This is a genomic window from Chryseobacterium sp. OV279 (assembly GCF_900128945.1).
Lineage (GTDB): Bacteria > Bacteroidota > Bacteroidia > Flavobacteriales > Weeksellaceae > Chryseobacterium.
The window spans coordinates 1-57,671 of record NZ_FQUD01000001.1 but is presented as its reverse complement, the minus strand read 5'-3'; the positions used below and the strand labels follow the sequence as shown (position 1 = coordinate 57,671).

The following is a 57,671-nucleotide window of genomic DNA, read 5'->3' as shown; positions in this document are numbered from 1 at the left end:
TCTACAATGTGAATACCGTTTTTCTCCATAAAAATGTATGGAGCCATATTTGGATTCCACTTTCTGGTCATGTGACCGAAGTGTACGCCAGCCTCTAAAAGGTCTTTTACATTTGCTTTTGCCATGTTTTCTGTTTTTGTTAGTTTACTTTCCGTTTCTTAAACAATCAACAACTTCTTTAGATGGGAGAAGTGTTTGGATGCTAAACGTAACGGGCAATTGGCGGTTTGCTGTTTGCTTGTGGCAATTGGCTTTGCGCCGAGATTAAGTTTAAAAAAAATTTAATACATTTCTGTAGCCAACAGCCATAAGCCATTCGCCCACAAGAAATCTTAACGTTTTGAGAATTGGAATCTCTTTCTTGCTTTTTTCTGACCTGGCTTCTTTCTTTCCACCATTCTTGCGTCTCTTGTAAGTAAACCAGCAGGCTTCAATGCTAATCTGAACTCAGCGTTGATCTCGCATAAAGCTCTTGAAATACCTAATCTGATAGCCTCTGCCTGACCTGTATTACCACCACCGAAAACATTTACGGTAACGTCATACTGACCAACAGTCTCAGAAAGGATGAACGGTTGGTTTAGTTTATAAACCATCACGTCTGTAGAGAAATAAGTTGCAGCATCTTTACCGTTTACTGTAATCACACCAGAACCTGGCTTTACATAAACTCTAGCTACAGAAGTTTTTCTTCTTCCGATTTTGTGAACTATAGACATAATTAATTATTTAAATTCGTTAACATTAATTGTTTTAGGCTGTTGAGCTTCATGTTTGTGCTCAGTTCCTTCATATAGATAAAGGTTCTTCAATAAAGCAGATCCTAATCTGTTTTTAGGTAACATACCTTTTACAGACTTCTCTAATACTTTTAAAGAATCTTTCTTCTGAAGTTCAGCCGCAGTCATAGACTTCTGTCCACCAGGGTAACCTGTATGCCAGATGTAAGTCTTATCAGCCCACTTATTTCCGGAAAGCGTAATTTTCCCAGCATTCAAAACGATAACGTTATCACCACAATCTACGTGAGGTGTAAAGTTCGTTTTGTGCTTACCTCTCAAAATCTTTGCAACCGTAGAAGCTAGTCTTCCTAACGGCTGTCCTTCAGCGTCTACCACAACCCATTCTTTATTAGCAGTAGCTTTGTTCGCTGAAACAGTTTTGTAACTTAATGTATTCACACGTTTTAGTTAAAGATTAAACATAATTTTCCCCTAAAAGGGTGTGCAAAGGTACAAATAATTTTCGTAACCCGAAAACATATTTTATTTAATCTATATCACCTTCGGATTTTCACGTTGCTTTAATAGATTTTAACAACTGTTTTCTTTTTGGCACAGAACTTGTAAAATGAATGACCGTTGAAAAAAAATATTTCGAAGATTCTAAAAACACACCTGATAAAGTAAAGAGTTTAGTCCCTCAACTCTTTCTTTATTAATTTACTTTAAACATTTACCTAAAAGCTTACCGATTTAATTATTTTATTTGACGAAATATTTATATTTGCGTCAAACCATATTCCATATCCATGAGCCACGGAAAAATCAGAGAAGATAAAACATGCCTGACCTGCGGGCACCAGGTCGAAGAAAGATTCTGCCCTCACTGCGGACAGGAGAATATCGAAAGCCGCCATCCCTTTTATTATCTGTTCACCCACTTTTTTGAAGACTTCACTCATTATGACGGACAGTTTTGGGGAACTATGAAAAATCTTCTTTTCAACCCGGGAAAACTTACCAAAATTTATCTGGAAGGCAAAAGAGCACAATTTGTTCCTCCTGTAAAACTTTACATTTTCATAAGTTTTGTCACATTCCTGTTTATTTCATTCCAGGTGGCTAATATGGATTTCGGAAAACAGGGTGCAGAAAAAGAAAAAATCACAAAAAAAGAACTTCAGGAAAAAGTAATTGGAAATAAATCTGTTCAAAAGCTTCTTAAAGAATCTCCGGAAGTTGCAAAAGCAGATTCTCTTACGGGTGGAGCCTTAGCAAAGGCTTTGGATACTGCTAATGCTAAAAAAGATGATATCGATGTAGGGGATATGCTTCAAAGTAAAAGTATTACAAAGTTTATCGGAATACAGTCTATGGAAGATTTTGACAGACGGGAAGAAAAGAACGGCCATAAATATGAAACCTTCCGCCCGTTTATCGCCAAGATTTTTGAAATGGAGGAAAAAGGTCTTTCTCCAAGAGAGATCACGAATCTGTTTATAAAAAGTTCGATTCACAATTTACCCAAAGCTCTTTTCCTTTATCTTCCTTTGTTTGCTTTTCTGCTATGGATCTTTCACAGCAAAAGAAAATGGTGGTATTTTGACCACGGTGTTTTTACACTCCACTACTTTTCCTTTTTACTCCTTCTTACCCTGTTGCTTTTTGTCACTCAGAAAGTATTGAGCTATTTTGATGAAAGTAGTTTTGCTATGGCAATGAACGGACTTTTTATCTCAGCTGCTATTATTTATGCAGGATGTTACTTTTTTATCGCCCACTACAGAACTTACAGAACGCATCCTGTTCTTACCATTATAGTAGGCGCTGTATTATTTGCGATCAACACTATACTGTTTACCTTCTTATTGATGGGACTGGGAATCATCAGCTTTTTGCTCATGCACTAGCGGCGCAGCGATTTGTTTGCCCTGAAACTCGCAATCAAATAGTACGCTACAAAAACCGTAGAAAATTTAAGTATGGAAGGAATAGCCTGTTCCAGACTGAATAGGCCTGTCCCGATGAGTACCAAAACTCCCATTACGGCAAAAGAAATACCCAGCTTCTGAGGCAGCGTGAAATCAGGAGTATCCAGATAATAGGCAATTCCCCACGCTATTCCAAAAGACAGTGCATAATATATATCAAGACTGATATTTTTAGAACTGTAAAAAAAATAATTGATCAGGAAACTAAGTACTGTTCCCAACGCAAAATACATCAAAGCCTTTTTCATACTCTATAGATAATGATGCAAAAATAGAGAATTTACTGATCATTTTTAAACGAATGATTGATAAGCAGGTAAAAAACCAATCTATTATCTACAACCAATTCTCTTAAAATCAAATCATTAAACAAAACCAAAAGGTTCTTATTTTATTATTATATTTGAAAATTCAGAAATTTTCTAGTTTTTATATGGAAACCCAAAAATATACTCCAACCAACAAAGTGAGAATCGTAACCGCGGCGTCATTATTTGACGGGCACGATGCTGCGATTAATATCATGCGACGCGTGATCCAGGGAACAGGATGTGAAGTGATCCACCTTGGCCACGATAAATCAGCAGAGGAAGTTGTAAACACAGCGATCCAGGAAGATGCCAACGCTATTGCCTTAACCTCATACCAGGGAGGTCACAACGAATATTTTAAATATATCTACGATCTTCTAAGAGAGAAAAATTCACCACAGATCAAGATCTTTGGTGGCGGTGGCGGTGTTATTCTGCCCGAAGAAATTGAAGATATCATGTCTTATGGAATCGACAGAATTTATTCTCCGGATGACGGCCGTGAACTTGGTCTACAGGGAATGATCGATGATTTGGTTAAAAGATCGGACTTTGCAACAGGAAAAGATATCACAGCCGCTGATTTGGATTTAATTGATTTTGAAAACTCCACAAGCATTGCTAAAATTATTTCAGCCGTAGAAAACTTTTCAGACGAAAAACCTGAACTGGTAAAAGCTATCGACGAAAAATCAAAAGACTTAAATATTCCGATTATCGGGATCACAGGTACAGGTGGAGCCGGAAAATCTTCTCTTACCGACGAATTGGTAAGACGTTTTATCCGTTCCAATCCTGATAAAAAAATTGCCATCATTTCCATTGACCCTTCCAAAAAGAAAACGGGAGGTGCCCTTCTTGGAGACAGAATCCGTATGAACGCGATCAATGACCCTAGAGTTTATATGCGTTCTATGGCAACAAGAGAAAATAACGTTTCCGTTTCCCCTTTCATCCATTCTGCATTGAATGTACTGAAGCTGGCTGCTCCTGATGTTATTATTCTTGAAACATCCGGTATCGGGCAGTCCGGTTCGGAAGTTTCAGATTTTGCGGATGTTTCAATGTATGTAATGACCCCTGAATATGGTGCTTCTACGCAGCTTGAAAAGATCGACATGCTAGATTACGCAGATCTTGTAGCATTAAATAAATCTGATAAACGAGGTGCTCTTGATGCACTTCAGGCTGTAAGAAAGCAGTTCCAGAGAAACCATTTATTGTGGGAAAGTCCATTGGACGATATGCCGGTTTATGCAACAAAAGCTTCTCAGTTTAACGATCACGGGACAACTGAACTCTACAACAGACTTGTTGAAAAAGTAAATGATAAGTTTTCAGGATTAAATTTACAGGGCTTCGTAGAGCAGGAAATCACGGATGAAGTAACGATCATTCCTCCGAAAAGAGTGCGTTATCTTTCTGAAATTGTTGAAAACAACAGAATTTATGATGCCAACGTTGAAAAGCAGGCTGAGCTTGCCAGAAAAATGTATCATATCGAGGGCGTAAAAAGTTTCTTATCCAATGAAACATTAGACGCCGAATATCAAAAAGCAGAAAAAGACCTTCAGCAGGAAAACATCGACTTCCTGAGAACCTGGGACGACACGAAAAAAGCCTTCCATGAAGAGTTCTATTCTTATTTTGTACGTGGAAAAGAAATCAAGGTGGAAACTTCTACCGAATCTTTATCCCACTTAAGAATTCCAAAAATTTCATTACCGAAATATACAGACTGGGGCGACCTGATCAAGTGGAAAGGCCAGGAAAATTTACCCGGAGGATTCCCTTACACCGCCGGAATTTATCCGTTCAAAAGAACCGGTGAAGATCCGACAAGGATGTTTGCAGGAGAAGGAGGTCCGGAAAGAACCAACAGAAGATTCCATTATGTTTCTGCAGAAATGGATGCAAAGCGTCTTTCAACAGCGTTTGACTCTGTAACCTTATACGGTCAGGATCCAGCTTTACCACCGGATATTTACGGTAAGATCGGAAACGCAGGAGTTTCTATTGCAACACTTGATGATGCTAAAAAACTGTATTCAGGATTTGATCTGGTTAATGCAATGACTTCGGTTTCGATGACCATTAACGGTCCTGCTCCGATGTTGCTGGCTTTCTTTATGAATGCTGCTATAGATCAGAATGTTGAAAAATATATCGCTGAACACAAGCTGGAAGCTAAAGTTGAAGCTGTTTTAAAAGCAAAATTTGATGACAGAGGTTTAGAAAGACCGAAATATAACGGTGAACTTCCTCCTTCCAATAACGGTTTAGGTTTAAAACTATTGGGAATTACAGGAGATGAAGTAATCCCGGCTGATGCTTATGCTGAAATCAAGGCTAAAACCATTGCCACGGTTCGTGGTACGGTTCAGGCCGATATTTTAAAAGAAGATCAGGCTCAGAATACCTGTATTTTCTCTACTGAATTTGCTTTAAGATTAATGGGTGACGTTCAGGAGTTCTTCATTACTGAAAAAGTAAGAAACTTCTATTCCGTTTCCATTTCAGGATATCACATCGCTGAAGCGGGAGCGAATCCTGTTTCTCAGCTGGCATTTACACTGGCCAACGGTTTCACGTATGTGGAATATTACTTAAGCCGTGGAATGGACATCAATGACTTTGCACCAAACTTATCTTTCTTCTTCTCCAACGGTATCGACCCTGAATATTCAGTGATCGGACGTGTAGCAAGAAGAATCTGGGCTAAAGCCATGAAAATAAAATACGGAGCAGACGAAAGAAGCCAGATGCTGAAATACCACATCCAGACTTCAGGACGTTCTCTTCACGCACAGGAAATTGATTTCAACGATATCAGAACAACGCTTCAGGCGCTTTATGCTATCTATGATAACTGTAACTCTCTTCACACCAACGCGTATGACGAGGCGATTACAACACCAACCGAGCAGTCCGTAAGAAGAGCAATGGCTATCCAGCTGATTATCAATAAAGAATTAGGTTTAGCTAAAAACGAAAACCCATTACAGGGTTCATTCATTATTGAAGAATTAACGGATCTTGTAGAGGAAGCAGTGTATACCGAATTCGACAGAATTACAGAAAGAGGCGGTGTTCTTGGTGCTATGGAAACCATGTATCAGCGTTCTAAGATCCAGGAAGAATCTATGCATTACGAATGGCTGAAACATACCGGAGAATATCCGATCATCGGGGTAAATACTTTCCTTGGAAAAGATGGTTCACCAACGGTTCGTCCGGGAGAAGTTATCCGTTCTACCGAAGAAGAAAAGCAGGTTCAGATCGAAACGCTTCATAATTTCCAGAAATCGAATGAAGATAAATCCCAGGAAGCCCTGAGAAAACTACAGTATGCTGCCATCAACCAGCAAAACTTATTTGCCGTGATGATGGATGCCGTGAAGTACTGTTCTCTTGGACAAATCACCAATGCTTTGTTTGAAGTAGGTGGTAAATACAGAAGAAATATGTAATCCGAGCAGGATTGACTTATATAAATTAAACCTCAGAGAATTTTCTTTGAGGTTTTTTTGTATTTTTAATCTAAAGTTTGACCATGATGAAAAAGGAATTTCAAATTTCAAGTCCGTGCAGTGAAAACTGGGACAAAATGCAACAGGCTGCAGAAGGAAAATTTTGTGACCTGTGCTCGAAAAAAGTATATGATCTTACCGGTAAAACTGATGCGGAAATTCAGGCATTACTGAATGTAAATCCATCGGTATGCGGAAAAATACAGAAGAGCAGATTATATACTGAAGAAGAACAAACAACAAAAATAAATCACAACCTTTTCCAACTTCCGTTTCGTAAAATTGCCAGCGGAATATTTATTGCCGCCATGTTCACCTCCGCCCTGAATGCCCAATCCAAAAAAGCAGACACGCTTAGAACCCTGGAAATCGGCATGATTCTTTATGCCCCATCATCTGATACACAGGACGCACCGGATAAAGACAGAGAGTTTTACAGATCTAAAACAAAAACATTGAAATTTAACATTTCAGGAAATAAAGAAACAGTACAGCAATACAATAAAACAAGCATTCTTACCCTTTCCAAAAAATACTCTACCTATTCTTTTTTTTCCGGGGAAATCGGTATTTCTGAAGAAGACATCAGCTTCAAAAACATCTATGTTTTCGAAAATGAATCCAATAAAAACAAGCTGTTTTTATCCGCCAACAGCAGACGTTCAAAAGAAGGCAGTCCGTTAAACTTAAATATTGACAAAGCCCAAGAGATCAACTTTAACCCTGATAATAAAAATACACTGTACTTCTTAGATGGTGAAGAAATTTCTTATGAGGATTATGATAAAAATAAAAACGGTTCCGATATAGAATCTTATTTTCTACCGGAAACCTATGCCGAAGAACTTCTTGGAAAAGATTACAATTTTCAGTAGGGAATAGTCTTATCATACCGCAGAAAAAATTAAGATCTGGAGCAGGAATCAGATAACAAAGCTGTAATCGCATTGATCATTTCCAAAAGGTTTTTATCTTCAATATTTACTATGTTTGCGATATGAAACCCAAAGCCGTATTCAACTGGAGCAGCGGAAAAGATTCTGCGCTTGCCCTTTATAAAACCCTGCAGGAAAACCGTTCTGAAGTCATTACCCTATTAACCAGCATTAACAAAGAATTTCAGCGAATTTCCATGCACGGTGTTCATATTTCTCTATTGGAAAAGCAGGCTGAAAGTCTGGGATTGCCATTGATTAAAATGGAACTTCCTAAAGAACCGTCTATGGAAGAATACCGGGAACTCATGAACAAGACAATGTCTGAAATTCAGGCGATGGGAATCACGCAGTCTGTTTTTGGAGATATTTTTCTGGAAGACCTCCGGAAATACCGTGAGGACCAGTTGAAATCAATAGGTATGGAAGGTGTTTTTCCGCTTTGGAAACAGAACACGACAGATCTTATCCACGAGTTTCTGGATCTTGGTTTTAAAACCATCGTCACCTGCGTGAATGAAACCTATCTTGATAAAAGTTTCGCAGGGAGAATCATTGACCGGGACTTTATCCGTGACCTTCCAAAAAACGTGGATCCCTGTGGAGAAAACGGAGAATTCCATACATTTACTTTTGATGGGCCTATCTTCAGAGAACCTGTTCAGTTTGAAATTGGTGAAACGGTCAAGAAAACGTATCCAAAACCGAAAGCTAACCCTGATGACCAGGACGAAGCCTATGTTTTCTGGTTTTGTGATCTGATCCTGAAATAAATGCTGCTACCGTATTTAACCTGAACTCGGGATAATGGTAGTCCTGTTAACCATGTCAAGGTTTTGAACCTTGACATGGTTAAATTAGTATATAACTTTGCGTTAAAACTCATAACTCGTTCAGACAAATACTTTTTCACGATAGTCGTTGATCATCTATTCAAAAATAAAAATACTTATAAACACAATCCCTTGTTTTAGCATAAATTTTGCATCTCTTTGAGACTTCTAAGAAATTTCTTACCTTTAAATAGGTATTATTCTTACGATCAATAAGTTCAATTTTAATCCTAAAAACACACCTGTGATCAAAAAAATTACATTCCTGTTCCTTTTCTACTTTTTATGTTCATGTACAACCGAAATTCCCAAAATAAAACCGGTTGACAAAAATGCCATCATTGATTCTACGGTAACGGCTTTCCAGAAAACCCTTTTGGAGCAGCAGATTGATTCTGTCTTTAAAAAATATAATTTCAACGGAAGTATTGCTGTCTTCAAGGACTCACTGCAACTGTACCGGAAGGAAAACGGTTATTCAAATTTTAAAACGAAAACAAAGATCGACAGCAGTACTGTTTTTGCCATTGGCTCTGTAAGCAAGCAGTTCACTGCAGCTATGGTTCTTCTTCAGATGGAACAGGGAAAACTGAATCTTACCGATAAGGCATCCAAATATCTAAAGGAATTTCAGGCTAAAGAGTATGAAAACATCACCATTCATCAGCTTTTGAATCATACCTCAGGGCTTAATACTTTCGGAGGAAAACTGATGTTTAAAAGCGGTTCGGATTTCTTTTATTCTAATGACGGTTTTAATGCTTTGGGTAAAATTGTAGAAACCGTTTCCGGAAAATCTTATGATGAAAATGCAAAGGAACTGTTCATAAAAGCAGGAATGAAAAATTCTTCTACCGGAAATACTTTTGAAGGAAATAACTTTGCCAGTGCTTATCTGCGTAATGAAAAAAATGCTCAGGAAGTTCCCAATATGCCCAAGCGACTTGGAAGTAAAGACATTGGCACTCCTGCAGGCGGTATTCTTTCTACCATAGATGATCTTCACTCATGGAATAATGCTCTGTATGGTGGAAAAATTCTTAAACCGGAAACTTTAAAACAGTTCACATCTAAAAGCGCTGAAAGACACCATGCAATTCTTGGGAAAATGGGTTATGGATACGGGATCATGATGAATATTGGCAAGCCGGAAAGTTATTTTCACAGCGGTTATGTAAAAGGCTCCCCTTCCCTGAACATTTATTATCCGCAAACCAAAACCTCCGTCCTGATTTTATCAAATATTGCGGATGAAGAAAAGGGCAAAAGTTCTACTTTCAGGCCTCATGTTGAAGTTAAAAAAATGACGGATAACCTGGAGAATACGCTTTTACAGCTTAAATCAAAACATTAATTTTCTTTGCATTCCAGTATAAAAGCTGGGTCTGAATAGCTGCAGCAAAAAGAAAGAAAGGTTTAATCATCACAGAAAGAGCCGTATGAACATCTTTAAAAAAGAAACATGAAATTGCAATCAATGCCGCTCCTGCAAAAAAGTTTTTCAAAAGAAGAGGATGAAAGCTCATCTGAAAATAGCCGTTGAGATTCATCGTTTTCCGCATGAAATTATACACCGAAAAACCTAATATGGTCAATAAAAACAGGATTTGTCCATCATTATACAAATCGGGTTTTAGATAGAACAAGCCTGAAAAAATCAGTGAAAAAGCCAGTGCATAAACACTCATTTTTTTGAAACGGGTCTGAAGAATATCTTTCTCAATTCTGGTAATTTTTCTTGCCGATAAAAAATCAGCTTTTACCATTTCAAGTTCGTTTTTCCAGTTCATTTTGGTCTGGAGAAAAGCTTCCTGAAAACCTTCATTCTGTTCCTCCATCAGGTTGGATATCTGAAGTATAAAATGATCTTTGATTTCCAACAATAGTTTCTGATTCAGTTTTTTTGAAATAAGATACTGTATGATCTCGATTTCCTGTGCCGTATTTATCATGTTTAATAAATGTTAAATGGTATTTTTCAGTTGATTCTTCAGTCTATCACGCTGCAGTCTGTAGAAAATTCTGAAGTTTTTTAAGAGACTTTTTATGTTCAAAGAAATTGAATAGTCCAAAAATCATAAATGTCTGCAGTGTAAAAATAAAGGCGAGAGAAATCACAACGCTGATCAATTCATCATGATTCTGGGTTTTAAAAAACTGGTAGATTGAGTTTCCGTCTTTGGTAATGACCTGCGCAATCGACATCAGGCATATCACCAGTAAACCCATATTTTGCTGATACATGGTATAAAACAGTTTCCCTTTATACTTGAAATCTGTTCTTATAAATTTTCGGATTTTGTAGTGGAATGCCCAGACTAAAACCGGAGCCAGAAAAAACAGAGAATTCTGTATCCTAAAGAACAGAGCATATTGTTCCTTGCTGGTGGAACTGTAAATCAGCAAAAGGTTAATGACAAAAGAAATTAAGGCTAATAACAATGACTTTTTAAGAATTTTATTATTGTTTCCTTTAATAATTTTCTTGACAATCACAGGAATCAGCTCTGAGTAAAAAATAGAATAACTCGTCATTTTAAACTCATTTTCCCACAATCTTTTGGTCTTTAAGAAAGCTTCATCAAAATTTAAATGGTCTTTACGCTGGATATCTGAAATCTGCGAAATCATATGGTCTTTTACTTCCAACAAAATATCCAGTGGAAGCCTTTGAAAGATAAGATAGTCCGTCACCTCATTTTCCTGTACCTCGGTCATCATATGTTAAAAATGGTATTTAGGTTTAACAAATAACTTTTCATTTCATTCTCCTGAACAGCCTGATGTTTTTTTCCTTTTTCGGTCAAAAGATAATATTTCCGGTCTCTGCCGTTGATTTTCTGAATTTCTGAAGTGATCATCCCATCATTTTCGAGTTTGTGCAGCAAAGGATACAGCGCACCTTCGGTCATTTCAAGCTCGCCTTCCGTAAGTTCTTTTGCCCGTTGCGTGATCTGATATCCATACATTTTCACCTCTTTTGAAAGTAGCTTCAAAATAATGTTCTGGAGTGTTCCTTTATAAAGACTGTTTTTTTTCAACTGATCTTTTTTTATACCTTTCAAATCTATGCATAATTTTCTTATGTATAAAATTTTTCTCAAAAAACCTTAATTTGCTGTATGAAAAAAATGTATTTCATCGCGATCTATCCTCCACAGGAAGTTATTGACGAGGTGAAGATTTTTAAAGAAGATCTCGTTTTGAACTATGACAATTCAAAAGCATTAAAAAATGATGCTCACATCACTCTATTTCCGCCCTTCTCCAGAGAGTTGGAGCTGGAAAGTGATATTCATATAGCTTTTCAAAAGATAAACACCGATCTGCCTCCCTTTGAAATAAAACTAAACGGTTTTGGAAGTTTTCCAAATCCAAAAAGTCCTGTCCTCTTTGTACAGCCTGAACCGAATGACAATTTAAACATCCTTCATCAAAATGTAAAACAGCATTTCAATTTTATCAAATATTCTTTCCATTCTCATATGACCGTTGGCTATAGAGACCTCAGCTATGACAACTACCTGAAAGCATGGGAAGTTTACAAAGAAAAAGAATACAAAACTAAATTCATCGTTGATAAAATACTACTTCTCCGTCATGATCAGAATTGGGTTCCCATCGCAGAAAAGAAACTCACAGGAGTCAATATTCAACAATAAATGCCGGCTTTTACAACCGGCATTTATTGAATAAGGAAGCTTGAGTGTCGAAGATTAATTTGATGGCTGCAAGAAATTAAAGGTCTAACAGTAACTTCCATCTCCCCTCTTCCATCTTCTAACCTTTCCTTCCTCTTCTACTCTTTCACAATTTTCTGCGAAATAATCATTCCTTCATTTTCATAAGCATTTACAAGATATGTTCCGGCAGGAAGATTTTTAATATCAACCAACAATGTTGAACGGTCTTTTAGATCTGATTTTATACGAATCAGCTTTCCTGATGTATCATACAGCTCGAGTCTGGTATTTCCCGCGAATTCCTGTTTTCCTTTGATAAAAAATTCACCATCTGAAGGATTGGGATATATGCTGTATCTTCTTTCTTCGGCTTTCACTTCTGTCATTTTTTTGGCAGCAGATTTATTCAGCGTCCACGTGACATTGGTAAAATGAAGGGTACTGTGGTTATTCACCTTAAGCAATGGATTGTTATCATTCACCGAAAAAATCAGGGTATTATTTCCTACATTCAACTGGGATGGAGAAACGGTGAGTGAATTGGATGTTGATGCGAGTAGTGCTCCGTTCAGCTTCCAGGAATTAACCAGTGTATTAGGAATCGGAAGAATTTCATTCACGGTAAAGGTTACATTGGAGTTGGCGTTCACCGTTGACGTATTCGCAGGTGTATAAGAATCTACCGGAGATACCAATGAGTGAATTTTTTCAATAATAGCTTCTTTACATACTGAGCAAAACTGCTGATTAAGGTACCTCATCTCACAACTTTGGTGCGGACGGTACCATGAAGGACTTTCTGAATACGAATATACTCCTACTCCGTTCAGTCCTACCCAGTTTTTCCATTTTACGGTGGCAGGATTGGAGGTCTGGGTTTTGTTGGGAGACTCTCCGGAGCCGGAAAACCAATATTCATCGGCCAGTTTTCCAAATGAATGTCCTAATTCATGAACAACAATTTCATTGGAAGATCCGTTGAGAGACGCGAATGCATACGAACCGCCACATCCTCCGTACTCTGTAGAATTACCCAACACATAAGTAATATCGTAATCCGGAACATTGGCAGCCAGAACCTGGCCTACTTTATTTGTCGTATTGCTGTAAATACATCGGTGAACCCCGAAATCAAAAGAAGAACCAAGATAATTATTAGGATTGGACACCGGAATGACAGGCTCAGTGACATCAGTCGCTGTTCCAGGATGTTTTACACCTGAAGCGGTAGAAACGACCTTTACTGCATAGGCGTTAAAATAGTTTTTATATTCTGTGTAAGGGCTTTTTGTAAAAAGATAATTGACGGTAGCCTGCGCTGATGAGACAAAGGAATTCTGCTGGGCCGTGGTAAAACCGTCACCCAATACCGCAATAATAATCCGTTTATCATTCGTTCCGTTCTGAAGAAGGGGAACGGTCTGAAAGGTTTGTGCAGCACAGCAGCTGCCAACGAAAAGGGATAATAAAATTTTTCTCATGGCTATAGTTTTTGGGTGAATAAAAGCTGATTTTCGGATTCGGTCACTTTTTCGATTCTTACGGTTTGAATCTGTTCAGAATAGGAATACCTTACACTGAATTCAGCATTGTCAAGAGGAATTTTCTTTCTGCTGACGCCTTCTTTTTCATAAACTTCCATTTCAGGATGCAGTGGATTTTTCACCAGCTGTTTCATAATTTCCTTTCCACCTGCATCAGACAGAATCACAATAAAATCTCCGGCTTCCACTTCACTCCTGTCAAAAGAAGGGGTAAATTTCAGCATTCCTTCAGCCACTTTCTTTTCCTGAAGGATAATTCTTTCTTTCCCGGAAGCTTCTTTATCCGTCCTGAAAAACAGATAAACAATCTTACCTTCTTTCCGGATCTCAGCACCGGATGTTTTAGTCCCAAAATAACCTAACGCACTGTTTTTCTGAAAACTGAATAACAGAAGCACGGGAACAATAAATAAATTAAGTAAATTTTTCATGGCACATTTTATTTTAAAGTTATACATATTTCCCGATACATTGAATATTTTTTATTTAAAATTAGAGCAGAGATTTATATTTTAAACTAATGAAAGTTGGAGTTAAGATTTTTTCAGATATCAGATTTCAGACATCAGATTTCAGATATAAAATTGGAGATGTGAGACTTTTTTTGGGAATCTTAGCAGCTAGTACGTTTGGTACTATGGGTTTCGTGGTTCAAAGCAGTAATCATCAGCCCACAGCATTGGGAAGCTTTTTTTGACGCAAAGCTTTATCTTGTTAGCCTTTAGTTTTGAGGAAGCCAAAGACTGTGACTGCGTCACTGATGAAGCGATCTGCATATAACAACCGCTTCATAGAATCAATGAAATTGATTCCTCCTTTGCTCCCCTTTATGAATACAATAATCAATTTCTTTGCGTCAAAAAAATCTTGTTACCTCTCAACAGATTTTGAAATTGATCTAGTCTATGCACGTAAAGGCCGTTTCAGGTTTGAACGATGAAACCCGCATCCCGAAACATAATAGCAGCTAAAAATCCTGGAAAAAAGTCCCAAATATTCAGTGCCATATCTAATATCTGAAATCTAAAAATAAATGTCTTGTCCAGAACACAGGTTAATTTTATCTACCCAAACACCCGTTATTTTAAATCCTCTTTTTCTCTGATAAAAAAGTTTAGAATATCCTATCTTTGACCCATGATTTCAGAGAAGATAATTTTAGGCATTGATCCCGGAACGGCCATTATGGGTTTCGGTATTATTTCCGTAAAAAAAGGCAAAATGGAGATGGTTTCTATTCACGAATTAATCCTGAAAAAATATCCGAATCACGAAACGAAGCTGAAGTATATTTTCGACAAAACATTAGCTCTGATTGATGAATATCATCCAGATGAAGTAGCTCTGGAAGCTCCGTTTTTTGGAAAAAATGTGCAAAGTATGCTTAAACTGGGCCGTGCTCAGGGAGTTGCCATGGCAGCCAGTCTTCACAGAAATATTCCCATCACGGAATACTCTCCGAAAAAAATTAAAATGGCCATCACCGGAAACGGAAACGCCAGCAAGGAACAGGTAGCGGGAATGCTTCAGAATCTTTTAAATCTAAAAGAGTTTCCTACCAAATATCTGGATGCCTCGGATGGTCTTGCGGTTGCCGTGTGCCATCATTTCAATTCCGGGACGATAGCGGACACCAAATCATTCAGCGGGTGGGAAAGCTTCCTTAAACAAAATCCGGACAGGTTGAAATAATGATATAAAAAAAGCCCCAATTAAGGGGCTTTAGTATTTGAATAATTCAGAATTAATTGTTTAAAAACTTCTTCGATCCGTTTTTGTTCTTATCGGAGTAATTGATAATAAATGCTCCTTTTGGAAGTGCTCTTTCGATCTGGATCTCGTTGGTCTTTGTATTTCCTTTTTGGATAAGCTTACCGCTTAGGTCATAGATCTGATAATCTCCAAAAATTCCATTACCCGAGAGTTTCAGTTTATTTTCAGATTTCAGATAAACAATTTTTGCTTCTGCCGCATTGCTTTTCACATCAGAAGTTCCTAAAACTCCGGTTATTCTTACTGCATAATCTTCTACCTGCCCATACTGAACCTGTGAACATGAAGTGCCATCAGCAAGTACAGCTCCATTAAAGGTAGCCGCGTCTACAGAAACTCTCATTCTTAAATAAGTATTCGTTAAAGCTGTAGCAGGAGGCGTAACGTTTACGGTAACAACTTTTCTTGCTCCCGAAGCCATAGAAGCAGACAAATCATTGGCTACTATCTCAGATTCTTCAAATACTCCGTTGTTGTTATAATCAATCCACACTTTAGTTTTAAACTTATCTGCCTGACTAAAGCCATTATCATAAGTCACTTTCAGTTCCGTACTTGCGTTGGAAGGAATATCTGTATAATAAGCTGGTCTGATACAGGTTGCCGCAGAATAATCTTCATAATACTTCGGAGCAGGCTCGTCAGAATCATATCCATTTGTTGTACTGCTTATCGTTCCGAACTGTACTCTTGAAGCCCCGATTCCGAAGTTATTATTCGCAGGATTTACAATTCCTGAAGGATTACACTGTGCTGCCACGACTGCTACAGGAGATGGGATAACCGCTGCCGGATCCTGCCCTGCTGTTGAAGTGATCAGGTTTTTTCTGTATTCCATCATCAGCATGATCGCTCTGTCTCTCTGCCCTTCCGTAAATTTACGGTTAGAGTTGGTGTAATTCATTACATTATACTGCGTTCCGTCATGATTTTGATTGGTACACGGATCTATAGTGGTGTTATTCGGAACGGCTACACCGTACATACTTCTTGAAGGTGACGTATCACAAACTCTGTCCCCGTCCGTTGCACAGTTATTGTTGGCAGGGCATGCGTTTTGAACCGTATAATCAACCCCCTGGAACGTATGATACAATCCGAAAGCATGTCCCAGTTCATGAGTAAGCGTAGTATCGTGCAGATTTTTAAGGGTAGCCACCTTCATAAAGCTTTCGTAGAAATAGTCATAAGATTCCGGAAATCTTGCATATCCCATTAATCCGCCGGACTGTTGCTGCTGTCCGTTAAATCCTATCACTACATAAATATTGAAATAAGAGGTTTCAGGCCAGTGTGGCGCCAGTGTTTTGATCTGACTGTCGCTGGCTCCGTTACCTGAAGCTGCAGACTTTACGCCTCTGGTGTCGTATAAAGGAATGTTACTTCCGTTATATCTTACAATTCCGTTGGTGGGTGCACAGGTTGGTGATCTTTTAGCTAATACAAGTTTAAAAGGAATCACATTTCCTCCTGCTGCCCCTGCTCCTTCTGCATAAAAACCGTTTCCGTAAGTAGTGGCATACATTTTATTGGCTCTGTCAATCCAGTTGATTACATCTTGGTCTGTTAAAGCCAAATTTGAATTAGCTGATGCACTTGATTCAATAACGTGTACTACAATTGGGATTTCAAAGGTTTGTCCAGTATACAGACCATTCCAAGAAGTTGTTCCGCCTACTTTGTTAAGAAAAGAATGCTTGTCCATTTTACTTAATCTGGCTTCCACTTCTTCTCTATTTTTCTTTAATTCTGGAAATCTTATGTCCATTTTTCTCATTTCTTCATCAAAACCACAAAAATGTTCAACATTTTGAGAAAAAGCATTAAAAAACAACAAAAGCACCGAAAGAATACTTATTTTCTTCATTTTTCACTAATTTTTTGATTAATTCGACGCAAATATAAATATTTATTATTAAAATAATAAATCCATCACTATGAATTATTGAATCTGATGCATTTTTTTTAAATAAAATCTAAAAAATTGATATCCAATTAATTAAATTAAAACATTTAATTACTTGGCAAAACATAATACTATCTTTTACATTGGTATGATTTTTAGTATTACATTTGTATAAATTTTCACTAATGAAAACAAACCAACAAACTATAAATCAAGCGAATCATAAAATAAACTGGTTCCAGAAGTTTCTGATGGTATGCTCCGGAGGAAACATCCATATTTTAAGAAAGACCCCCAGTGAATGGAATAAATTTTCCGGAATCGGCGGGATTGTATTGTTCACCGCAGTATTTGCTACCCTGTCTGCAGGTTATGCCATGTATACGGTATTTGATAATGTATGGACTTCAATAGGATTCGGGATCCTGTGGGGATTAATGATCTTTAATCTGGACAGATATATTGTTTCCTCTATCAAAAAAACAGGAACATGGTGGAATCAGATTCTGATGGCGATTCCCCGTCTGATTTTGGCTACATTCCTGGGAATTATTATTTCCAAACCTCTTGAACTTAAAATTTTTGAAAAGGAGGTGAACAAACAGCTGAATACCATTATTCAGAGAAACAAAAAACAGCTTGAGGGCGAAATGAGCGGTAGAATCCTAAAGCAGAGCGGTCCGTTTGAAACAGAAAAAAATCAGATTGCTGAAAAAACCATTCAGTATCAGAAGGCTTATGACTCGGCAGCGGTAGAACTTGAAAAAGAAATTCTTGGGAAACAATCCGGCCTGACCAGTGGAAAGGAAGGTTATGGTCCTAATGCAAAACGTAAGCAGGAACTGAAGGAACAACGCCGTCTGGATCTGGAAAATTTTCAGAAACAAAATGCCCCGAGAGTGGAATATCTGGATAAAGAAATTTCCAAAGTCTATACGAATCTGGAAACGGAAAGAAAATCTTCGGAAACCTTTGAAGATAAATTCAACGGTTTTGCAGCGAGATTGCAGGCATTGGATGAACTTGGGAAGAATTCTGCGATCATAGGTCTGGCAGCAGCCTTTATTATGGGACTTTTTATCTGTCTTGAAATTTCTCCGGTTTTGGTTAAATTGATTTCACATGTAGGGCCTTATGATCACCTTTTAGAAAAGACGGAAAACGATTTCAGGCTTTACTCCAAGGAAAAAATAGAAAAGGGAAATGCCCTGACTGATTACAGAATTGACGATTTTAAGGATAATTTAAAAAAATAGCGTATTTTTCACGCATGATTATTGATAAAGAAGAGATCCAGAAGAAAAAGAAGAAGCTGGACGACTGCAAAGCATTTCTGAAAAAAGAATTCATCGGAATTGATAAAATTATTGATGATTTAATGGAATACATTCAGATCTGGTACCTGATGCCGGAAATCCTGACACGCCCTGTGGTGATCAATCTATGGGGAATGACAGGCGTAGGAAAGACGGATCTGGTGCGAAAGACCGTTCGGTTTCTGGAATTTCAGAACCGTTTTGCAGAGATAGAACTGAGCAACAGTGATGAAACGACCTGGAGCAAAAGTGTTTCAGATATTTTGCAGAGCAACCGCCTCAATGACGAAAAACCGAGCATTGTTCTCTTTGACGAGATCCAGCGCTTTAATACTATAGATCCTGACGGCACTCCGGTACCGCAAACTAAGTTCACTGATTTCTGGGAACTTCTGAGTGATGGCAAACTAAGTAAAAAGGAACGCGATGATCTTGAGCATTATCTATTCTCTTATCTTCTGCGTAAAAAAGAAAATGACAGACGCAAAAAGAACGGCGAAACGGAAATGGATGAAAATCCATATCTGAATCTCTGGGACGCCAAAGAACTGAAGAAATACCTCAGCATGGAAGATGATGTCATGAGCATCATTGATATGAAGGAGGAAGATATGATCAAGCTGATCCTCAAAAAGCAGAAAGAGAAAAAGATCTATGAACCGGTAGATTACAGCAAAATGCTGATCATCATCAGCGGAAACCTGGATGAAGCTTTTCAGATGTCCCGCGAGACCAGCGAAGCAGACATTGATGCCAATATCTATCACGCCTTTACAAAGAAAATCACCGTTGTTGATATAAAAAATGCACTTTCCAGGAAATTCCGTCCTGAGCAGGTAGCCAGATTCGGAAACATTCATCTGATTTATTTTTCATTGAAGACGGAAGACTTTGAACATTTGGTTCAAAGGGAAATCAATAATCTTAAGACAAAGACAAAATCAAAGTTCGGGATCAGTTTAAAAATCACTAAAAACGTCAATGACCTGATCTACAGAAACGGTGTATTTCCTGTTCAGGGTGTACGTCCTGTATTCAGCAGCGTAGTGGACATTCTGGATACGAACCTCAGCAAATTTCTTTTTGAAGCGATCACTCATGACGATAAAAGCATCGAAATTGATTATCATGTCAAAGAAAAAAAGATCTCCGGAAAAGTAGGTGGACGTATCATCGATATCCCTTATACCGGAAGAATCGACAGTATCCGACAGTCCAATCAGCAGGATGCCGTTGCCAATATCAGTGTTCACGAATGCGGACACGCTGTCTGTTATATGCTGTATACCGGTTTTGCCCCATTGCAGCTGAAGAGCAAAGTGGCCAGCAGTTATGCCGCAGGATTTACTTTCCCTCACCAGATTCATGATACCAAGGAAAGTCTTCTGGACAGAGTCAAAATTTATCTTGCTGGAGGAATTGCCGAAGAAATTATATTTGGCGAAAACAATGCAAGCATAGGAAGAAGCCACGACAGGGAACAGGCAACCATTCTTGCTTCCGATTACATCAGAAAATATGGATTTGACGAAGAGTTTCAGGCTGTGTACAGCTTTGAAGAATATCCTCACCGTATGCAGCAGAATATAACGGATAAAAAAATAGAAAAACTGATGCAGGACCTGGCAAAAAAGACAAGAGAAGACCTTATTCTTCATTTGGATCTTCTTAAAGATATGAGTATTGAGCTCAGCAAAAAAGGAAGTATGCTGCCTAAGGAAATCCATGAGACAGCCAGAAAGCATCACCTTGATGTAAGCATAAAGGAAGAAGGCTACCTTCATATTGCCGATTATCATAAAATGCTGGGCCAATAGAGGAAAAATCTAACATACCATAAGTTTACATTAATATAATCTTACCTTTCAGTTAATTCTGAAAGGTTTTTTCTTTTCATAATTATTTTATTGGAAATATTTTATAATTTTACATCAACAAAACTAATCATCATGAAAAACTTTATCCTATTATGCATACTGCTTGTAAGCAGCGCATTTTCGTCCGCTTTAAAAGCACAAATGGACCCTTATCTTGGGCAAATTATTTTCGTCCCTTACAACAGAACACCTGTAGGATGGGCAGACTGTAACGGACAGCTTTTATCGATTGCACAAAACACAGCTCTTTTTTCCCTGTTAGGAACTACCTATGGTGGAAACGGAACCACAAATTTCGCTTTACCGGACATGAGAGGAAGAATACCTCTTTCTCAGGGGCAAGGACCTGGTATTAGTCAGAACTATCTGATCGGAGAAATGGGAGGAAGTGAAAGTGTTACTTTGACCCAACAGCAAATTCCTGCTCACAGCCATACGATAAATGCAGTAACTGCAGAAGGAAACCAGAATACCCCTACAGGAAATCTTCCTGCAGACACTAAGCTTTTAGACAAAGAATATTCTGACGCCACTGCCAATACCACCATGAAGGCCACTATGGTAAATCCTACGGGAGGCAACCAGGCTCATGAAAACAGACAGCCTTATGTAACGCTGAGATGTATCATTGCAACACAGGGTGTTTATCCATCTTTTAATTAATAAGTTATGAAAACTCTATACTTATTAGCTATAGTTCTTGGAAGTTCGATGGCCGCACAGACCATCACTTTCAATGGATGTCATAATCTGTTTGACAACCAGAATTTTATTTTCACGAAAACCGGAGTTGATGCCAATAACAAAAATATTTACATCACGACACCGGTGGATGGACAACCTTGCGGCGGACTAGGAACGTGTGAGTTTAAAATCAAGTGGAATAACGCTCTTACAAGATGGGAATTCCTTGCAGATGAAGGAAATGGAACATTTACCACTCCTACGCTGATCTATTACAATTCAACCGGAAACAATGCCAGTCCAAGACCTCCGAGTAATACCTTTGGAACATGGATAGAAAACGCAGTACCAACCGGTACGGCCGGACAGTGCGGAGGAAATCTTACGGGAGTTAATTCTACTCTGACAGGCGATGTACACAGCACCTCACTGGCAACAACGGATGTGACAAAAACCAAGATTCAGATCTTCCCGAATCCAGTATCTGATGTGATCCGTATCTCAGGAATTGATAACGGACAGACGATCCAGATTTATAACGTAGACGGAAGGTTGGTAAGAACTGATGCATTTGATCAGAAGATTGATGTTTCTTCACTTTCCGCGGGAGTTTATGTTTTAAGAATTACTACTAAAAATTTCGAATCTCATGAATTTAAATTCGTGAAGAAATAGAGATATAATGTTTTTATAGCATTAATTGATTATTGATATAGCCTTTGGAGTTTTCCGGAGGCTATTTTTTGTGAGGAATAATTTTTGCTGCCTGCATACTATGCCATCAAGTGTTGTCAACTCCTATATCTATTTCCCGGAGACTGAAGTGTTGAGAATTATCTATCAGTCCGGTGCTGTGTATGACTATCTGAAAGTACCTCTGTCCATTTCTGAAAAGTTCAGGGAAGCCAGATCAAAAGGACGTTTTTTAAACGCCGTGATTAAGCGGAAATTTAAGTATATCAAAGTCAGCTGATTCATCTAATAAAAAATGCCACACAGATCTGTGCGGCATTTTTTATATTGTTTCCATATATTCTAAAAAGAATAATTCGGAGCTTCCTGAGTGATGATCACATCATGTGGGTGAGATTCTTTCAATCCGCTTCCTGTGATCATAACCATTTTGGTGTCTTTCTGTAAAGCTTCAATATCTTTAGCTCCACAGTATCCCATACCGGCTCTTAGACCTCCGGTAAGCTGGAAGATCACATCTTCTAACTTCCCTTTATGTGGTACTCTTCCTTCAATTCCTTCCGGAACGAATTTTTTAGCCTCACTCTGGAAATATCTTTCTTTTCCTCCTCTCTTCATGGCGGAAAGACTTCCCATTCCCTGATAAGATTTGAATTTTCTTCCCTGGAAGATAATTTCTTCTCCCGGAGCCTCATCTGTTCCTGCTAATAGTGAACCCAGCATTACTGCTCCTGCTCCACTCGCAATCGCTTTTACGATATCTCCTGAAAGTTTGATTCCTCCGTCAGCAATTACTGCTACGTTTTTAGATGCAGCGTATTCGTATACATTATAAATAGCGGATAACTGAGGAACCCCAACTCCTGCCACTACTCTTGTTGTACAGATAGAACCAGGTCCCACCCCTACTTTAAGAACGTTGGCACCAGCTTCAATAAGGTCTTTCGCTGCTTCAGCCGTTACAATATTTCCTCCTACGATATCTAAATCCGGGTACGTTCTTCTGATTTCGGAGATTTTATCTAAAACTCCTTTAGAATGTCCGTGAGCTGAATCAATAGCCACAATATCGACACCGGCGTTCACCAATGCTGCAATTCTGTCCATCGTATCTTCTCCAACTCCAACACCTGCACCTACGATAAGACGACCTTTGTGATCTTTATTCGAATTCGGGTATTCCAACTGATTGTCGATATCCTTGATGGTAATTAATCCTACAAGTTTATTGTCTTTATCTACGATCGGAAGCTTTTCAACTCTGCTTTTCAAAAGAATTTCTTTTGCTTTTTCAAGGTTGGTATTTTTATCAGAAGTGATCAGATTTTCTTTGGTCATGATCTCTTCTACCTTCATATCAAGATTTTCCTGATATTTTACATCTCTGTTGGTAATAATCCCGATCAGCACATTATCTGAATCTACTACTGGAAGACCTGAGATTTTATACTTAGCCATTGTTTCTTTAGCCTGAGCCAAAGTATGATCTTTTGAAAGGGTAACAGGATCAGAGATCATTCCGTTTTCTGAACGCTTTACACGGTTTACCTGTGCAGCCTGCTCAGCGATCGTCATGTTTTTGTGAATAAAACCTAAGCCTCCCACTCTTGCCAGAGCAATGGCCAGATCTCCTTCAGTAACTGTGTCCATCGCAGCAGAAACTATCGGAACATTCAGCGTGATTTTGTCGGTAAGTCTTGATTTTAAGGATACCTGGTTAGGTAAAACTTCTGAATAAGAAGGGACTAGAAGAACGTCATCGAAAGTGATGGCTGTCTCTACAATTTTGTTATGAATAGACATCTTTACTTTCTTTGCAAAATTAGGTTATTTTGACGAGATATGAAAATCCTTTTCAATAGTTTAAATAAAAATTAATAATCAATAACTTAAATCAAAAAACCGCTCTTATTAGGAACGGTCTTTCTGTACAAAATAATTAGTATAGTATGAAACTACTTGTTATATCTTTTACGGAAGAATGATTTCGCTATATATTTTAGCAAGACATACCTCTCTTATTAATTTTTTTCCAACAGTAAAAATTTTTATTTATCTGTAGCGGCATTGATCACTTTTGAAATATCGTCTGCAGTAAAGCTCCCTCTCACATCCACAAAAACCAGTTCTTTATCTGAGTTCACGGTGATCATCATATTTTTAATGGTTTCTCCGTTCTGTTTTACCCTTACATTAACGTTTTCTCCGTCGTGTTTAATGGTAGCCCAGTCTTCAAAATCATTGTCGTTTAAATATTTGGAGTAGTCGTTCAGCATGGTTTTACTGCCGTTATCTACCGTCATGACTCTGATCTTAGATACTTTTTTGATCAGGGCAATCACTTCTTCACTTTCGCCGTCTTCTCTTAATGCCTTCTTGATAAAAGGTTTAGCGAGAAATAACGGAACATTGAAGCTTGCAAATTTGGCTCCTTTATAATCGTACCCCGACTGTTTAAAGAAATCGATATTAGGTCTGCGAGACGCTATACAAGAATGAAGAACAAGTACTGCGAAGATTCCTACAAAGACGTTTATTAAAGTTTTCATGGCCGTTATTTTTTAGTCGATAGGTTTCAGAGTACCTCCGGATGTTTTGCTGATGTTAGCTTCTATTTCAGGTCTTCCTTTGTATTTTACCAATCCTCCTGAAGACGCTCTTACTTTCAGTCTGCTTGAAACATTTACAGACAGGTTGGCCCCGGATGTCGCTTCTGCCTCAAGACTGTCCAGTCTCAGTTCATCTGCTTTGACGAGCGCTCCGCTGCTGATGTCTATGATTCCTGAATTCGCTTTTCCTTCAATTGCTGCATTGGATCCGCTGGAAGCTTTTACCATAATGGTTCCCGCTGTAATTCCCGCTCTGATATTTGAACCTGAAGAAATCCCGATGTCCACTGAATTTGAAATTTTAAAATCTCCATGTACATTAGCTCCGGATGATGCATCAATCGTAAGATTATTTTCTCTGATAGAATTCACCACATTGAAGTTAGATCCTGAAGAAGCTTTGATATTATCCATTCTTGGGGAAGAAATATTAACACTTAGATTTCTAAATCTTAAATTCTTCGTTCCCTTATTATCTATATACACTTTTAAAACTCCGTTTTCCACTTTCGTGATCACATACTGAAGTTTATCGGCATCGGCAATCACCTTTACACTGGTTGGGCTTTCCTGCTTGAAAACCACATTAACGCCTGTACTCACCTGAATTCCTGAGAATTCACCGACATTTCTTGCTTCCCCGTTAATATAAGAGGAATTACTTTCAGCGGTAAAACTGCTTCTGGTAGTGGTTACCGAACTGGTTTTAGTTTTCGTCTCACTGGAATTGATGATCTTATTCACATCATCCATGGAAAGTTTCCCATCCAGCATTACCAGGATATTTTCTCCTTTTCCTCCGTCGATGCTCAACAGCAGGTCATCCAGGATTCCGTCTTTTGCTTCGGCGGAAAGAAATTTAATCTTCGATCCGGAACTGTTCACAGTCATGATTTCGCTGTAATTGAGCGTTTTTAAATAAGAGGCTACATCTTTATTCAACTGAGACAAATGGGTCTGTACCTGAATACCTTCTTTAGTATTGGCTTTTTCCGGATTTTCGGTGATCAGAATCTTCAATCCGTTAATTTTAGACAACAGCGGCTTGATCTGATCCAACTGCGAATCATCAATATTAAGACTGCTGAGCATCCCGAACATGGGTTTAGCAATTTTAATAGAGGTTACACCTTCCACTTCCTGATATTTTTCAAAAAGTCTGTCGAACTTATCACCCTGCCCATACACCGTAAAGAAGTGGGAAAAGGCAAGCGCGAATATTATGAATATTTTTTTCATGAGTCAATTTTTATTTCTTTTAAAGCTGATTATTTTTGCCTGATCAGGTGCATAATCTATTTTTGTTAATAATCGTCGTCTACGACGGTAGGCTGTACTAACTTTTCACTAACGTTATTTGCAAATATCTGGAATGAATATTTAGTCACATTGATGGCTTCTTCTACATTATCGATTCTTTTACCGTTGACAATAACGTAAGAATTTTTATAGCCTGTAGAATCATTTAAAGCCTTGTTGTTTTTAAAAGAGGCGTTGTTTACAAATCTCGGCCTTGTTTCTTTTTTAAGCCTTCCTCTTTTTGGCAGAATTTCATCCAGTACATCTTTTTCCGCTACCGAATTCTCCTGAAATATAGAATCCTTCTTCGCCCCGGAAATAGAATCGGTGTGGTTTACCGCTACCTGCTCCTGGTGGTCGTTATTCTCTTCTATAAATTTTGATTTCTGCTTTAAAACTTCATTTTTTACAAACTGTTCCTTTTCAATAACCCCTGTACGGTAATGATTAAAGAAAAAACCTACACTGAAAATAAGCACTATTCCGGCTGCCATCCAGAACCATTTCGGGAAAGAAGGTTTATTCTTCTGAAGCGGGATGATGGGAGCATCCTTTGTTTCCATACCGGGAGCTGCTTCTTCTGTTTTCTGAAGAAAGTCTTCAAAGCTCCAGTCCATTTTCTCTTCCTTTATATCCCGGAAGATTTCGTCGTATTTATTCTGAGATTGATCTTTGTTCATAGCTCATCAGTTGTGATATTTGTTCTTTTACTTTTTGTCTCGCCCGCATCAGATTGACTCTTACTGCGTTTTCTTCCATCTCCAGCATTTCGGAAATTTCCGAGACTTCATATTCTTCTACATCTTTCAGATGGATCACCATTTTCTGTTTTTCCGGGAGCTGGTTGATAAAACCTATGATATACTCCTTCAGATTATTGATATCCATGCTGTATAGTTCTGAGCGGTGAAGCTGCAAATCTGCAAATCCCAACTTCACATCGTGGTGTTTCAGGCGGTTCAGGCATTCGTTCCGGACGGACTTTAAAGCATAGGATTTCAAATTTCCAAATTGCCCCAGCTCCTCCCTCTTCTGCCAGAACTTCATCATCAGGTCCTGCACCACGTCCTCTGCTTCATCACTGCTCATAACAAATCTTTTCGCAAAACGATACATCTCGTCTTTGAGAATAAACACCGTATTCTTGAAAGTTTCTTGGGTCATGAGTTTTGTTTCTATTAATAAGACAATTAAAATCTTAATTCTATTACACTACATTGTAAAATAAATGTTGTTTTTCGCATTTTGTTTCCGCTTCATACTCATAAAGCCCTTCTGTAAAAGAGTTTTCATGATGTTTATAAAAATACCTATTTTTTTTCTTTTCTGAAAGATAATTTCAAAATCTTAAGTTTTCTGCTATTTTTCGGTATAATAAATTTGAAATTTCACAAAGAAATAGAAAACTTACACGACATTTTTTTTGCTTACCAAAGCTTTAGAAATACAATCATCTGTGAAAGTCCGTCTAATCCGTGGCAGAACAAAAGGTTTCCGTTTCAAATAACTCTCAGTAACAAAAAAGCCTCCGGAATGGAGGCTTTCAATATTAATAGGTATCAAAAATATGTTTTAAAATTGCTTTATCATCATCCGTTAATTGCACTTTCCTTCTCGCCATAGCCCGTTCTGCCACTTCATAGGCTTTATCCAATTTGAATCTTTCATCATCTTTACATCCGCCCCACGAAAAGTTCTCCACAAGATTGGGAGGAAACCCAGGTTTAAATATATTGGAAGCAACACCAATTACCGTTCCTGTATTTAACTGCGTATTGATCGCCGTTTTGGAGTGGTCTCCCATAATCAGACCGGCGAACTGAAGTCCTGTGTCTTCAAAAGCTTTTGTTCTGTAATTCCACAGTTTGACCTGGCTGTAATTGTTTTTAAGATTGGAAGAGTTCGTATCTGCCCCGAAATTACACCATTCGCCAATCACAGAATTCCCTACAAAACCTTCATGCCCTTTACTTGAATAGCCGAAGATAATAATGTTATTCACCTCACCTCCTACTTTACAATGTGGGCCTACCGTTGTAGCTCCGTAAATTTTGGAACCTAAATTAAATTTGGAATCTTCTCCCAATGATATAGGTCCGCGAAGATTGCAGCCTTCCATCACCTCAGCGTTTTTCCCAATGTAAATCTTTCCCGTTTTCGTATTGATCGTAGAAAATTCTACCTGCGCTCCTTCTTCAATGAACAAATCTTTTTTATCTCCTAAAAATCCATTGGTAGAAGATAATTCCTGAGAAGTTCTCCCTTCAGTAATAAGGTTGAAATCAAAATCGATTGCAAGGTGATTATAAGTAAACAGGTCTGATGGCTTTTTAAAGAATACCAGTTTCTCTTTGATATCCGTCATCTTTTCGATCTGATTCAGGGAAAAACCTTTCATATTGATTCTGGCAGCCACCAGTTCATCTTCATAAACCAAAGCTTCACCCTGCTTAAGATCTTTAATCTGTTGAATGACTGTTTCAGTCGGCAGGAAATTGGTGACCAAGAAAAGACTTTCTTTGTCTTCTGGGGCTTTAAATTTATTCTGAAGATAATTTTCGGTAAAATACGAAACTTCGGTATTTCCAAGGATTTTTTGCCATCGCTCAGAAAAAGTCAGGATTCCGCATCGCATGGCGGCAACAGGACGGGTAAAGGTAAGCGGAAGAAAATCTTCCCAATACTGGGCATCTGAAAATACTAATTGCATTATTTTAGAAGTTAGAGATTAGAAGTTAGAAATTAAATACTCGGGATGGAAGTATTGTACTTCATCACTATTTGCAGCATCTGATTTCTGTTCAGAACAAAAATACGAAAATAGCGGGAATGGAGAAATTAGAAGTTAGGGATTAGGGATTAGGGATTAGAAGTTAGTTAATGAGTCTCATAGTAAGAATATCTGTCCTTTTATTTAAAAAGAATACAATTACAATTTATAGAGATAAAGCACAAAGTACACCCAACTAACTTCTAGCTTCTACCAACAAAAAAAGTCTCCCAATATATTGGAAGACTTCAGTATGTTTGATAACAAAAAATTACTTAGCGAATTTTTTGTATTTGTTCATAAACTTATCAACTCTACCTGCAGTATCAACTAACTTCACTTTACCAGTGTAGAAAGGGTGAGAAGTTGAAGAGATTTCCATTTTGATCAATGGGTACTCTTGTCCTTCGAATTCGATACTATCTTTTGTTTCTGCAGTAGACTTACAAAGAAACACGTCGTCGTTACTCATATCTTTGAAAACAACAAGTCTATAATTTTCTGGGTGGATTCCTTTTTTCATAATACAATTTTTAAAAAATTAAAGTTTGCTTTCGAAATAGTAATGGTATTTCTCTGCTAATTTTAGGCTGCAAAAATACAACATTTTTTTAAATATCCAAATACTCCATTCAATTTTTTTTATTGATAAGAAATTCAAAGTATTTTCGTTAAATTTGGAATCTATTAAACTTTAATTTCGATGAAATTCAAACTATTACTGGCTTTTTCTTTCTGGATGCTTCTTGTAGCGGTATCATGTAATAAAGACGATATTACTTTTGATGCCCCTTCACAGCAGTTACGTTTTTCAAAGGACACGGTATTCTGTGACACTGTTTATCATCAGGTACGTTCTGAAACGTATTTGGTAAAGGTATATAATAATGAAGACAAAGACGTTCTTATCCCAAGAATCAATCTGGAAAAAGGAAGTGCATCATTATATAGAATCAATGTAGACGGAAAACCGGGTTATGATTTTAAAGATGTTCCTTTGAGAAAGAAAGACAGCATGTATATTTTCGTTGAAATTGCTCCGCAAGCTACCGGACCTGAAGCTATCGCTGAGGACAAAATCCTATTCAGCAGCGGCGCAGGACAGCAGCATGTTACTTTATTCTCAGTGGTACAGGATGCGGAATTCTTCATTCAAACCCCTACCAATCCTAACCAGATTGCCACCCATACAGTCTGGAGTAAAAATAAAGCGAAGATTATTTATGGTGACCTTACCATCAATCCTAATATAACACTGGATATTCAACCTGGAACAAAAGTGTATTTCCACACCAACAGTGGGATGAAAGTTTCCACTGGTGCTACCTTAAATATTAATGGAGCACTGAATGATGAAGTTATTCTCCGCGGAGATCGAAACGATCTGGATCACGATACCCTTCCTAAAAACTGGAACTCTATCCGTATGGAAGCCAATTCTAATCTTAATATGAATTTCGCGAGACTTTTCGGAGGAACCAGAGGACTGGATATGAAACAGAATATTGCCAATATCAGCAACTCATTCATCCATAACTTCTTTGAATACGGTATTTATGCTGTTGGCTCAACAGTTACTGCTAAAAACTTAGTCATGAATAATTGTGGCGAGTCTTGCATCGGGATCTTCAGAGGAGGAAATCACAGCTATACACACGCTACCATTGCCAATTATTCCAAAACAATGGGAGCATTCAACAGAAACGGAATTACCGCTGCCAACGAATGGAAAAATGCCGCAGGAACCACAGAACAAGGAGCTCTACAGCGTCTTGACATCAAGAACAGTATTGTGTATTCAGACCGCGATAATTCTGTGAATTTTGAACAGACTCCGGGTCAGCAGTTTGAATTCCTTATTCAGAACTCATTAATCAAATATTCAGGTGTACCTGAAGCCGGATTTAATTTTGACACCAGTGCTAATGTCATCCAAAGCATCAAAAATCAGGAACCACAATTCCTTAACTATTTTGCGGCTAAGATGAATTTAAGAGTAAAAACAACATCTCCGGCCAGAGGAAAAGGAAACTTAACCGTAGCGGGAACCGTACCTCTTGATATTGTGAATGTATCGAGAACCACTAACCCTACACTTGGCGCTTATCAATAATGGAAATAACACAATTGCAGCAGCAGGTAGACGAATGGATCAAAACCATCGGAGTCCGCTATTTCAATGAACTGACCAATATGGCGATGCTCACCGAAGAGGTAGGCGAAGTAGCCAGAATCATAGCCAGACGATATGGCGAACAGAGCGAAAAAGAAAGCGATAAAAGCAAAGATCTCGGCGAAGAACTGGCAGATGTACTGTTTGTAACATTATGTTTAGCCAACCAGACCGGAGTAAATCTGCAGGAAGCTTTCGACAAAAAGATGAAGATCAAAACTGACCGCGATAAAGAGCGTCATCAGAATAATGAGAAGTTAAAATAGAAATAGATTTCAGATATGAGACACCAGATATCAGACGTTAAACAATCTGATATCTGATGTCTGTCATCTGATGTCTCTAATTTGAAGAAACAATGAAGTTAGAAAAATCAAAATTATCAGCAGATAAAACAGTTCAGATCAGCGGTTCGAAAAGTATTTCGAATCGTTTGTTGATTTTGGAAAGTTTATTTAAAAACATACATATCGGGAATTTATCCAATTCTCAGGATACACAGTTGCTGAAAAAAGCACTGTCTGAAAATACGGAAACCGTAGACATCCATCATGCAGGAACCGCCATGCGTTTTCTTGCGTCTTACTATTCGATCTTTGAAGGAAAAACGACGATTCTTACCGGATCCAAAAGGATGAAGGAAAGGCCGATCAAAAACCTCGTGAGCGCCTTGAAAGACTTAGGGGCAGAAATTGAGTATTTGGAAAATGAAGGTTATCCGCCTTTAAAAATCACAGGAAAAAAGATCACTCAAAAGCAGGTGAACGTTCCGGCTAATATATCCAGCCAGTTCATCACTTCTCTCCTTCTGATTGCCGGGAAACTGGAAAACGGACTGGAAATTAATCTGGTTGGAGAAGTCACTTCAAGATCATATATCGAAATGACGCTGGATATTCTGACTAAATTCGGAATTAAAAACAGCTTTGAAGGAAATACCATTAAAGTAGAACCTTTTGACTCGAACAGTGAGTTGTCAACAGTGAATTATGAAGTGGAAAGTGACTGGAGCTCGGCTTCGTACTTCTACTCGATCTGTGCACTGGGAAGAGAAACCATTCACCTGAAAAGTTTTTACAAAGAGTCTACCCAGGGAGATTCTGCCATTGCTAAGATCTATGAAGACTTTTTCGGTATTAAAACGATATTCACAGAAGATGAACATAAACTAACGTTGATACCTGAGCAAAACTTCTCATTCCCGGAAAAAATTGTTCTGGATATGAACAACTGCCCGGATATCGCTCAAACACTTTGCGTAACGGCAGCAGCCTTAAAAATTCCGTTCGAAATTTCCGGACTGGGAACTTTAAGAGTAAAAGAAACCGACAGACTTCAGGCTTTATATAATGAACTGAAAAAACTGGGAACCGAAACAGAGATCACAGATCTTACCATCAAATCTCTAAGTTTTGGAGAACCGGAAGAAAATATTTCCATCAAAACGTATCAGGATCACAGAATGGCGATGAGTTTTGCTCCGTTCTGCCTGATCAGAGAACTCAATATTGAAGAGGAAGATGTGGTAGAGAAATCTTACCCGATGTTCTGGAAGGATCTGGATGATGTGATGATTCGTTGATTTGACGATGCGGTAATTTGAAAATATACAGATTTTATGAGAAACTTTTTTCTGCTTTTTGCGGTCATGATCCCGATGGTATTTTCGGCACAATATCTTTTGCCTAATGAGGAAACTGTATTCTCATTTGACACCAAAAACGGGAAGAAAATGGCTTTGGTGAAAGATAAAAAGAACGGTTATATTCAGTATAGATTTGGGAGTAAAAATCGTGTAGAGATGGAATTTCCAGCCACAAGGACCAAAGAAAGCTGGAAGCAGTTTACCTACAGTTCTTACCACAGAGGTGGCGGAAAACAAAATGCAGGTATGGACCTCAACTATCTGACCTTTACCAATAATAACTATAAATATCAACTTTTCAGAACGTATTCCGCGGAAGATGAATCATTTTCCACAGGAATTACCGTTACAGACAGCAAGGGAAAAGAAACTGAGATTACAGGAGTTTACAAAACCATCAAAGGGTGCCTGTGTAATCTGGAAGATACAGAGGTAAAGAAAGAAGATTTTGGTTCATAATTTAATTCTTTTAAAATGAAACAGCTTTTCTCTCTCGCCACTTCTTTGTTAGTCGTAGGATTTCATGCCCAGAATCTGAAAAACTTTGCGGTCCCGAAAGGCTATCAAAAAATTGCCGAAGCGAAAGGAGATCTGGATAAAGACGGAAAAGATGAAACCGTATTTATTTTCAATACAGATAAAAAAACCAATCTGGATGACCGCGATGATTTCCTGAGATCATTTTTCATCTTAAAAGACGTAGACGGCCAGCTGAAAATATGGAAGGAAAACAACTCAGTACTTTTTTCCAGCGGAATGGGATTTTATCCGGAAAGCAATGCTGCTCCTGAAATATCCATTAAGAATAACAGTCTTTCTATTACCCAAATATTCAATACGAATTCAAGACATACCCAGACTTATACACATACCTTTAGATTTCAGAACGGTGATTTTTACCTCATCGGCTCATCTGACAGATTTGAAGACACCTGTGATTTTAATAATCTGAACGAAATCAATTTCTCAACAGGAAAAGTCATTATTGATGAAGAACATGGTTCCTGCGATGAGGATGAAAAAGTGATCCCAAAAGATATTCACAAAGAACTGATCCATCCGTTTAAGACTTTGATCAAAATGAACAATTTCAGGATTGGGGAAAACAAATTTAAAATCCCCGGTTTAAAAAGAGACTTCATTTATTAACTTTTTCCATAAATTAGAAAATTCACGACTCTCATACTTTAATACAACTTAATTATCTCTTAAGATTGAATTAACTTCTCCTGATATGATATATCCTTATTTTTAATCAAATAAAAATACCATCAACTATATCAAATTAAAGTATGAGATCTTCAACAATTTTATTCCTTAGCATTACCGTTGCAAGTATGTTTTTCTCTTGTTCGGAAAGAACAGCCGAAATGGATTCAGACAGTACAGTCCTAAGTCTTCAGAAAAAAAATGACCGGACTTCTTTAGCATCCATCGAAACCAATAGCTGGATGTCCGGCCTTCAGGATAATATTTCAATAGCTAAAATTTCTATCCCCGGCACTCATGATTCCGGTGCGATGAGAGAGATACCCTCTAACAGTGGTACTGCAAAAACCCAAAATCTTACGATTGATCAGCAACTTAATGCCGGAGTCCGTTTTCTGGATATCCGTTGCAGACATATTGATAATTCATTTGCAATACATCATGGTGCTATCTATCAAAATTTAAACTTTGATGATGTACTCAACGCATGTTATGCATTTTTGGAGAGCCATCCTACAGAAACAATCATTATGTCTGTTAAAGAAGAATACAATGCTTCAAACACATCCAGAAGTTTTGAAAAAACATTTGACACGTATGTTCAGAAAAATCCTTCTAAATGGGATCTGGGAAATAACATTCCGAAGCTGGGAGATATCAGAGGTAAAATCAGGTTACTGAGAAGATTCCCGGCAGAGGCTTCCAAAGGGATCAATGCCACGGGATGGGCAGATAATACTACATTTGAGATTAACAATACTCCGGGTACATCAGTAAAGGTTCAGGATTACTATAAAGTAACGAATAATGATGAAAAATGGACCAAAATATCAACCCTTTTCAACGAAGCAAAAAATGATACAAGTGGCAAACTTTTCATTAATTTCACAAGTGGATACAAACCTTTAATATTTGGAATACCAAGCATTCCGGGAGTTTCGGACAATATCAATCCTAAGGTAAATACTTTCTTCCAAAACAACACCAAAGGATCTTACGGTATGATGCCAATTGATTTCATCACCGCAGAATTATCAACACTGATTATTAAAACCAATTATAACTAGATTATTAATTGATAATCCGTTACCATAAAAAATGTAGTCTTTAATTGCTAAAGACTACATTTTTTTTAAGCCGGATTGTTTCCGTATTAATTCATCAACGTACTATTTCTGCATTCCGTAGGCTTCCAGTATTTTATGAAAGATCTCCGTATTTTCAAACAGCCCGGTGAATTCCTGAGAATGGGGTCCGTAAGCAAATACACTGGATGGAATTGAGGTATGATCATTCGTACTGAAATTCCCGAAAACCCAACCTTCTTTAAGACTTCCGTCCAAAAGCGTCAGACCTCCGGTTTCATGGTCTCCTACGACGATAACCAGCGTTTCTTTATTTTCATCTGCAAACTTCATGGCTTTTCCTACTACATGATCAAAATCCAATAATTCAGTGACCAGCTGCTCCAGATTATTGCTGTGACCACCGCCATCTGTCTGCGAAGCTTCGACCATCATAAAGAAGCCTTTTTTATTTTCTTTTAAATCATTTAACGTAAGATCAAAAGCATCAGCCAGCCAGTTTCCTCTTCCATTACTTATTCTTTGTGAAGCCAAAGAATCAATAATCAATGTTCGGTTATTTATTTTAATGACTGATTTCAGATCCTGGTAGAAATCAATCTTGGCATCTTTGATCTTTTGCACATTCTCCTGACTCAATCCGTTTGTAGGTCCTCCGATTAAAATTTTCGTTTTAGAACTGACAAAATCTTTCAGAATGGGCTCCGAACTATTCCTATTGTCTGAATGGGCATAGAAATCAGCAGGTGTCGCATCCGTCACATCTCCTGTGGAAATCAATCCCGAAACCATTCCTTTAGCAGCAATGATATCCGGAATCTGAGCCAGAGCTTTTCCCTGATCATCTACCCCTACAAATGTATTTTTAGTTTTAACGCCTGTAGCAAATGCGGTTGATCCCGGCGCGGAGTCCGTAATGTAGGCGTTCAAAGAATTGGTTTTGGATAAGCCGGTGGATTTCATATTAAAAACATTCAGTTTCCCTTTATTAGCCGTAAAAGCAGCATAGTATTGAGGAAGAGAAGTTCCGTCCGGAATCAGAAGAATAACATTTTTAACCTTCTTATCGGTTTTATCTGTTTTGTACGTTGGTTGATAGACCTCATACTCCTTTGTATTCTTATAAAAATTCTTAGGAATGGTATTGATGAACTTTTTAAGATCAGGAATATGGTCTGTATTGATATAATCCACATCAAGATCCATCAGATTCACCCAGGCATTGGTAAAATCAGGGGCTCCGTAGAACCGGATGGGCTTTTGCTGAGCATGGGCTTTTGATACGGACTGTCTGATCTTTTCTGTTTCTTCATCCCTTGGAATCCCTTTTCCGTTCCATTTAACAAGTTCCTGAAAGTCTGCACTGAACATTCCGACTCTTTTCAGTTGATCTGCGGTATAGTTTGTATCAAGATTCCCGTCAAAAGAGAGATAATTTGGATAGTTTTTAAAATCACCCGGCTGAGGTCTTCCGCCAGTGATCACAATTTTAATTCCCGGACAGCCAGTAATTTCAGGATATTTCTTCAAAATACCCACCAACGCACTCAAAGACGTTTTATAGTCCTGTTTGATATCGATGAGCAGCTGCAACTTTTTATTACCATCAGAATAAATATTTCCTTTGTTCAACTTGATCTGTTTCGATATCGGATCAAGGTACAGACTTTCCAATGTTCGGTCTGGTAACAATTCTTTTTCGGTATGCGCGACCCATAACTTCCCCTTTACAAGAAAAACATCCGCTTCAACAGAACCAAAATTGGCATAATACGCCTGCCAAAAGGGAATCTCCTGCTGATAATCATTATGCGAATGGGCATTTCCTACGGTATACTTCAGATAGTTCTGAGCCTGGTTTTGGGTAAACAGACCAAAAGCCAGTACCGCTGCTATTTTTTTTGATAATTTCATAATACTATTAAAAAAAACCGTATCACTGCAGGGTTTCCGCAATGATACAGTCTATATCTATATTCATATTTTACCACCCTTCATTTTGCTTGATCACGCCATGGCTGTTGACAATTTCAACCTGCGGAACCGCCCATACATTGTGTATTGTGGGGTTAAAGTTTCTTGGAGCCCAGACCTCGTTACCATTAATCCCGTGAAGCGCTTTTGCATAGGTGTTTTTAGCATCTCCCCAACGGACAAGGTCCCTGTGTCTGTCTGCCCACTCGCCTGCCAGCTCACAACGTCTTTCATGTTTAAGATCAGCCAGTGTACATCCTGTTTTTGGTAACAGACCGGCACGAAGCCTGATCATATTGATTTCCAGGTCAGCATTCTGTCCCTGCATCAGCTTAGCTTCTGCTTTGATCAGGATCACTTCTGAGTAACGCATAATCGGAACGGCAAGATCTGTACAAGGATAATCTCCATTCGCACTTACATGGCCACTGTTCAGGGTATATTTAAAAGCATCCATGTATTTATTGAACTGATAACCCGTTAATGAATTGGTAGAGGCATAAGTTCTTGTTTTTCCGTTAAATGTAAACTGATCTCCCAGTTTCAGGATGGTTGCACTTCTTCTTACATCATTGGCTTCATACTCGTCATATAATTCTTTGGTTGGTTGAAAATATCCCCAGCCATTGTATTCTCCCCAGCCTTTATTTTCAAGCATTACACCCGGAAGAATACTTCCCCATGAGGTAAACTTAGGGGTCCCGGGAATAGACCAGATGTATTCTGAGCTGTAATTATTCTCTGATTTAAAAACATCTGAAAAATTTCCCAACAGTTTTCTGTTACCCTTCGTCATTACTTCATTTGCCCAAAATTCAGCATTCTTCCAATCCTGCATAAAAAGATAGACTTTGGCAAGAAGCGCCCACGCAGCTGCCTTATGTGGTCTACCGTAATCTTTAGGAGAAAGCTCTTCCTGAGAAGGCAGTAATTCTGCAGCTTTTTTCAGATCATTTACGATATAGTTATAATTCTCCATTACATTACCTGTTCTCGGAATCGGGTTGGGATCCGGTTCTTTAGTCCGGTCTATGATGGGGATTCCCGCTTTTTCATTTCCGTAATTATAAGCCAGTTCGAAATACATCCTGCTGCTCATAAACAGGGCTTCTCCCAGATATTTATTTTTAACCGCTGCTGAAGCCTGAATATTATCTACATTACGGATCACACGATTGGCAACACCAATCACGTTAAATCTTTTATTCCACTGTGTTTCCAGATCACCTGCAGCAATATAATTACTGCTAAAATTCTTAGCATTGTCGGCTTCACTCTTCGCCCTTCCGGTTACCATATCGTCACTGGCATTGATAAACCAGAAAAACCCTCTTCCATAAAATTCTCCGTCAAACAAAGGTTTATACATTGCATTGGCACCGGTTACCAGATCATTTTCCGTTTTCCAGAAGCTGGCTTCTGTAGGCGTTCCTTCCGGCTGAACATCCAGCTCATTGGTACATGACAAAAGCAGCGCAGATATTCCTGATACTAAAATTATTTTATTGAAAAATTTCATTGTATTCTTTTTTATCTTTTAAAATTATAATCCCACTTCCACTCCGAAAATAAATGATCGTGCCTGTGGATATCTTCCGGTGTCCACGCCATACGTATCCATTCCCACTTCAGGATCAAACCCTGTATATTTTGTGATGGTGAATAAATTGTTGGTGGTCACATAAATTCTCAGCCTGTTCACATTGATCCTGCTGTAAATATCTTTCGGTAGCGAATAACCGATGGTAAGGTTTTTCAGCCTCAGATAAGATCCGTCTTCCACATAGAAATCCGATACTTTAGAATAATTACCGCTTGGGTCACCGTGCACCAGTCTTGGAATATCGGTATTGGTGTTTTGTGGAGTCCATGCATTCAGGATATCTCTGTCCATATTATAATTCTGCCCTGTACCGCCCGGGTTCAACGAGACAAACTTCATCCCATTGAATATCTTGTTCCCGTACACTCCCTGGAAGAAAACATTCAGATCAAAACTTTTCCAGGTCATATTGTAGGAAAGTCCGTAGGAAAATTTAGGATAAGGATTTCCGAGATTCACAAAATCATTGTTATTGAGTACTCCCACATTTCCATCCTTTTTAAGGAATTTAATATCACCCGGTTTAGCATTGGGCTGGATAAGATTTCCATTGGCATCTTTGTAATTGTTGATCTCCTCCTGTGACTGGAAAATACCTCCTGTTTTGTAGCCATAATAAGAGTATAGCGACTCCCCTACTTTAATACGGGTAGGTTTCAAAACGCCTCTTACTCCATTACTGTTGATGAAAATCTCATCCACATCGGCCAATTGCTTCACCGTGTTTTTTAGTTGACTAAAGGTAACTCCCACGGAATAAGTGAAATCCCCTGTTTTTTTGCCATTATAATTAATTCCGAGTTCATAACCTTTATCCTGGAACAATCCGGCATTGATGTACTGATTATTATAAGTCGCTGTACTTGGTAAACTCACATTGAAGATCTGGTCCTTGGAGTTTTTCACGAAATAATCAAACTGTAAGGAAAGACTGTTATGCAGGAAAGAAGCGTCTACACCAAGGTTGGTCTGCTCCGATTTTCCCCATTTCAAATTAGGATTCGGGCGTGTTGTCGCATAGTAAGCAATATTCTGAGAAGGATCCTGTCCGAAAATAACATTATTATCTCTGATCATTAACGGATTAACTGCCTGTGGCGAAATACCGCCCAGATTCCCAAGAATACCGTAGCTTCCTCTCAGTTTAAAATTTGAAAGCCAGGAAATATTCTCCATAAAGTTTTCTTTGGATACTACCCACGCTCCGGAAAGAGCATAGTAATTAGCAAACCTGTTCTGCTTCGCCACCAATGAAGAACCGTCTCTTCGTCCTAATAAGCTGATCACATATTTACCTGCATAATCATAATTTACCCTTGCCAGATAAGAGATCAAAGCCTGTTGGTATTTATAACTGGAAACATCTTTATTGGTATCGGCAGCGTTCTGAAGATGCTGAAACACCTCCGACTCACTTCTGAAGTCATACGCTTTCGCCATAAAACCTTCGTCAATGGTTTTTTGGAAAGTAAATCCGCCCAGGAAATCAAAATTATGCTGACCAAAAGTCGTTTTATAGGTAAGGAGCTGCTCTGCTAAAGAAGTAGAAGAATTATTCGACTGATATTCCAGATTATTGGTGTCAAAAATTTTCCCTACTTCCAGCACTCTGTAGGTGAAATTCTTTATCGTTCCTATTTTGAATGTCTGGGAAAAATTAGATCTGAATTTTAAATTTTTAGCCAAAGTGATTTCAGCATATGGATTGATGAGAATCTCATGGGTCGGGTTTCTGATGCTGATCCTTTGAAGATAAGCCACCGGATTAATCATATCTCCATAGCCTCCGGCCACATCTATCGGTAATCCTGAAAATGCTCCGGAAGGCGTATAAGCCGGGACATTGGGCGGATAATACATGGCTGCAATCAGTGCTCCTGTGTAGCCGCTTTTCGTATCAGCTGTATTGCCGTCAGAATAATTGTAGTACATATTTTCTCCGATCGTCAGCCAGTCTTTTACTTTATGTTCGGAATTGACTCTGAAATTATATCGTTTTGCCTGGGTATTGAGGAGAATTCCTTCTATATTTCTGTGGTTCATTCCCACAAAAAACCGGGATTTTTCACTTCCCCCGCTTAGATTAACATTATATTCCTGAATGGTTCCGGTCCTGAAAATTTCTTTCATCCAGTCTGTTCTGGTCACTCGCCCGTCCGGATACTTCTCAGGATTGAATGCAATGGGCAGACTGTTTAGCTTACCGGCATTTTCGTAAGCTTTGTACATCACATCCTGAAATTCTGCGGCATTCAGAGATTCTTTCATTCTCCAGGCATTATTCACTCCGTATTTAACATCAAAGTCTACAGTAAGGTTTCCTTTCTTTCCTCTTTTAGTAGTAATGAGGATCACCCCTCCGGAAGATCTTGCTCCGTAAATGGCGGCAGAAGCATCTTTAAGGACAGATATATCCTGAATATCATTAGGATTAATGGAAGGTGTTCCGTTAAAAACCACCCCATCTATCACATAAAGCGGCGTTTCTCCATTAATTCCTCCCAGACCACGGATATTCACTTTCGGTGTACCGTTGGGATCTCCGCCTTCATTGATCACCGTCACTCCGGGAGCTTTTCCCTGAAGCACTTCTCCTACACCGGATAAAGATCTGGAAGTAAGTTTGTCCAGTGAAGCTTCAGAAACTGCCCCTGAGACCTTACTTTTCTTTTGTGTTCCATATCCTACTACCACAACCTCATCTATGGATTTCTCCTTTAGACTGTCTTGTTTTTGAGATAGAACCAAAGGTGAGACTGATACAGCCCCAATTAACAAAACCCGTCCAGTTAAGTAACTCACAGAGACCGGGATTTTAAATACATTCATTTCATCCTTTTTTATTAGATGCAAAATTAGAGCAGGTCTGTCCGGCAGTTCATTAAGATTTCCTTATGTTTTTATTAAGAAACATTAGCAATTTATATTAACACTATTCATTTGCATAATTTTAAACATCTAAATATCAAATAGATACATATTTTAAATTAATCATTTCATTTATACTACAACCCTCTTCGCTGTTAACTTTCTTTTAAGTTTGAATAACTCAACTTTTGTAAGTCAAAAGACTGACTGATTTTAAGCTGTAAATAAATAAGAGAGTTCACTTTTCTTTTTTTACATTTGCTGGAAATACGGTTTACGTTGTGACACTTGGTAAAAAACGGTTCACCGGCATCCCGAACAAAAATTATAAAGTCTAAAAAATTATAAACAATTCAATGACGATCATCATCACTGGAACCTCCTCAGGAATAGGTTTTGTACTGGCAGAATATTTTGGAAAGAAAGGCCATAAAGTATACGGTTTAAGCCGAAAACATACAGAAAGCCAGTATTTCACGTCTATCCCGACGGATGTTACTGACAACCTTGCCGTTCAGAATGCAATCGCAGAAGTTTTAAAAACAGAATCGAAGATTGATGTTCTGATCAACAATGCCGGAATGGGAATGGTGGGCGCTGTGGAAGATTCTACCAAGGAAGATATTTTAAAACTTTTCAACCTGAATCTTGTAGGCTCTGTTCAGATGATGAGCGCCGTTCTTCCGAAAATGCGTGAAAACAAATTTGGAAAGATCATCAATATTTCGAGTATCGGAAGTGAAATGGGACTTCCTTTCCGTGGTTTTTATTCTGCATCAAAATCGGCACTGGACAAAGTAACGGAAGCGATGAGGTATGAAGTCTATCCCTGGAATATCGATGTCTGCTCGCTGCACCTTGGTGACATTAAAACGAATATTGCAGAGAACAGGGTAAGAACGGAAGTTTCCGCACCGTATAAAAGTGTATTTGATAAAGTCTATGCTTTGATGAATTCTCATGTGGGCGATGGAACCGAACCTCTTGAGGTAGCTACCTACGTTGACAATCTTTTGAATAAGAATAAATGGAAGGCCCATTATTATTTTGGTAAATTCGGGCAGAAGATCGGAGTTCCGTTGAAATGGATTCTTCCACAGGGAACCTATGAAAATCTGATGAAGAAGTATAATAAACTGGACTAAATTCAGTTATTTAAAAAAAATTATTTAATACAGGTTTGAACCATTAAGATATAAAGTGATCTTGAATTAATTCTTAAAATATCAGTTAATGGTTTAGACAAATTGAGCATTGAAGTTATTTCTAAAAATATTTTTCGTTCTGTTCTGCGTTTTTGTACAAGCGCAGAAGAAGCAGTATTGGCTCATCGACACGGAAACTAAGGTCAGAAAAAAAGTAAAAGATTCCGTTTCTGCAGTGAAATTTCTGGATTCTCTATCTCAAAGCAATTATTTCTTCACAAAACTGAAAGACGTAAAAGCAAAAGGAGACAGCACAGAAATTTTCTACGAAAAAGGAAAAAACTTTAATGAAACGTATGTGGAACTTTCTGATTCCATTACACAGAAACTAAAAATTCAGAAAGATTTTTTCACCAAAAATTTAGATTCCACAAAGAAAAGCATCAACAAAAAATACATTGATGACGGTTATTCTTTCAGCCGACTGAAATCTAAATATAAAGGCCAGAAAAATGGTTATCCTGTGATAGAACTGGATATCAATAAAAATGACAAACGTACGATCAATGGTTTTGTCGTTAAAGGCTACGAAAGGGTTCCGAGAAGGTTTATGAAAAACCTGGAAAAGGAATTCAAAGGAAAAACGTACGACGAAAAAAATCTTCTTGCGATCAGTAAAAATTTCCAGAGCCATGCTTTCGTTACGTTGGAGCGGCCTCCTCAAACTTTATTCACCAAAGATTCCACAAGCATTTACCTGTTTATGGAAAAGAAAAAAACGAATACTTTCGATGGGGTGATCGGTTTCGGAAATGATAAAACAGAAAAATTTACCCTGAACGGAACGCTGAACGTGAATTTCAGGAATATGTTCAATGGTTTTGAAACAGTCAATCTGTACTGGCAGAGAAACCCGGATAAAGGACAGACTTTCGATCTTCAGACCGATATTCCGTACCTGCTTAAATCCAATGTCGGAATGAATCTAAAAGTCAATATTTTCAGACAGGATTCCACTTTCGCCAATGTAAAATTCCTTCCGGCTTTCTATTATCATATCAACAACCGTAATAAAATCGGACTGAGAGGAACTCTGGAAACATCGAGCATCATTGATACGCTGTATGTTCAGGGGAAAGATTATAACAAAAAAGGTCTCGGAATCTGGTTTGAAATGACGGATCCAACGGATATTGATCTTTTCCTTTATAAAACCAGGATCAATGCCGGATACGATTACCTTACAACGACTTACAGTAAAGATAATATTAAAGCCAATCAGAACCAGTTCTATTTCTTTGGGGAACATAATTATCATATTTCCGGCAATCATTTCCTCAATATAAAAGCGGAAGGCGCGATGATGGATTCTAAAGTTGAGTTCTCCGCGAATGAATTATACCGGTTCGGGGGCTGGAATTCCATGCGGGGTTTCAATGAGAAATCTCTTGCCGCTGATTTTTATTACTACGCAGGATTAGAATATCGTTATCTCATTGGTAACCAGGCATTTTTTGACTTCTTTGGACAATACGGTCAGCTTAATAATAAATCGTTAAATGTCAAGCCAAAGCTTTACAGTGTCGGACTTGGTTTTAACTTTTTTATCCCGATTGGGCTGATGAGTTTCCAGCTTTCGAATGGTAATGAGTTCGGAAATCCTTTTAAATTTAATGATATTAAGATTCACTGGGGTATCCTGAGTAGATTCTAGGACCCTATTTTTCATTATTCTTCGAAACAACCTGGTATACAATCTGCCAAAATTTATTTTAACGCAAAGTTTCCATACTATATACCTTAGTTTCAAGGTAGGCAAAGAGATGTGGCTGCGCCACTGAATAAGCACACTTTTTATCCGTACGCTTCATCGAATTGATTTTCTTCTTTGTATTCTTAAAACTTTGTGTTTAAAAAGTTTGTTCATTCATCGATAAAAATTCAGGTTTTTGGAGAATATAATACATAGTAAAATAAAAGCAAATCTTAAGACATGAGAGCTTTTTGTGTTTTATTATTATGTTAAATGTTTTTGTTAAAAAATATTTAAATCGTGTTTTTATTTTAATACCACATTAAAACACTGGTAACACTGCGCCGCTAAATTTGTTCTCAAAAAAAATGAAGAAGACTTTAGCTACTTTTGCTGTTTTTTTACTCCCCCTTTATCTTACTGCCCAGGAAATTAACATCACCGGAAATGTAAAATCCGAAAACGGCTCCAGCGTTTCCGGCGTAAGTATTACTGACAAAAACACCGGAAAAACCACGGTGACTGACGAAAGTGGTAATTTTACCATCTCTGCCAATCCCAAAGACATCCTTGAGTTTTATGCTCCTGATTTTTCCATGTATACGGTGGAAGTTTCTACTAAAAGACAATATTCTGTTGTTTTGACTAAAGCAAGCGAAAAGCAGATTGAAGGTGTTGTCATTACAGCTTTGGGTATTGCCAAGAAGAAAGAAAAAATCGGCTACTCTACTCAGGAAGTGGGTACCAAACAGTTTGAAACCATCACCACGCCGAGTATAGGAAACTTATTTTCAGGACAGGTGGCGGGTCTGAATGTGTCCAATCCTACCGGAATGCAGCAGGCACCACAGTTTACTTTGAGAGGAAATTCCAATCTGGTTTTCGTTATCGACGGGGTGATTGTAGAAAAAGAAGTTTTCCAGAATCTGGATCCTAATAATATTGCCAACATCAACGTTCTGAAAGGGGCCACCGCTTCTGCCCTTTACGGTTCAAGAGGAAGATACGGAGCTGTTTTGATCACTACTAAAAATGCTAAGAAGAATGGTTTCTCGGTAGAGTTCTCTCAAAATACCATGGTGACCACAGGATTTACCAACCTTCCCAAAACCCAGACTGAATACGGAAACGGTTCACAGGGAAAATATGAATTCTGGGACGGGGCTGACGGTGGTGTGAATGACGGTGATATGATCTGGGGACCAAAATTTATTCCGGGACGGCAAATTGCCCAGTGGAACAGCCCGATCAGAGATAAACTGACAGGACAGGTAACGCCTTGGTATGGTGCGGTAACCGGAACGCAGTACAATGATAAGTCAAGATACGAAAGAGTTCCAATCGACTGGAAATACCACGATAACTTAAGTACATTTTTAAAGCCGGCTGTCATTAACAACAACAGTTTCGCGATCAGTTATAAAAACAACAAAGATATCTATAGGGTTTCCGGAAACTTCATGAATTATGATGACAGGGTTCCCGGATCTTATCTTCAGCGTTACGGGGTCAATTTCTCTTCTGAAAATCATTTAGGTGAAAAGCTGACTTTTGATACCAAATTCAATTTCAATCAAACCTTTACGCCCAATATTCCGAACTACGATTACAATCCAAGCGGACATATGTACACCATTCTGATCTGGATGGGAGCAGATGTAGACGGAAGAGATCTTAAAAACCATATGTGGGTTCCGGGTAAACAGGGCACTGCACAGGCCAACTGGAATTATGCATGGTACAATAACCCATGGTTCGGAGCTGAGTATTATAAAAACAAGAACAGAACCAATGTCATCAATGCACAGACGGGTCTGGAATATAAAGCCACGGAAGATTTCTCTGTAAAAGGTAAGATATCGTTAGTTGAAAATCACAATAAGCAGGAAATTTTCAGTCCATATTCTTACTTCAATTACAGTGCTCCAAGAAGCGGTGGTTATCTTCTGAATGATACCAAAACCTGGAATCTGAACTCTGATGTACTGGCTACCTACAAGAAAAAGATCTCGGATAATTTCGATTTTACCATCAATGCCGGAGGTTCTACCTTTTACTATAAAAACAACGTAGACAATGCTTCAACAGACGGATTGAAGATTCCTGAGCTGTATTCACTAGAAAACTCCACAGGTGCCGTAAAATACTTTGATTACCTTAAAGAAAAACTAATCTACAGTGCGTACTCAACCATTGATATCGGTTTGTATGATGCCTTTTTCATCAACGTCTCCGGACGTAATGACTGGTCTTCCACCCTTCCGAAAGCCAACAGATCTTACTTCTATCCTTCTGCATCAGTAAGTGCAGTGATTTCAAATCTGGTAAAAATGCCGGAAGCGGTAAGTCTTTTAAAACTTTCAGCTTCGTGGGCGAAGGTAGCTTATGATTTTAAGCCGTATTCAACCAGAAACTATTACTTTAACAATGAGGGCGCTACTTTCAACGGAAACCCGATGTTCAATTATCCTACGATCCTGAATATTGAAAACTCTTTAAAACCTGAACAGACCAAATCTTATGAACTTGGAATGAGTGCAGGATTATTCAAGAACAGGCTTACTTTGGATGTTACTTATTTCAGAACACTCGACTATAATAATATTCTTCAGTTCCCGACTGCATCATCATCAGGTTTTACGTCTCAATATGTAAACGGCAACGAGTATACAACGAAAGGTCTGGAGATTTCCCTGGGTCTGGTTCCTGTAAAAACAGCCAATTTCACGTGGAAATCTTTAATCAACTGGAGTACTTACGAACAGAAACTGACTTCGATCTACGACAATATGCTGAACTATAACAACATCAAACTAGGTGAAAGAATGGACAGCTTCTATGATTATACCTGGAAGAAATCTCCGGACGGCAAGGTCATTCTGGATGCCAAAACAGGAATGCCGACAAGAGCAGATGCACCAAGCAATCTGGGTCATTTCAATCCGGACTGGACATTTGGCTTCAATAACACATTCAAATATAAAAAATTCACCCTGAATATCGGAATCGACGGAAGCATAGGCGGTGTCATGAGATCCCAGGTTGTTGAAAAAATGTGGTGGGGTGGAAAACACCCGAACTCAACGGAGTACAGAGATCTTGAATATGCCAATCCGGGAACTTATTATTTCGTTCCGGATGGAGTCAATTACAATGCCACTACGGGAACCTATACGCCTCACACAAAACCGATCAACTTTCAGGAATGGGCACAGAATTATCCTTACCAGGCCAGGGTAACACAGGACGAAAGCGAACTGTTTGCGAATGTTTTCGACAGAACTTTTATCAAACTGAGATCTGTAGTGCTGGAATATGACTTCTCTTATCTCCTTAATCCGAAAGGAATGATCAAAAATTTCACCGCCAATATTTCAGCTTATAATCTGGCGATGTGGAAAAAATCCAAGAATCTTTATTCTGATCCTGACTACCAGATCGGTTCAAAAGACGTGAATGATATCCAAGATCCTTCCAGCAGATGGATCGGAATCGGATTTAATCTTAAATTTTAATTAATAAGTATCCTGAACAATGAAAAACAATATCAATACTATCGCTAAATCTCAAAATGGTAGAACGGCAAAATCACTTAGAAGATTCAGTATAAAATCGGCTGTTTTTGCAGGGCTCATGCTGTTGGCATCTTGTGAATCTGATCTCGATAAAATCAATGAAAACCCTAATGATCAGCCTACAGTAGATCCTAAAGTTCTTTTAACGTATGTATCTAAAAATTCGTTCCAGGTCAATGGTGACAATATGTATGCTTCCAGGATGATGATCGGGACAGACGGTGAAAATTCCTATCAATACATGAAATGGAATGATGCCTCTTTTGAAGCCTATACCAAAAATCTTCTCAATGTAGGGAAAATGATGGACGAAGCCGCAAAGCTCAACAATAAGAACTACCAGGCTATTGGTAAATTCTACAGAGCGTATCATTTTTTTAATTTAAGCTTAAAATTCGGCAGCATCCCTTACACAGAAGCCGTAAAAGGGGAATCAGGAATTATCCAGCCAAAATATGACAGCCAGGAAACGGTAATGGCCGGAATTTTATCAGAATTGAAAGAAGCTAATGATCTGATCAATACCACAGATAAAATAGAAGGAGACATCGTTTTCAACGGTGATGCTACCAAATGGAAAAAACTGATCAATTCTTTTAGACTCAAGATTTTAATCACCATGTCTAAAAAAATGACATTAGGAAGTTATAGCGTAACTTCTGAATTTGCATCTATTGCCAATAACCAACCTTTAATGACTTCCATTTCAGATAACGGAGAACTTAAGTTTGCCGATGCTGCGGACAGCCGATATACCATGTTCAACAACAGTGGTTACGGGTCGAGTTTATATATGGCGAATTATTTTATCAATCTGTTTAAACTGAGACAGGATCCTCGTCTTTTCACTTTTGCAGCGCAGACTACAGGTGCCAAAGAAGCGGGAAAACCTGTTACTGATTTTACAGGATATAATGGAGGAGATCCCAATTCTTCTTATTTGGATAATGCCGCTTTGATCACTGCAAAAAATATTTCAAAAGTCAACGACCGTTTCTATAAAGATCCTACCAATGAACCTTCTTCCATCTTAAGCTATCCGGAACTTGAGTTTATTCTTGCAGAAGCGGCCAGCAGAGGATGGATTTCAGGATCTGCAAAAACGCATTATGACAATGCCATTAAAGCCAGTTTCAGCTTTTATCAGACGTATGTAAAAAATCCGGGACAATATTTTTCAGGATTTGATGTGAATCAATATCTTGCATCGCCGCTGGTGGTTTACAGTGATTCTGATCTGCTGGAAAAACGTCTGGAAAAAATCATGACTCAGAAATATATGACGATGTTTCACCAGAGCCAATGGACTTCCTACTATGATTATCTGAGAACGGGATATCCGGAATATCCACTGAAAGACGGAGTTTCTGCACCGTTCAGATTCAGATATCCGCAGGCTGAATACAACTACAACAGCTCCAACCTGAAAGCAGCACTGGCAGCCCAGTACGGAGGAAATGACGACATCCGTTCCAAACCATGGTGGCTTCAGTAAGAACTTGAAATTTATATAAAAAACAGATCAACCGCAGGAAAATCCTTTTTAACTTGCGGTTTATTTCTTATTTTGATTGAACATGAACAGAAGAGAATTTTTAGAAAAATCAAGCCTTTTGCTGGCCGGACTGGGAACTTCAAGCGTTCTTCATCCCGCTATTTTAAAAGCATTGGCTATTGAGCCTGCAGCACTGTCTACTTTTTATGATGCAGAACATGTCGTGATCCTTATGCAGGAAAACCGTTCTTTTGACCATGCTTTCGGAGCATTAAAAGGCGTAAGGGGATTTTTAGACCAAAGAGCTTTCGTGAAACAGGACGGACATTCGGTTTTCTTTCAAAAAGATAATGCCGGAAAATATGCTTCGCCTGCGCGACTGGATCTAAGAAATACGAAATCCACGTGGATGAGCTCTCTGCCTCATTCATGGTCTGATCAGCAGAAAGCCTTAAATAAAAGAAAATATGATCAGTGGCTTCAGTTTAAGGCCTCCGGAAACAAAGATTATAAAAATATTCCGCTCACATTGGGCTACTACAACAGGGAAGATCTTCCTTTTTATTACCAGCTGGCGGATGCATTCACTATTTTTGACCAATACTTTTGCTCATCACTGACAGGAACGACTCCGAACAGACTGTTTCATTGGTCCGGAACGTTAAGAGAACAGCAAAACGGAAAAGTAAAAGCTAATGTTTACAATGAAAATATTGACTACGACAAAGCAAAACAGGCCCATTGGAAAAGCTTTCCTGAAATTTTAGAAGAACAGAATGTATCCTGGAAGATGTATCAGAACGAAATCAGTCTTCCGAAGGGAATGTCCGGTGAGCAGGAAGCCTGGTTGAGCAATTTTACCGATAATCCTATCGAATGGTTCTCCAACTTCAATGTGAAATTTTCAAAAGGTTATCATCAGAATATTCCTAAGATCATTGCTTATCTGAAAGAAGAGATGGCTAAAAAACCGGATCAGAAGAAAAGGTTTGAGACACTGATCGCTGAACTTGAAGAAGATCAGACCCTATATTCGCCTGAAAATTACGCGAAACTTTCGCAGAAGGAAAAAAACCTACACGAAAAAGCATTCACCACCAATATCAATGATCCCGACTATTGGAATCTTGAGATCGGGCAAGATGAAAACGGAGAAAAACTGGTCGTTCCTAAGGGTGATGTCCTGTTCCAGTTCCGGAAAGATGTGGAAGAGAAAAAACTTCCGCTGGTTTCATGGCTCGTGGCTCCTGAGCATTTTTCAGATCATCCGGGATCGCCTTGGTACGGTGCATGGTATATTTCAGAGGTATTAAATATTCTGACCAAAGATCCGGAAACCTGGAAAAAAACCATTTTCATTATTAATTATGATGAGAACGACGGTTATTTCGATCATGTTCTTCCGTTTGCTCCACCCGTTAATCCAAGCCAGCCGGTTGATCTGAACGGTAAAGAAGGGGTGGAATACGTAGATCAATCCCAAGAATATATGTCCCAGCCTTCATTGAAAGACTATGAAAGAATAGAAGGAACAGTCGGTTTAGGCTACAGAGTTCCGATGATCATTGCATCGCCCTGGACGAAAGGAGGTTTTGTGAATTCTGAAGTTTCGGACCATACTTCCGTGCTGCAGTTTCTGGAGAAATTTATTCAGAAAAAATTCAGTAAAGACGTCAATGTTGACAACATCAGTGACTGGAGAAGAGCGGTTTGTGGAGATCTTACTTCTGCCTTCAATTCTTCCCCTACCAAAGCGCCTCAGATGGATTATCTGAATCAGAAAGAGTTTACAAAGACCATCAATGCTGCCAAAAGCAAACCAGTTCCCAATTTGAAATGGTACGCTGAAAATGAGATCAATGACGGTCTGCTTGAAATTCAGGAAAGAGGAAGTAAGCCTTCCAACCCGCTTCCTTATCATTTTCATGTCAATCTGGACAGTGGAAAGATCAGAATGACGAATGTAAAAGAAGCCGGAGTTCCTTTATTAGTCTATGACAGAACAAAATTTAACGGTAACGATTATCATTTTTCGTATGCCCTGTATTCAAAGCAGGAACTGTCACATGCAGTGAACCCCGGAATCTATGATCATGAAGTTTTCGGGCCAAATGGTTTCTTCCGCAAATTCAGCGGTAACAATACACCGGAAATAGACGTACAGCTGATGAACAGCGGTTTAAAAAATGAAGCAGAACTCGTTTTCAAAAAGGGAAAAAGTAACGTTTCAGTTATTGTAGAAGATCTCTATGATAAAACGAAGAAAACCGTTTCTTTGCATCAACCTGAAGAGAAAATAAAACTGGATCTCAGCAAAAATAAAGGCTGGTATGATATAAAAGTAAGCCTGGACGGTCATATCTGGCATTTTGCAGGAAGAGTGGAAACCGGAAAAGTTTCCATTTCAGATCCGCACTGGGCATAATAACCCGGAACATCATAAAATCCAAGGCCTTGCATAGTTTATGCAGGGCTTTTCTTATGATTACAATCATAGCTTAAGAAACTGGTTTTACATAATTTGCATGTAAATATTACAACACATAATGTAATACTATAAAAGAATAGTTAATAATATTTAAAAAAGAAGATTTTTTTACTATTATTTACCGATTTTTATTAAATTCACTTAACTAATTAACAAACATCATGAAAAAATTAAACCTTAGCCTTGCAGTATGCTTTCTTTCCGCCGCATTTTCCGGAGGATTACAAGCACAGGATACGAATACTGACAATCACACCATCACCATTTCTATTCCCGAAGTTGCACTGGTAGATATTGAGCCAGCCGCCACAAAAAACATCACATTAGGATTTACAGCACCTACAGAAGCAGGTAACCCTGTGACAGCGAGTGCGTCTAACAATACACTTTGGCTGAATTATTCATCCATCAAATCTGTAGCTGATCCTACCCGTAATGTGTCTGTAAAAGTGGGTGCTCTTATTCCCGGAATTGATATTCACGTAACAGCTGCTGCTGCTACAGGAAGTGGAGCCGGTACATTGGGTACGCCTGCCGCTCAGATTACCTTAAGTGCAGCGGATCAAACCATTATTTCAGGAATCGGAAGTGCTTACACCGGAAACGGAACCAATAACGGACACAATCTTACGTATGCTTTGGCAGCAGGAAGCGGTCCCGGAGGTGTAGCAGCGTATGCAGATTTACAGGCAACGGCGACTACGGTGGCAACAGTTACCTACACGATCTCAGATAACTAGATTTAATTGTCAATTTTAAGTATTATAAGAAGAAGCCGCCAGTCAGTTTCTTCCAGGTTTTATATGGCCTGCCATTTAATTTCAAACTTTACATGATTATGATGAAGCGTATGTTCCTTTTGATGTTTTTGATGCTGCAGTTTAGCTTTTTATATGCCGGTATTGTCGTTCTGAACGGTCTTACCCATGCTTATAAAGTAGAAAACGGAAAAGTATACAAAGGAAAAGTGGAGATTGAAAATACAGGCAGCAAACCTCAGAATGTAAAATTATTTTTACAGGACTTTACCTATCATGCAGATGGTTCGATCAATTATACGGCGATCCGTACGAATAACAGGACCAATGGTGACTGGATCAAACTGAATACAAATCTGATCACCCTGAAAGGTAAAGAAAAGACTGAAGTGTTCTATGAAATCACGGTTCCCAATCAACCGGTAGATCCGGGAAGTTATTGGAGTGTGATTATTGTTGAGCCTGTAGAAGATATAAAACCAAGCGATGATAAAGCGGGAGTGAACATCACTTCCATTGTACGGTATGCTATTCAGGTCATCACTGATTATGCAACGGAAAAAGCAAAACCGGACCTTAAATTTGAAAGTGTAAAAATAGAGAAAGAGGAAGGAAAACAGATCGCAAAAATAGCCATCGCCAACAACGGCAATCTGTACTGCAAACCTACAGCCTCTATAGAAATCTACAACCGGAAAACCGGACAACGCATCGGAAGCTATACGAGCATTGCGATGGGATTATTACCACAGACCTCCAAATCATTCTACATTGATATCAGCAAAGTTCCGGCAGATCAGTATAAAGCGGTCATTATAGCCACTGATGAAGAAGAAAATGCATTTGCCCTCAATGTGGAATTAGAAGTAAAGAATGATTAAAACTTGGATTTTATATATCGTCCTGTTATCACTATTCCCGGTACTTATTTTTTCTCAACAGCAGCCAGGTCCATTGGCCAGTAAAAAAGATAGTCTAATGCCGGGAATGTCTACTTCTATTTCCTTTGCGCTGGAAAATAATTCGGATGAAAATAAAACCTATGATCTTACCGTTACAGCTTCAAGTCCTTTTCTTACGCCTATTTTAGCAAAAGCAGAGTTTAAAATTTCTGCGCACGAGAAAACAATTTATCTTGTTCCCATCCGTATTTCAGCGGAAGCAGCACAGGGACTTTATTCTGTCATCCTGCATGGAACCGACCGTTATGACGGTACGACTTTCACCAAAACTTCAAAGGTGATCATTTCCGGAAGCCGAAAACTCAGCCTTACATCATTAAATTCACCGGAGTTTATCCGGGCTGGAGAAACCATTCAGGCTTCTTTTCTTTTAAAAAATAATGGAAATGTTACCGAAACGCTGATTTTGGAAAGCAAAAATGCCGTGGTAGATCACGATGCTTCCATCACATTAGGTCCGAACGAATCTAAAGTGATCGGTATTTATAAGGTTACCAATCCCGAACTTGGCCAGAATGAATTTCAGAATCTAAACCTGTCTGTTTATTCTCAGGATAATCCAAAGGAAAATCAAATCGCTTACGTAAGTGTAAAAATTATATCGGTAAAACCGGTCGAAGACGATATTTATCACCGGCTTCCTGTTTCGGCATCCATGTCATTTATAGGAATGAAGAATATGGGCGTTTATCAGGACGGATTTCAGGGGGAAATATATGGTAAAGGAACCTTGGACAAAGACAATAAAAACCAGATTGAATTTCATGCGGTGTCAAAAAACCCTGTTGAATTCAATTCTTTTACTCAATACGAAGAGTATTTCATTAATTATAAAAGAGAGAATTTCTTTGTCCATCTCGGTGACAAAACCTATTCTGCTTCCTATTTAACGGAGTTTGCAAGATACGGTCGCGGAGCAGAAATCCGGTATGATTTCAAAAAAGTCAGTTTGGGTGGTTTTTACAATCATCCCCGGTTCTTCAGGGATATCAAAGATGAATTTAATATCTATTCAACCTTTAAAATCAGAAAAGAGTCAGAGATTACAGCTGGATATCTTTATAAAATTCCGAGGAAAGGAGAAATGAATTTCGGCAATATCAGACTGGATTCTGAAGCTCATCTTCCTTACACGACAGGAAAATTCAGGATTTCAAAAAATATAGTTCTTTCGGGAGAGGCTGCGTTCAGTAAGACTGAGCAGATGGAAGGAACGGCTTATATGGCGCAGGCGCAGGCCACTTTTGAGCGGTTTAATGGAAATGTGATGTATATGCGTGCAAGTCCAAAATTTGCGGGATATTTCACCAATACCAGCACATTTAACGGAAGTATTCAGTACAGGCTATCTAAAAAGCTGAATGTCTTTGGAAATTATATTCAGGATGCCAAGAATTTCCAGCGGGATACATTGTTCTATGCAGCGCCCTACAGAAGTTTTCTACAGTATGGAATTCAGTACAAATATATTCCGAGTGGCTTAATTACTTTGTATAATGGTTTTCAGAAGTACCAGGACCGTCTGGAACCGAAACAGTTTGATTATTATGAAAGGTATTTCAAAATCAGTATTGATCAGCAGATCGGAATGTTTCAGGTGAATCTTCAGGGACAGTTTGGAAAAACCAATAATTATCTGAGTGGATTTAATGGAAATTCCAGTTTCTACACCACGAATATATCATTTGAAAAATTTAAAACGTCGTTTAATGTTTATGCCAGTTATGCCATTACATCACGGTATCAGCTGCAGAATGACAAACAGGTTTATTATGGAGCAAGAATTTTCAGCAGGTTTTCGGATAAGACCAGTCTGAGCATTTTTTATCAGAATAATTATATGCCTGAGGAATATTTCAGAGACCGGAATCTTTTTGAGGTTTTGTTCCATCAGCAACTATTTCCTGGCAGTGAGCTTGATCTGTCCGGAAGATATTCTTTGCAACGCGGTGAGCTGGGTAATAAGGATTTTATATTTTCTTTGCGCTATACGCTTCGGCTAAATGTTCCTGTGCAGAAAACCGCGGAGTACACAACTCTATCAGGAAATATAAGCAATCTGGGCGTAAAAAAGACAGAGGGAATCAGATTGATGCTGGGCAACCATTTATCCATTACGGACAAAGATGGAAATTACCTGTTTAAAAATATTGTTCCCGGCGATTATTTTCTGGAAATAGACCGGTCGACCGCCGGCATTAATGATATTACCAATATTTCTTTACCGGCTTCATTACACCTTAATGGCAAAGAGAATACGTTCAATTTCGGCTTAACTACAGCATCCACTATTAAAGGCAGTATAGAACTTTCTGAAAATGATGATAAAGACCAATATAGTTTCGCCCATTATCAGCCTAGAGCGGAAAAGAAGAAAAGACAAAGCATCATCATCGAAGCATCAAACGGCGAACAAACGTACCGGAAAATAGCATTCATCGGTGAAACTTTTGACTTCATGTATCTGCGTCCCGGCGAATGGAAAATTAAACTCTACAGAAATGGTCTTGATAAACGGTATAAAATAGCAACGGATACTTTTCAATACAGCCTTAAACCATCGGAAACGCAGAATATAGCGATTCATATTGTAAAACAGCAAGGTGAAATCAAATACCAGCAGGAAATGATCAAAGTAGGATATAATGAATTAAAAAAGAAAAAATGAAACTGAAACAACATATCTTATACCTGGTTTTTGGTCTCATGTCCGGGACAATATTTTCACAAACCACAATCCCGATGACCCTTCCTGTAGTTACTTTGATGGATATAGAACCCACAGGAAACTTTACATTGAACTTTACAGCTCCTACAGAAGCAGGACAGGCTTTAACTCTTCCGGCAGCCAACACAACAAAATGGGTCAATTATACGTCCGCTATTGCACCCGGAGGATTAACGAGAAGAATTACGGCTTCCATCAATACGCCTATTGCCGGGGTTAATATAAGGGTGCAGGCAGCTGCAGCTTCAGGAGCTGGCGGGGGAACATTAGGAACATCATCAGGGCTGGTGACTCTTACTACAACAGCTGCTACTATTATTACAGGAATAGGAGGTGCATTTACCGGAAATGGTGCAAATAACGGGCATATGCTTACGATCAGTCTTTCGGTAAGTTCTTATGCTAATCTTTCAGCCCGTACCAACACCCCTGTTATCATCACCTATACCATCACAGAATAAAATTGGAAAATGAAAATCAATAGTCGCCTTCTCAGGAATATACTTGTAAAAAAATATCTGTATCTCTTTCCGTTAATAATAGGTAGCTACCTGCAAGCTCAAACAGTGGTTCCCAGCGGAAGTGGCTGGACGGTAAGTGTGCCTGCTATTACTGAAGCAGGAAACAACTATGCAGGAACTTATGCAAGTGCCACTAATGCAATTATATTATCTGGGACAATGCCGGGATCTTTTCTTAATCTTCTCTCCAATGGAGCTGCCAGAATAAGCGTACGTTACACTCCCACCACATGGAATAATGCTCTGCATCTTTACGCAAAAAGAAGTGGTGGAACGGCTACTATTAGTGGTCTTTGTCTTGGCTGTACCGCTACTGTTAATGGCGGAACTACTTATTTAGAGATCCTTCAGGCTACTGATACAGCATTTTGTACCATAAACTTTTCCGGAATTTTAGGGTTGGGTAACAGTGTATCCTACTCTGGAATAAATGTGCAGTTGCAGATAACCGGTGTTTCTGTAGTTATTCCCGCTACGTCATATAGCTCTCAACTCGTTTTCACCATAGGCCCCAATTAAAATGATGTACATTCTGTATATTTTTTTTAATTACAGTAAAATGTCTCACGCAGATCTTTCAGATTGAGCGGATTCTGTTTTACATGGAAAAAGATGCAATACAAGAAAGCGTTGATCTATAAGTTTCGGCTAAAGCCTTTTTATAATGGTTATTTGGTAAGCGGGCTAAAGCCCGCTCCTATTGAATATTAATAGGAAGCATATATAGAAGATCACCTATTTGGATCTGGTAGTCTAAAGGTTTGAGACAAGGATTCAACCAGGATGATATGAGAATAGTATTTAAGTATAAAACATGAGTTATAAATGAAGAATAGATCAATGACCTGCTCATTTCATTACTCATTGTCAAAATTTAGAACTAAAAAAATCCGGTACACTTCTGTACAGGACTTTGCTTATTGCTTATTGCTTATTGCTTATTGCTTATTGCCAAGGTAGTTGGTTTGGTATGGGTATTGGTCTTGGTATAAAACAAAAAAGTCTCACACATTTCTGTATGAGACTTTTTAATAAAAACTGGCGGCGGCCTACTCTCCCGCTTTCGCAGTACCATCGGCGCTGGTGGGCTTAACTTCTGTGTTCGGAATGGGAACAGGTGAGCCCCACCGCTAAAACCACCCTAAAGAAGGTATATAAGATATCAGAAGATAGATTTCAGATATCAGACTTTAAGTCTGGCATCTGATGTCTG

At 38.5% G+C, this 57,671-nt stretch carries 48 protein-coding genes and 1 rRNA gene (1 of these 49 running past the window's edge); 28 read left to right on the top strand and 21 right to left on the bottom strand.

Annotated features, from left to right (window positions below):
• The 3 genes from rpsB to rplM all read right to left on the bottom strand — a co-directional run.
• Positions 1-125: the beginning of a 30S ribosomal protein S2 gene (gene rpsB / locus BUA72_RS00245; protein ID WP_034723189.1), read on the bottom strand. The gene continues 637 nt to the left of window position 1, outside the view; only the first 125 of its 762 coding nucleotides appear in the window; it begins with the start codon at positions 123-125; its stop codon lies beyond the left edge, outside the window.
• 207 nt (positions 126-332) lie between these two features.
• The gene (gene rpsI, locus BUA72_RS00240) at positions 333-719 is read right to left on the bottom strand and encodes a 30S ribosomal protein S9 (protein WP_034706090.1); all 387 of its coding nucleotides are present in this window, start codon (positions 717-719) and stop codon (positions 333-335) included.
• Positions 720-725: 6 nt separating this feature from the next.
• A complete protein-coding gene (rplM, locus tag BUA72_RS00235; protein WP_034706094.1) occupies positions 726-1,181 on the bottom strand; it encodes a 50S ribosomal protein L13 in 456 nt (151 codons plus the stop codon).
• A gap of 350 nt (positions 1,182-1,531) precedes the next feature.
• Here rplM and BUA72_RS00230 point away from each other — a divergent pair, with 350 nt between their 5' ends.
• A complete protein-coding gene (locus tag BUA72_RS00230; RefSeq protein WP_072921232.1) occupies positions 1,532-2,632 on the top strand; it encodes a DUF3667 domain-containing protein in 1,101 nt (366 codons plus the stop codon).
• Here the strand turns inward: BUA72_RS00230 and BUA72_RS00225 are convergent.
• The gene (locus tag BUA72_RS00225) at positions 2,629-2,961 is read right to left on the bottom strand and encodes a hypothetical protein (RefSeq protein ID WP_072921230.1); all 333 of its coding nucleotides are present in this window, start codon (positions 2,959-2,961) and stop codon (positions 2,629-2,631) included. The two genes, BUA72_RS00230 and BUA72_RS00225, sit on opposite strands and share 4 nt — an antisense overlap.
• A gap of 185 nt (positions 2,962-3,146) precedes the next feature.
• Between BUA72_RS00225 and BUA72_RS00220 the strand changes: the two genes are divergently transcribed.
• The 4 genes from BUA72_RS00220 (at position 3,147) to BUA72_RS00205 (ending at position 9,676) form a co-directional block, all read left to right on the top strand.
• Entirely contained in the window at positions 3,147-6,494 is a 3,348-nt protein-coding gene (locus tag BUA72_RS00220) for a methylmalonyl-CoA mutase family protein (protein WP_072921228.1), read from the top strand.
• Positions 6,495-6,577: 83 nt separating this feature from the next.
• A complete protein-coding gene (locus BUA72_RS00215; RefSeq protein ID WP_072921225.1) occupies positions 6,578-7,429 on the top strand; it encodes a hypothetical protein in 852 nt (283 codons plus the stop codon).
• A 122-nt stretch (positions 7,430-7,551) separates the two neighbouring features.
• Positions 7,552-8,262, top strand: coding sequence for a Dph6-related ATP pyrophosphatase (locus BUA72_RS00210; protein ID WP_072921223.1), 711 nt, complete (start codon positions 7,552-7,554; stop codon positions 8,260-8,262).
• 304 nt (positions 8,263-8,566) lie between these two features.
• Entirely contained in the window at positions 8,567-9,676 is a 1,110-nt protein-coding gene (locus BUA72_RS00205) for a serine hydrolase domain-containing protein (RefSeq protein ID WP_072921220.1), read from the top strand.
• Here BUA72_RS00205 and BUA72_RS00200 read toward each other — a convergent pair.
• Genes BUA72_RS00200 through BUA72_RS00190 form a run of 3 tightly spaced genes read right to left on the bottom strand, consistent with a single transcriptional unit; the run spans position 9,660 to position 11,363 of the window.
• Positions 9,660-10,274: a hypothetical protein gene (locus BUA72_RS00200; RefSeq protein WP_072921219.1), complete on the bottom strand. Its 615-nt coding sequence runs from the start codon at positions 10,272-10,274 to the stop codon at positions 9,660-9,662. The two genes, BUA72_RS00205 and BUA72_RS00200, sit on opposite strands and share 17 nt — an antisense overlap.
• A gap of 46 nt (positions 10,275-10,320) precedes the next feature.
• Positions 10,321-11,043, bottom strand: coding sequence for a hypothetical protein (locus BUA72_RS00195; protein ID WP_139259457.1), 723 nt, complete (start codon positions 11,041-11,043; stop codon positions 10,321-10,323).
• Positions 11,040-11,363, bottom strand: a complete 324-nt coding sequence (locus BUA72_RS00190; RefSeq protein ID WP_034746505.1) for a PadR family transcriptional regulator — start codon at positions 11,361-11,363, stop codon at positions 11,040-11,042. Before BUA72_RS00190 ends, BUA72_RS00195 begins: the two co-directional genes overlap by 4 nt.
• A gap of 81 nt (positions 11,364-11,444) precedes the next feature.
• Between BUA72_RS00190 and BUA72_RS00185 the strand changes: the two genes are divergently transcribed.
• On the top strand, positions 11,445-11,984 hold the full coding sequence (locus BUA72_RS00185; RefSeq protein ID WP_072921215.1) for a 2'-5' RNA ligase family protein: 540 nt from the start codon (positions 11,445-11,447) through the stop codon (positions 11,982-11,984).
• A 137-nt stretch (positions 11,985-12,121) separates the two neighbouring features.
• On the opposite strand, the gene BUA72_RS00180 is transcribed toward BUA72_RS00185, so the two are convergent.
• On the bottom strand, positions 12,122-13,486 hold the full coding sequence (locus tag BUA72_RS00180) for a T9SS type A sorting domain-containing protein (RefSeq protein WP_072921213.1): 1,365 nt from the start codon (positions 13,484-13,486) through the stop codon (positions 12,122-12,124).
• Positions 13,487-13,488: 2 nt separating this feature from the next.
• Positions 13,489-13,980 (bottom strand): hypothetical protein, encoded by a 492-nt coding sequence (locus tag BUA72_RS00175; protein ID WP_139259455.1) that lies wholly within the window; start codon positions 13,978-13,980, stop codon positions 13,489-13,491.
• Between the two features lie 706 nt (positions 13,981-14,686).
• On the opposite strand from BUA72_RS00175, the gene ruvC reads away from it, so the two are divergent.
• Positions 14,687-15,241, top strand: coding sequence for a crossover junction endodeoxyribonuclease RuvC (gene ruvC, locus BUA72_RS00170; protein WP_047453055.1), 555 nt, complete (start codon positions 14,687-14,689; stop codon positions 15,239-15,241).
• 52 nt (positions 15,242-15,293) lie between these two features.
• On the opposite strand, the gene BUA72_RS00165 is transcribed toward ruvC, so the two are convergent.
• A complete protein-coding gene (locus tag BUA72_RS00165) occupies positions 15,294-17,189 on the bottom strand; it encodes a zinc-dependent metalloprotease (protein WP_072921210.1) in 1,896 nt (631 codons plus the stop codon).
• Between the two features lie 224 nt (positions 17,190-17,413).
• On the opposite strand from BUA72_RS00165, the gene BUA72_RS00160 reads away from it, so the two are divergent.
• The 5 genes from BUA72_RS00160 to BUA72_RS00140 all read left to right on the top strand — a co-directional run bounded on the left by BUA72_RS00160 (position 17,414) and on the right by BUA72_RS00140 (position 22,078).
• Positions 17,414-18,484 carry a DUF4407 domain-containing protein gene (locus tag BUA72_RS00160; protein ID WP_072921208.1) on the top strand — a complete coding sequence of 357 codons (1,071 nt, stop codon included), beginning with the start codon at positions 17,414-17,416 and terminating at the stop codon, positions 18,482-18,484.
• Between the two features lie 14 nt (positions 18,485-18,498).
• Positions 18,499-20,361 (top strand): AAA family ATPase, encoded by a 1,863-nt coding sequence (locus BUA72_RS00155; RefSeq protein ID WP_072921206.1) that lies wholly within the window; start codon positions 18,499-18,501, stop codon positions 20,359-20,361.
• Positions 20,362-20,493: 132 nt separating this feature from the next.
• The gene (locus tag BUA72_RS00150; protein ID WP_081987449.1) at positions 20,494-21,084 is read left to right on the top strand and encodes a phage tail protein; all 591 of its coding nucleotides are present in this window, start codon (positions 20,494-20,496) and stop codon (positions 21,082-21,084) included.
• 6 nt (positions 21,085-21,090) lie between these two features.
• Positions 21,091-21,780: a T9SS type A sorting domain-containing protein gene (locus BUA72_RS00145; RefSeq protein WP_047453066.1), complete on the top strand. Its 690-nt coding sequence runs from the start codon at positions 21,091-21,093 to the stop codon at positions 21,778-21,780.
• 100 nt (positions 21,781-21,880) lie between these two features.
• Complete coding sequence (locus tag BUA72_RS00140) at positions 21,881-22,078, top strand: KTSC domain-containing protein (protein ID WP_047453069.1); 198 nt, start codon at positions 21,881-21,883, stop codon at positions 22,076-22,078.
• A gap of 62 nt (positions 22,079-22,140) precedes the next feature.
• On the opposite strand, the gene guaB is transcribed toward BUA72_RS00140, so the two are convergent.
• The 7 genes from guaB to BUA72_RS00105 form a co-directional block, all read right to left on the bottom strand.
• Positions 22,141-23,601 carry an IMP dehydrogenase gene (gene guaB / locus BUA72_RS00135; protein WP_072921204.1) on the bottom strand — a complete coding sequence of 487 codons (1,461 nt, stop codon included), beginning with the start codon at positions 23,599-23,601 and terminating at the stop codon, positions 22,141-22,143.
• 245 nt (positions 23,602-23,846) lie between these two features.
• Positions 23,847-24,347 carry a DUF4252 domain-containing protein gene (locus BUA72_RS00130; RefSeq protein WP_072921203.1) on the bottom strand — a complete coding sequence of 167 codons (501 nt, stop codon included), beginning with the start codon at positions 24,345-24,347 and terminating at the stop codon, positions 23,847-23,849.
• A 12-nt stretch (positions 24,348-24,359) separates the two neighbouring features.
• The gene (locus tag BUA72_RS00125; protein WP_072921202.1) at positions 24,360-25,646 is read right to left on the bottom strand and encodes a DUF4252 domain-containing protein; all 1,287 of its coding nucleotides are present in this window, start codon (positions 25,644-25,646) and stop codon (positions 24,360-24,362) included.
• A gap of 65 nt (positions 25,647-25,711) precedes the next feature.
• On the bottom strand, positions 25,712-26,386 hold the full coding sequence (locus BUA72_RS00120) for a hypothetical protein (protein ID WP_175548840.1): 675 nt from the start codon (positions 26,384-26,386) through the stop codon (positions 25,712-25,714).
• Positions 26,361-26,870: an RNA polymerase sigma factor gene (locus tag BUA72_RS00115; protein WP_034731659.1), complete on the bottom strand. Its 510-nt coding sequence runs from the start codon at positions 26,868-26,870 to the stop codon at positions 26,361-26,363. The genes BUA72_RS00120 and BUA72_RS00115 overlap by 26 nt, the downstream gene beginning before the upstream one ends.
• A gap of 385 nt (positions 26,871-27,255) precedes the next feature.
• On the bottom strand, positions 27,256-28,416 hold the full coding sequence (locus BUA72_RS00110; RefSeq protein ID WP_072921201.1) for a GlmU family protein: 1,161 nt from the start codon (positions 28,414-28,416) through the stop codon (positions 27,256-27,258).
• 331 nt (positions 28,417-28,747) lie between these two features.
• Positions 28,748-28,999: a type B 50S ribosomal protein L31 gene (locus BUA72_RS00105; protein WP_034731665.1), complete on the bottom strand. Its 252-nt coding sequence runs from the start codon at positions 28,997-28,999 to the stop codon at positions 28,748-28,750.
• A gap of 180 nt (positions 29,000-29,179) precedes the next feature.
• Here BUA72_RS00105 and BUA72_RS00100 point away from each other — a divergent pair, with 180 nt between their 5' ends.
• From BUA72_RS00100 to BUA72_RS00075, 6 genes are all read left to right on the top strand, one after another.
• Complete coding sequence (locus tag BUA72_RS00100; protein ID WP_072921200.1) at positions 29,180-30,589, top strand: hypothetical protein; 1,410 nt, start codon at positions 29,180-29,182, stop codon at positions 30,587-30,589.
• Positions 30,589-30,915, top strand: a complete 327-nt coding sequence (locus BUA72_RS00095) for a nucleotide pyrophosphohydrolase (RefSeq protein ID WP_034731670.1) — start codon at positions 30,589-30,591, stop codon at positions 30,913-30,915. Before BUA72_RS00100 ends, BUA72_RS00095 begins: the two co-directional genes overlap by 1 nt.
• Positions 30,916-31,007: 92 nt before the next feature.
• Positions 31,008-32,231 carry a 3-phosphoshikimate 1-carboxyvinyltransferase gene (locus BUA72_RS00090; protein ID WP_072921199.1) on the top strand — a complete coding sequence of 408 codons (1,224 nt, stop codon included), beginning with the start codon at positions 31,008-31,010 and terminating at the stop codon, positions 32,229-32,231.
• A gap of 36 nt (positions 32,232-32,267) precedes the next feature.
• Complete coding sequence (locus BUA72_RS00085; RefSeq protein ID WP_072921198.1) at positions 32,268-32,753, top strand: hypothetical protein; 486 nt, start codon at positions 32,268-32,270, stop codon at positions 32,751-32,753.
• 15 nt (positions 32,754-32,768) lie between these two features.
• Positions 32,769-33,443 carry a hypothetical protein gene (locus BUA72_RS00080; RefSeq protein ID WP_072921197.1) on the top strand — a complete coding sequence of 225 codons (675 nt, stop codon included), beginning with the start codon at positions 32,769-32,771 and terminating at the stop codon, positions 33,441-33,443.
• 143 nt (positions 33,444-33,586) lie between these two features.
• Positions 33,587-34,570, top strand: coding sequence for a phosphatidylinositol-specific phospholipase C (locus BUA72_RS00075; RefSeq protein WP_072921196.1), 984 nt, complete (start codon positions 33,587-33,589; stop codon positions 34,568-34,570).
• 102 nt (positions 34,571-34,672) lie between these two features.
• On the opposite strand, the gene BUA72_RS00070 is transcribed toward BUA72_RS00075, so the two are convergent.
• The 3 genes from BUA72_RS00070 to BUA72_RS00060 form a co-directional block, all read right to left on the bottom strand.
• On the bottom strand, positions 34,673-36,502 hold the full coding sequence (locus BUA72_RS00070) for an alkaline phosphatase (RefSeq protein ID WP_072921195.1): 1,830 nt from the start codon (positions 36,500-36,502) through the stop codon (positions 34,673-34,675).
• Between the two features lie 70 nt (positions 36,503-36,572).
• Positions 36,573-38,081 carry a RagB/SusD family nutrient uptake outer membrane protein gene (locus BUA72_RS00065; protein WP_072921194.1) on the bottom strand — a complete coding sequence of 503 codons (1,509 nt, stop codon included), beginning with the start codon at positions 38,079-38,081 and terminating at the stop codon, positions 36,573-36,575.
• Between the two features lie 24 nt (positions 38,082-38,105).
• Complete coding sequence (locus tag BUA72_RS00060; protein WP_072921192.1) at positions 38,106-40,994, bottom strand: SusC/RagA family TonB-linked outer membrane protein; 2,889 nt, start codon at positions 40,992-40,994, stop codon at positions 38,106-38,108.
• A 395-nt stretch (positions 40,995-41,389) separates the two neighbouring features.
• Between BUA72_RS00060 and BUA72_RS00055 the strand changes: the two genes are divergently transcribed.
• From BUA72_RS00055 to BUA72_RS00010, 10 genes are all read left to right on the top strand, one after another.
• Entirely contained in the window at positions 41,390-42,178 is a 789-nt protein-coding gene (locus tag BUA72_RS00055) for an SDR family oxidoreductase (protein WP_072921190.1), read from the top strand.
• A 109-nt stretch (positions 42,179-42,287) separates the two neighbouring features.
• Positions 42,288-43,892, top strand: a complete 1,605-nt coding sequence (locus BUA72_RS00050) for a BamA/TamA family outer membrane protein (RefSeq protein WP_072921187.1) — start codon at positions 42,288-42,290, stop codon at positions 43,890-43,892.
• 407 nt (positions 43,893-44,299) lie between these two features.
• A complete protein-coding gene (locus BUA72_RS00045) occupies positions 44,300-47,446 on the top strand; it encodes a SusC/RagA family TonB-linked outer membrane protein (RefSeq protein ID WP_072921185.1) in 3,147 nt (1,048 codons plus the stop codon).
• Between the two features lie 19 nt (positions 47,447-47,465).
• Positions 47,466-49,001, top strand: coding sequence for a SusD/RagB family nutrient-binding outer membrane lipoprotein (locus BUA72_RS00040; protein WP_072921183.1), 1,536 nt, complete (start codon positions 47,466-47,468; stop codon positions 48,999-49,001).
• 82 nt (positions 49,002-49,083) lie between these two features.
• Complete coding sequence (locus BUA72_RS00035) at positions 49,084-51,426, top strand: phosphocholine-specific phospholipase C (RefSeq protein ID WP_072921181.1); 2,343 nt, start codon at positions 49,084-49,086, stop codon at positions 51,424-51,426.
• Positions 51,427-51,650: 224 nt separating this feature from the next.
• On the top strand, positions 51,651-52,229 hold the full coding sequence (locus tag BUA72_RS00030) for a hypothetical protein (RefSeq protein ID WP_047453098.1): 579 nt from the start codon (positions 51,651-51,653) through the stop codon (positions 52,227-52,229).
• 98 nt (positions 52,230-52,327) lie between these two features.
• Positions 52,328-53,128 (top strand): WxL protein host-binding domain-containing protein, encoded by an 801-nt coding sequence (locus BUA72_RS00025; RefSeq protein ID WP_034731717.1) that lies wholly within the window; start codon positions 52,328-52,330, stop codon positions 53,126-53,128.
• Positions 53,121-55,877, top strand: a complete 2,757-nt coding sequence (locus BUA72_RS00020; RefSeq protein ID WP_072921180.1) for a COG1470 family protein — start codon at positions 53,121-53,123, stop codon at positions 55,875-55,877. The genes BUA72_RS00025 and BUA72_RS00020 overlap by 8 nt, the downstream gene beginning before the upstream one ends.
• Positions 55,874-56,398 (top strand): hypothetical protein, encoded by a 525-nt coding sequence (locus BUA72_RS00015; RefSeq protein WP_072921177.1) that lies wholly within the window; start codon positions 55,874-55,876, stop codon positions 56,396-56,398. The genes BUA72_RS00020 and BUA72_RS00015 overlap by 4 nt, the downstream gene beginning before the upstream one ends.
• Before the next feature lie 9 nt (positions 56,399-56,407).
• Positions 56,408-56,977: a hypothetical protein gene (locus BUA72_RS00010; protein WP_072921174.1), complete on the top strand. Its 570-nt coding sequence runs from the start codon at positions 56,408-56,410 to the stop codon at positions 56,975-56,977.
• A 517-nt stretch (positions 56,978-57,494) separates the two neighbouring features.
• Here BUA72_RS00010 and rrf read toward each other — a convergent pair.
• Positions 57,495-57,602 (bottom strand): 5S ribosomal RNA (gene rrf, locus BUA72_RS00005).
• Between the last annotated feature and the right edge of the window lie 69 nt (positions 57,603-57,671).

Bases quoted from the DNA above. Each gene is read 5' to 3' on its own strand.
- BUA72_RS00030 (WP_047453098.1), top strand. From the start codon at position 51,651: ATGAAAAAATTAAACCTTAGCCTTGCAGTATGCTTTCTTTCCGCCGCA.
- BUA72_RS00165 (WP_072921210.1), bottom strand. From the start codon at position 17,189: ATGAAGAAAATAAGTATTCTTTCGGTGCTTTTGTTGTTTTTTAATGCT.
- BUA72_RS00175 (WP_139259455.1), bottom strand. From the start codon at position 13,980: ATGAAAAATTTACTTAATTTATTTATTGTTCCCGTGCTTCTGTTATTC.
- BUA72_RS00125 (WP_072921202.1), bottom strand. From the start codon at position 25,646: ATGAAAAAAATATTCATAATATTCGCGCTTGCCTTTTCCCACTTCTTT.
- BUA72_RS00155 (WP_072921206.1), top strand. From the start codon at position 18,499: ATGATTATTGATAAAGAAGAGATCCAGAAGAAAAAGAAGAAGCTGGAC.
- BUA72_RS00180 (WP_072921213.1), bottom strand. From the start codon at position 13,486: ATGAGAAAAATTTTATTATCCCTTTTCGTTGGCAGCTGCTGTGCTGCA.
- BUA72_RS00145 (WP_047453066.1), top strand. From the start codon at position 21,091: ATGAAAACTCTATACTTATTAGCTATAGTTCTTGGAAGTTCGATGGCC.
- BUA72_RS00225 (WP_072921230.1), bottom strand. From the start codon at position 2,961: ATGAAAAAGGCTTTGATGTATTTTGCGTTGGGAACAGTACTTAGTTTC.
- BUA72_RS00130 (WP_072921203.1), bottom strand. From the start codon at position 24,347: ATGAAAACTTTAATAAACGTCTTTGTAGGAATCTTCGCAGTACTTGTT.
- BUA72_RS00075 (WP_072921196.1), top strand. From the start codon at position 33,587: ATGAGATCTTCAACAATTTTATTCCTTAGCATTACCGTTGCAAGTATG.
- BUA72_RS00020 (WP_072921180.1), top strand. From the start codon at position 53,121: ATGATTAAAACTTGGATTTTATATATCGTCCTGTTATCACTATTCCCG.
- BUA72_RS00015 (WP_072921177.1), top strand. From the start codon at position 55,874: ATGAAACTGAAACAACATATCTTATACCTGGTTTTTGGTCTCATGTCC.
- BUA72_RS00150 (WP_081987449.1), top strand. From the start codon at position 20,494: ATGAAAAACTTTATCCTATTATGCATACTGCTTGTAAGCAGCGCATTT.
- BUA72_RS00025 (WP_034731717.1), top strand. From the start codon at position 52,328: ATGATGAAGCGTATGTTCCTTTTGATGTTTTTGATGCTGCAGTTTAGC.
- BUA72_RS00095 (WP_034731670.1), top strand. From the start codon at position 30,589: ATGGAAATAACACAATTGCAGCAGCAGGTAGACGAATGGATCAAAACC.
- BUA72_RS00045 (WP_072921185.1), top strand. From the start codon at position 44,300: ATGAAGAAGACTTTAGCTACTTTTGCTGTTTTTTTACTCCCCCTTTAT.
- BUA72_RS00230 (WP_072921232.1), top strand. From the start codon at position 1,532: ATGAGCCACGGAAAAATCAGAGAAGATAAAACATGCCTGACCTGCGGG.
- BUA72_RS00090 (WP_072921199.1), top strand. From the start codon at position 31,008: ATGAAGTTAGAAAAATCAAAATTATCAGCAGATAAAACAGTTCAGATC.
- BUA72_RS00055 (WP_072921190.1), top strand. From the start codon at position 41,390: ATGACGATCATCATCACTGGAACCTCCTCAGGAATAGGTTTTGTACTG.
- BUA72_RS00065 (WP_072921194.1), bottom strand. From the start codon at position 38,081: ATGAAATTTTTCAATAAAATAATTTTAGTATCAGGAATATCTGCGCTG.
- BUA72_RS00185 (WP_072921215.1), top strand. From the start codon at position 11,445: ATGAAAAAAATGTATTTCATCGCGATCTATCCTCCACAGGAAGTTATT.
- BUA72_RS00120 (WP_175548840.1), bottom strand. From the start codon at position 26,386: ATGAACAAAGATCAATCTCAGAATAAATACGACGAAATCTTCCGGGAT.
- BUA72_RS00110 (WP_072921201.1), bottom strand. From the start codon at position 28,416: ATGCAATTAGTATTTTCAGATGCCCAGTATTGGGAAGATTTTCTTCCG.
- ruvC (WP_047453055.1), top strand. From the start codon at position 14,687: ATGATTTCAGAGAAGATAATTTTAGGCATTGATCCCGGAACGGCCATT.
- BUA72_RS00010 (WP_072921174.1), top strand. From the start codon at position 56,408: ATGAAAATCAATAGTCGCCTTCTCAGGAATATACTTGTAAAAAAATAT.
- BUA72_RS00210 (WP_072921223.1), top strand. From the start codon at position 7,552: ATGAAACCCAAAGCCGTATTCAACTGGAGCAGCGGAAAAGATTCTGCG.
- guaB (WP_072921204.1), bottom strand. From the start codon at position 23,601: ATGTCTATTCATAACAAAATTGTAGAGACAGCCATCACTTTCGATGAC.
- BUA72_RS00100 (WP_072921200.1), top strand. From the start codon at position 29,180: ATGAAATTCAAACTATTACTGGCTTTTTCTTTCTGGATGCTTCTTGTA.
- BUA72_RS00085 (WP_072921198.1), top strand. From the start codon at position 32,268: ATGAGAAACTTTTTTCTGCTTTTTGCGGTCATGATCCCGATGGTATTT.
- BUA72_RS00105 (WP_034731665.1), bottom strand. From the start codon at position 28,999: ATGAAAAAAGGAATCCACCCAGAAAATTATAGACTTGTTGTTTTCAAA.
- BUA72_RS00195 (WP_139259457.1), bottom strand. From the start codon at position 11,043: ATGATGACCGAGGTACAGGAAAATGAGGTGACGGACTATCTTATCTTT.
- BUA72_RS00060 (WP_072921192.1), bottom strand. From the start codon at position 40,994: ATGAATGTATTTAAAATCCCGGTCTCTGTGAGTTACTTAACTGGACGG.
- BUA72_RS00040 (WP_072921183.1), top strand. From the start codon at position 47,466: ATGAAAAACAATATCAATACTATCGCTAAATCTCAAAATGGTAGAACG.
- rpsI (WP_034706090.1), bottom strand. From the start codon at position 719: ATGTCTATAGTTCACAAAATCGGAAGAAGAAAAACTTCTGTAGCTAGA.
- BUA72_RS00200 (WP_072921219.1), bottom strand. From the start codon at position 10,274: ATGATAAATACGGCACAGGAAATCGAGATCATACAGTATCTTATTTCA.
- BUA72_RS00160 (WP_072921208.1), top strand. From the start codon at position 17,414: ATGAAAACAAACCAACAAACTATAAATCAAGCGAATCATAAAATAAAC.
- BUA72_RS00080 (WP_072921197.1), top strand. From the start codon at position 32,769: ATGAAACAGCTTTTCTCTCTCGCCACTTCTTTGTTAGTCGTAGGATTT.
- BUA72_RS00115 (WP_034731659.1), bottom strand. From the start codon at position 26,870: ATGACCCAAGAAACTTTCAAGAATACGGTGTTTATTCTCAAAGACGAG.
- BUA72_RS00220 (WP_072921228.1), top strand. From the start codon at position 3,147: ATGGAAACCCAAAAATATACTCCAACCAACAAAGTGAGAATCGTAACC.
- BUA72_RS00035 (WP_072921181.1), top strand. From the start codon at position 49,084: ATGAACAGAAGAGAATTTTTAGAAAAATCAAGCCTTTTGCTGGCCGGA.
- BUA72_RS00140 (WP_047453069.1), top strand. From the start codon at position 21,881: ATGCCATCAAGTGTTGTCAACTCCTATATCTATTTCCCGGAGACTGAA.
- BUA72_RS00070 (WP_072921195.1), bottom strand. From the start codon at position 36,502: ATGAAATTATCAAAAAAAATAGCAGCGGTACTGGCTTTTGGTCTGTTT.
- BUA72_RS00215 (WP_072921225.1), top strand. From the start codon at position 6,578: ATGATGAAAAAGGAATTTCAAATTTCAAGTCCGTGCAGTGAAAACTGG.